This is a genomic window from Neotamlana sedimentorum (genome assembly GCF_000943565.1).
In the GTDB taxonomy this organism is placed as follows: domain Bacteria; phylum Bacteroidota; class Bacteroidia; order Flavobacteriales; family Flavobacteriaceae; genus Neotamlana; species Neotamlana sedimentorum.
Genome location: NZ_JTDW01000016.1, coordinates 1 through 57,671, shown reverse-complemented (window position 1 = coordinate 57,671; position 57,671 = coordinate 1). Strand labels below are relative to the sequence as shown.

57 protein-coding genes (1 of these 57 running past the window's edge) are annotated in these 57,671 nt (G+C 31.7%); 34 read left to right on the top strand and 23 right to left on the bottom strand.

Annotated elements, in window-relative coordinates:
- From PW52_RS15115 to PW52_RS15095, 5 genes are all read left to right on the top strand, one after another.
- Window positions 1-166: the 3' portion of a LytR/AlgR family response regulator transcription factor gene (locus tag PW52_RS15115; RefSeq protein WP_044633815.1), read on the top strand. It extends 533 nt beyond the left edge of the window; only the last 166 of its 699 coding nucleotides appear in the window; its start codon lies beyond the left edge, outside the window; the stop codon is at window positions 164-166.
- Window positions 167-232: 66 nt separating this feature from the next.
- Entirely contained in the window at window positions 233-724 is a 492-nt protein-coding gene (locus tag PW52_RS15110) for an RNA polymerase sigma factor (RefSeq protein ID WP_044633814.1), read from the top strand.
- On the top strand, window positions 708-1,364 hold the full coding sequence (locus PW52_RS15105; RefSeq protein WP_044633813.1) for a hypothetical protein: 657 nt from the start codon (window positions 708-710) through the stop codon (window positions 1,362-1,364). Before PW52_RS15110 ends, PW52_RS15105 begins: the two co-directional genes overlap by 17 nt.
- A 102-nt stretch (window positions 1,365-1,466) precedes the next feature.
- The gene (locus PW52_RS15100) at window positions 1,467-1,919 is read left to right on the top strand and encodes a hypothetical protein (protein WP_044633812.1); all 453 of its coding nucleotides are present in this window, start codon (window positions 1,467-1,469) and stop codon (window positions 1,917-1,919) included.
- Window positions 1,920-2,040: 121 nt separating this feature from the next.
- Complete coding sequence (locus tag PW52_RS15095; protein ID WP_044633811.1) at window positions 2,041-3,438, top strand: alpha/beta hydrolase family protein; 1,398 nt, start codon at window positions 2,041-2,043, stop codon at window positions 3,436-3,438.
- Window positions 3,439-3,552: 114 nt separating this feature from the next.
- Here the strand turns inward: PW52_RS15095 and PW52_RS15090 are convergent, their stop codons facing one another.
- On the bottom strand, window positions 3,553-4,254 hold the full coding sequence (locus PW52_RS15090) for a LytR/AlgR family response regulator transcription factor (RefSeq protein ID WP_044633810.1): 702 nt from the start codon (window positions 4,252-4,254) through the stop codon (window positions 3,553-3,555).
- A complete protein-coding gene (locus tag PW52_RS15085) occupies window positions 4,251-5,045 on the bottom strand; it encodes a sensor histidine kinase (RefSeq protein WP_044633809.1) in 795 nt (264 codons plus the stop codon). Before PW52_RS15085 ends, PW52_RS15090 begins: the two co-directional genes overlap by 4 nt.
- Window positions 5,046-5,253: 208 nt before the next feature.
- Here PW52_RS15085 and PW52_RS15080 point away from each other — a divergent pair, with 208 nt between their 5' ends.
- The 5 genes from PW52_RS15080 to PW52_RS15060 all read left to right on the top strand — a co-directional run bounded on the left by PW52_RS15080 (window position 5,254) and on the right by PW52_RS15060 (window position 14,158).
- On the top strand, window positions 5,254-6,141 hold the full coding sequence (locus PW52_RS15080; RefSeq protein WP_044633823.1) for an ABC transporter ATP-binding protein: 888 nt from the start codon (window positions 5,254-5,256) through the stop codon (window positions 6,139-6,141).
- A gap of 137 nt (window positions 6,142-6,278) precedes the next feature.
- Complete coding sequence (locus tag PW52_RS15075; RefSeq protein WP_240475195.1) at window positions 6,279-9,437, top strand: ABC transporter permease/M1 family aminopeptidase; 3,159 nt, start codon at window positions 6,279-6,281, stop codon at window positions 9,435-9,437.
- 318 nt (window positions 9,438-9,755) lie between these two features.
- Window positions 9,756-10,988 (top strand): adenylate/guanylate cyclase domain-containing protein, encoded by a 1,233-nt coding sequence (locus PW52_RS15070; RefSeq protein ID WP_044633807.1) that lies wholly within the window; start codon window positions 9,756-9,758, stop codon window positions 10,986-10,988.
- A 155-nt stretch (window positions 10,989-11,143) separates the two neighbouring features.
- A complete protein-coding gene (locus tag PW52_RS15065) occupies window positions 11,144-12,190 on the top strand; it encodes a serine hydrolase domain-containing protein (RefSeq protein WP_044633806.1) in 1,047 nt (348 codons plus the stop codon).
- A gap of 528 nt (window positions 12,191-12,718) precedes the next feature.
- Window positions 12,719-14,158 (top strand): sialate O-acetylesterase, encoded by a 1,440-nt coding sequence (locus PW52_RS15060; RefSeq protein ID WP_044633805.1) that lies wholly within the window; start codon window positions 12,719-12,721, stop codon window positions 14,156-14,158.
- Window positions 14,159-14,194: 36 nt separating this feature from the next.
- Here the strand turns inward: PW52_RS15060 and PW52_RS15055 are convergent, their stop codons facing one another.
- The 3 genes from PW52_RS15055 to PW52_RS15045 are packed head-to-tail and all read right to left on the bottom strand — an operon-like array spanning window position 14,195 to window position 15,076.
- Window positions 14,195-14,398 (bottom strand): hypothetical protein, encoded by a 204-nt coding sequence (locus PW52_RS15055; RefSeq protein ID WP_044633804.1) that lies wholly within the window; start codon window positions 14,396-14,398, stop codon window positions 14,195-14,197.
- Between the two features lie 2 nt (window positions 14,399-14,400).
- A complete protein-coding gene (locus tag PW52_RS15050) occupies window positions 14,401-14,748 on the bottom strand; it encodes a hypothetical protein (RefSeq protein ID WP_044633803.1) in 348 nt (115 codons plus the stop codon).
- A gap of 1 nt (window position 14,749) precedes the next feature.
- Window positions 14,750-15,076 carry a YtxH domain-containing protein gene (locus tag PW52_RS15045; protein ID WP_044633802.1) on the bottom strand — a complete coding sequence of 109 codons (327 nt, stop codon included), beginning with the start codon at window positions 15,074-15,076 and terminating at the stop codon, window positions 14,750-14,752.
- Window positions 15,077-15,251: 175 nt separating this feature from the next.
- Here PW52_RS15045 and PW52_RS15040 point away from each other — a divergent pair, with 175 nt between their 5' ends.
- The 3 genes from PW52_RS15040 to PW52_RS15030 all read left to right on the top strand — a co-directional run bounded on the left by PW52_RS15040 (window position 15,252) and on the right by PW52_RS15030 (window position 17,983).
- Entirely contained in the window at window positions 15,252-16,616 is a 1,365-nt protein-coding gene (locus PW52_RS15040) for an NAD-dependent succinate-semialdehyde dehydrogenase (RefSeq protein ID WP_044633822.1), read from the top strand.
- Between the two features lie 37 nt (window positions 16,617-16,653).
- Window positions 16,654-17,490: a zinc-dependent peptidase gene (locus tag PW52_RS15035; RefSeq protein WP_052823524.1), complete on the top strand. Its 837-nt coding sequence runs from the start codon at window positions 16,654-16,656 to the stop codon at window positions 17,488-17,490.
- A gap of 76 nt (window positions 17,491-17,566) precedes the next feature.
- The gene (locus tag PW52_RS15030) at window positions 17,567-17,983 is read left to right on the top strand and encodes a CBS domain-containing protein (RefSeq protein ID WP_044633801.1); all 417 of its coding nucleotides are present in this window, start codon (window positions 17,567-17,569) and stop codon (window positions 17,981-17,983) included.
- Here PW52_RS15030 and rpe read toward each other — a convergent pair.
- The 5 genes from rpe to PW52_RS15005 all read right to left on the bottom strand — a co-directional run bounded on the left by rpe (window position 17,980) and on the right by PW52_RS15005 (window position 21,818).
- Window positions 17,980-18,642, bottom strand: a complete 663-nt coding sequence (gene rpe, locus PW52_RS15025; RefSeq protein WP_044633800.1) for a ribulose-phosphate 3-epimerase — start codon at window positions 18,640-18,642, stop codon at window positions 17,980-17,982. The genes PW52_RS15030 and rpe overlap by 4 nt on opposite strands.
- A 41-nt stretch (window positions 18,643-18,683) precedes the next feature.
- Window positions 18,684-19,091 (bottom strand): BLUF domain-containing protein, encoded by a 408-nt coding sequence (locus PW52_RS15020; RefSeq protein WP_044633799.1) that lies wholly within the window; start codon window positions 19,089-19,091, stop codon window positions 18,684-18,686.
- 156 nt (window positions 19,092-19,247) lie between these two features.
- Window positions 19,248-20,111, bottom strand: a complete 864-nt coding sequence (locus tag PW52_RS15015; protein ID WP_019387909.1) for a sigma-70 family RNA polymerase sigma factor — start codon at window positions 20,109-20,111, stop codon at window positions 19,248-19,250.
- A gap of 252 nt (window positions 20,112-20,363) precedes the next feature.
- Window positions 20,364-20,738, bottom strand: coding sequence for a hypothetical protein (locus tag PW52_RS15010; RefSeq protein WP_044633798.1), 375 nt, complete (start codon window positions 20,736-20,738; stop codon window positions 20,364-20,366).
- An 81-nt stretch (window positions 20,739-20,819) separates the two neighbouring features.
- Window positions 20,820-21,818, bottom strand: coding sequence for a hypothetical protein (locus tag PW52_RS15005; RefSeq protein ID WP_044633797.1), 999 nt, complete (start codon window positions 21,816-21,818; stop codon window positions 20,820-20,822).
- A gap of 314 nt (window positions 21,819-22,132) precedes the next feature.
- Between PW52_RS15005 and PW52_RS15000 the strand changes: the two genes are divergently transcribed.
- From PW52_RS15000 to proB, 10 genes are all read left to right on the top strand, one after another.
- Window positions 22,133-23,269 (top strand): helix-turn-helix domain-containing protein, encoded by a 1,137-nt coding sequence (locus PW52_RS15000; protein ID WP_044633796.1) that lies wholly within the window; start codon window positions 22,133-22,135, stop codon window positions 23,267-23,269.
- A 44-nt stretch (window positions 23,270-23,313) separates the two neighbouring features.
- Window positions 23,314-24,438, top strand: a complete 1,125-nt coding sequence (locus PW52_RS17240) for a helix-turn-helix transcriptional regulator (protein ID WP_052823523.1) — start codon at window positions 23,314-23,316, stop codon at window positions 24,436-24,438.
- Window positions 24,439-24,561: 123 nt separating this feature from the next.
- Complete coding sequence (locus PW52_RS14990) at window positions 24,562-25,251, top strand: DUF6134 family protein (protein WP_131454012.1); 690 nt, start codon at window positions 24,562-24,564, stop codon at window positions 25,249-25,251.
- Window positions 25,248-25,910, top strand: a complete 663-nt coding sequence (locus PW52_RS14985; RefSeq protein WP_082050929.1) for a CPBP family intramembrane glutamic endopeptidase — start codon at window positions 25,248-25,250, stop codon at window positions 25,908-25,910. Before PW52_RS14990 ends, PW52_RS14985 begins: the two co-directional genes overlap by 4 nt.
- Entirely contained in the window at window positions 25,907-26,893 is a 987-nt protein-coding gene (locus PW52_RS14980; protein ID WP_044633793.1) for an NAD-dependent epimerase/dehydratase family protein, read from the top strand. The genes PW52_RS14985 and PW52_RS14980 overlap by 4 nt, the downstream gene beginning before the upstream one ends.
- Complete coding sequence (locus tag PW52_RS14975; protein WP_044633792.1) at window positions 26,890-27,660, top strand: SDR family NAD(P)-dependent oxidoreductase; 771 nt, start codon at window positions 26,890-26,892, stop codon at window positions 27,658-27,660. The genes PW52_RS14980 and PW52_RS14975 overlap by 4 nt, the downstream gene beginning before the upstream one ends.
- A gap of 556 nt (window positions 27,661-28,216) precedes the next feature.
- On the top strand, window positions 28,217-28,654 hold the full coding sequence (locus PW52_RS14970) for a GNAT family N-acetyltransferase (RefSeq protein WP_044633791.1): 438 nt from the start codon (window positions 28,217-28,219) through the stop codon (window positions 28,652-28,654).
- Between the two features lie 30 nt (window positions 28,655-28,684).
- The gene (locus PW52_RS14965; protein WP_044633790.1) at window positions 28,685-28,876 is read left to right on the top strand and encodes a hypothetical protein; all 192 of its coding nucleotides are present in this window, start codon (window positions 28,685-28,687) and stop codon (window positions 28,874-28,876) included.
- A 24-nt stretch (window positions 28,877-28,900) separates the two neighbouring features.
- On the top strand, window positions 28,901-29,707 hold the full coding sequence (gene proC / locus PW52_RS14960; protein WP_044633789.1) for a pyrroline-5-carboxylate reductase: 807 nt from the start codon (window positions 28,901-28,903) through the stop codon (window positions 29,705-29,707).
- A gap of 1 nt (window position 29,708) precedes the next feature.
- Window positions 29,709-30,479: a glutamate 5-kinase gene (gene proB, locus PW52_RS14955; protein WP_044633819.1), complete on the top strand. Its 771-nt coding sequence runs from the start codon at window positions 29,709-29,711 to the stop codon at window positions 30,477-30,479.
- A 5-nt stretch (window positions 30,480-30,484) separates the two neighbouring features.
- Here the strand turns inward: proB and PW52_RS14950 are convergent, their stop codons facing one another.
- Window positions 30,485-31,084 (bottom strand): YdeI/OmpD-associated family protein, encoded by a 600-nt coding sequence (locus PW52_RS14950; RefSeq protein WP_044633788.1) that lies wholly within the window; start codon window positions 31,082-31,084, stop codon window positions 30,485-30,487.
- An 8-nt stretch (window positions 31,085-31,092) separates the two neighbouring features.
- On the bottom strand, window positions 31,093-32,331 hold the full coding sequence (pepT, locus tag PW52_RS14945; RefSeq protein WP_044633787.1) for a peptidase T: 1,239 nt from the start codon (window positions 32,329-32,331) through the stop codon (window positions 31,093-31,095).
- Between the two features lie 131 nt (window positions 32,332-32,462).
- On the opposite strand from pepT, the gene PW52_RS14940 reads away from it, so the two are divergent.
- A complete protein-coding gene (locus PW52_RS14940; RefSeq protein WP_044633786.1) occupies window positions 32,463-33,497 on the top strand; it encodes a quinone-dependent dihydroorotate dehydrogenase in 1,035 nt (344 codons plus the stop codon).
- Here PW52_RS14940 and PW52_RS14935 read toward each other — a convergent pair.
- Window positions 33,490-34,647 (bottom strand): zinc-dependent metalloprotease, encoded by a 1,158-nt coding sequence (locus tag PW52_RS14935; protein WP_082050928.1) that lies wholly within the window; start codon window positions 34,645-34,647, stop codon window positions 33,490-33,492. The genes PW52_RS14940 and PW52_RS14935 overlap by 8 nt on opposite strands.
- A gap of 262 nt (window positions 34,648-34,909) precedes the next feature.
- Here PW52_RS14935 and PW52_RS14930 point away from each other — a divergent pair, with 262 nt between their 5' ends.
- From PW52_RS14930 to guaB, 7 genes are all read left to right on the top strand, one after another.
- Window positions 34,910-35,773 (top strand): hydroxymethylglutaryl-CoA lyase, encoded by an 864-nt coding sequence (locus tag PW52_RS14930; RefSeq protein ID WP_044633818.1) that lies wholly within the window; start codon window positions 34,910-34,912, stop codon window positions 35,771-35,773.
- Window positions 35,774-35,875: 102 nt separating this feature from the next.
- On the top strand, window positions 35,876-37,075 hold the full coding sequence (locus tag PW52_RS14925; RefSeq protein ID WP_044633784.1) for a DUF4856 domain-containing protein: 1,200 nt from the start codon (window positions 35,876-35,878) through the stop codon (window positions 37,073-37,075).
- Window positions 37,076-37,163: 88 nt separating this feature from the next.
- Window positions 37,164-38,255 carry an imelysin family protein gene (locus PW52_RS14920; RefSeq protein WP_044633783.1) on the top strand — a complete coding sequence of 364 codons (1,092 nt, stop codon included), beginning with the start codon at window positions 37,164-37,166 and terminating at the stop codon, window positions 38,253-38,255.
- A 59-nt stretch (window positions 38,256-38,314) separates the two neighbouring features.
- The gene (locus PW52_RS14915) at window positions 38,315-39,685 is read left to right on the top strand and encodes an HTTM domain-containing protein (RefSeq protein ID WP_044633782.1); all 1,371 of its coding nucleotides are present in this window, start codon (window positions 38,315-38,317) and stop codon (window positions 39,683-39,685) included.
- Window positions 39,666-42,083 (top strand): TonB-dependent receptor domain-containing protein, encoded by a 2,418-nt coding sequence (locus tag PW52_RS14910; protein WP_044633781.1) that lies wholly within the window; start codon window positions 39,666-39,668, stop codon window positions 42,081-42,083. The genes PW52_RS14915 and PW52_RS14910 overlap by 20 nt, the downstream gene beginning before the upstream one ends.
- A gap of 146 nt (window positions 42,084-42,229) precedes the next feature.
- Window positions 42,230-44,968: an outer membrane beta-barrel protein gene (locus tag PW52_RS14905; RefSeq protein ID WP_131454011.1), complete on the top strand. Its 2,739-nt coding sequence runs from the start codon at window positions 42,230-42,232 to the stop codon at window positions 44,966-44,968.
- Window positions 44,969-45,138: 170 nt separating this feature from the next.
- Complete coding sequence (gene guaB / locus PW52_RS14900; protein ID WP_044633779.1) at window positions 45,139-46,611, top strand: IMP dehydrogenase; 1,473 nt, start codon at window positions 45,139-45,141, stop codon at window positions 46,609-46,611.
- Between the two features lie 53 nt (window positions 46,612-46,664).
- On the opposite strand, the gene PW52_RS14895 is transcribed toward guaB, so the two are convergent.
- The 10 genes from PW52_RS14895 to PW52_RS14850 all read right to left on the bottom strand — a co-directional run bounded on the left by PW52_RS14895 (window position 46,665) and on the right by PW52_RS14850 (window position 56,125).
- A complete protein-coding gene (locus tag PW52_RS14895) occupies window positions 46,665-47,642 on the bottom strand; it encodes an MBL fold metallo-hydrolase (RefSeq protein WP_044633778.1) in 978 nt (325 codons plus the stop codon).
- A 121-nt stretch (window positions 47,643-47,763) separates the two neighbouring features.
- Entirely contained in the window at window positions 47,764-48,321 is a 558-nt protein-coding gene (locus tag PW52_RS14890; RefSeq protein WP_044633777.1) for a hypothetical protein, read from the bottom strand.
- Window positions 48,322-48,331: 10 nt separating this feature from the next.
- On the bottom strand, window positions 48,332-50,728 hold the full coding sequence (locus PW52_RS14885) for a TonB-dependent receptor (RefSeq protein ID WP_044633776.1): 2,397 nt from the start codon (window positions 50,726-50,728) through the stop codon (window positions 48,332-48,334).
- Between the two features lie 51 nt (window positions 50,729-50,779).
- Window positions 50,780-51,118, bottom strand: a complete 339-nt coding sequence (locus PW52_RS14880; RefSeq protein ID WP_044633775.1) for a hypothetical protein — start codon at window positions 51,116-51,118, stop codon at window positions 50,780-50,782.
- Entirely contained in the window at window positions 51,118-51,420 is a 303-nt protein-coding gene (locus tag PW52_RS14875) for a DUF6787 family protein (protein ID WP_044633774.1), read from the bottom strand. The genes PW52_RS14880 and PW52_RS14875 overlap by 1 nt, the downstream gene beginning before the upstream one ends.
- Window positions 51,421-51,454: 34 nt before the next feature.
- Window positions 51,455-51,895 (bottom strand): DUF6146 family protein, encoded by a 441-nt coding sequence (locus PW52_RS14870; protein WP_044633773.1) that lies wholly within the window; start codon window positions 51,893-51,895, stop codon window positions 51,455-51,457.
- Between the two features lie 123 nt (window positions 51,896-52,018).
- Window positions 52,019-52,654, bottom strand: coding sequence for a DUF937 domain-containing protein (locus PW52_RS14865; protein WP_044633772.1), 636 nt, complete (start codon window positions 52,652-52,654; stop codon window positions 52,019-52,021).
- Between the two features lie 112 nt (window positions 52,655-52,766).
- Entirely contained in the window at window positions 52,767-53,717 is a 951-nt protein-coding gene (locus PW52_RS14860; protein ID WP_044633771.1) for a D-2-hydroxyacid dehydrogenase, read from the bottom strand.
- Window positions 53,718-53,817: 100 nt separating this feature from the next.
- On the bottom strand, window positions 53,818-54,882 hold the full coding sequence (gene serC, locus PW52_RS14855; RefSeq protein ID WP_044633817.1) for a 3-phosphoserine/phosphohydroxythreonine transaminase: 1,065 nt from the start codon (window positions 54,880-54,882) through the stop codon (window positions 53,818-53,820).
- Window positions 54,883-55,063: 181 nt separating this feature from the next.
- Window positions 55,064-56,125 carry an acyl-CoA reductase gene (locus PW52_RS14850; protein ID WP_044633770.1) on the bottom strand — a complete coding sequence of 354 codons (1,062 nt, stop codon included), beginning with the start codon at window positions 56,123-56,125 and terminating at the stop codon, window positions 55,064-55,066.
- A gap of 95 nt (window positions 56,126-56,220) precedes the next feature.
- Here PW52_RS14850 and PW52_RS14845 point away from each other — a divergent pair, with 95 nt between their 5' ends.
- The 3 genes from PW52_RS14845 to PW52_RS14835 form a co-directional block, all read left to right on the top strand.
- A complete protein-coding gene (locus PW52_RS14845) occupies window positions 56,221-56,574 on the top strand; it encodes a 4Fe-4S dicluster domain-containing protein (protein WP_044633769.1) in 354 nt (117 codons plus the stop codon).
- A gap of 97 nt (window positions 56,575-56,671) precedes the next feature.
- Entirely contained in the window at window positions 56,672-57,274 is a 603-nt protein-coding gene (locus PW52_RS14840) for a thiamine diphosphokinase (protein ID WP_240475194.1), read from the top strand.
- A gap of 44 nt (window positions 57,275-57,318) precedes the next feature.
- The coding region (locus PW52_RS14835) for an ACT domain-containing protein (protein WP_240475193.1) at window positions 57,319-57,671 on the top strand (353 nt) is incomplete at its 3' end.

The window sequence follows — 57,671 nt, the reverse complement described above, 5'->3', positions numbered from 1 at the left end:
CTTTACACATAATTTACCAGAGACACAATTTATAAGGATTCACAAATCTTTTATTATCTCAATAGATAAAATAGAATTAATTGAAGGTAATAGAATACATCTAAGGAATCACAAAATTCCAATAGGGAAAATGTATAAGCTTAATGTAAATCGATTAATAAAATAAAATCAATTTTGACATTAACCTGTAATAATTCTTAATTTAAGACACTAAACAATAAAAACAACACTATTGAGTAGCGATTTTTATAAATCATCCATTTTACCATTTGCAGGAATAATTATCAAATTATGTCGAGCGTATACTAACTCGCAAGAAGATTTTGAAGATTATTACCAAGAAGTGTGTTTACAAATTTGGAGAAGTAAAGACAATTTCCGTGAAGAATCGCAATGGAGTACTTGGGTATATCGTATTTCATTAAACGTCTGTTTAACCTTACTTAAGAAAAAGAAAAACAATGTTCAGCATTTTGTGTCTGATTCTATAACTGCTGAAGAAACCGAAAACAACTACGCGTTTTCAGACGAATCTCTAAATTTATTATATGATGCCATAAGAAAACTATCGGAAATAGATAGAGCCGTTATCATGCTTTATTTGGAAGAAAAATCGCAAAAGGAAATTGCTGAAATTATAGGAACGAACCCAAATAATATTGGTGTACGTGTTAAAAGAATTAAAACTAGATTAAAAAAATTATTAGATGGAAAAATCAATTGAAAACATTTGGAAAGAAGGTTTTCTCAAGAGCGACGCACTAGTAGTCCCAAAAATAAACAATCTTTACAACCAAAAATCAATTCATATTATTGATAAATTTAAAAGAATGTTTAAAATAAATTTGATTGCAATTATAGCATTCTCATTTATCTTTTTAATTGTCTCATTTTTTGTTGGCATACCAATAACAGGTGTTATATTTTTTATTACTCTTTCAGTTCTTGTGTTTATTAATAAGATGTTATTAAATGGATTAGAAAAAATTGACAAAGGTGCAAGTAGTTATCAATATTTAAAGTCATTTAATGAGTGGATACAAAAGCAGGTCGCAATCAATAAAAAAATGTCAAGATTTTTGTACCCAATTATATTTATGTCATTGGTTTTAGGCTTTTGGTTTAAAGATGCCGAAGGCATGCCTTTGGGTGAACGGCTTGTAGATGAAATACTTGTTGGTTTTCCAGATACCTATTTAATATTTGGAATCCCACTCATCGGAATTGTTATCGTGGCAGTCATCTTGGTTTTGCTATTCCTTGTTGGAGGTCGAATTTATAAATGGGATTTAAACATCGTTTATGGAAGAATATTCAAAAAACTAGAAGAATTGATGACAGATATAGAAAGCTTAAGAAGTTAAGCGTTTGATAATAAGGTGTTTTGTTGTGGTTTTTTAAAATAAATAAATTTTAGGTGTAATATTTTTTGATTTGGGCCACTAACCAAGAAAACAGTAAAAATTATGACACTATTAAATGCAATTAACTTTTTTGAAAGTTTAAAAACTGAATCCTCTAATAAATCTGAAATCAAGGTTTATACGCAATTTATTGAGATTCTTAAAAAATTAGAAAATAGAGCATTCACCACTGATGACATTCAATCCATAGAAACAGAACTAGATAGCTTAAAACTAAACTCAAATCCAGACAATAGAAAAAAATTCTTTAAAAACGCACTGAGTAAATTTGAGACCTATTTAAAGGACACCTTTTCTTTGACTTCTCAAGGATACTATACAAACCTGAGTGTAACTTTAGGAATGTTATTCGGAGTTATAGCTGGAATTCTAATAGGTGAGCGTTTTGAAAGGTCTTTAGGGATTTCCGTTGGCATTTGTATGGGACTATTTATTGGCGCATTAATAGGTCGCCGTAAGGATGCTCAAGCTAAAGAAGCTGGAAACGTGCTCTAATGTAAATCTAACTAAATCTCTCTTCAAATAGCTTCGATTACTAAATTAGTAATACTATTTTTTAATACCACAAGGCTAACGAAAATTTGGCCTAGACATCACCAATCAAAATTTAACGAACATGAAAACATTAACAATTATCATACTTTTAAATTTACTCGCCATTACTAGTGCACGTTCTCAAGATATTTCAGGACATTGGAACGGAACAACCAAAAGAGGCGATAAAGAAATCACTTTTGTTTTTAATATAAAACAAGAAAACGCTACGTATTCAACTACTATGGATGTTCCAACGTTTAGAATTGCTGGCATCAAACCATCAGCTACAACTTTTACAAATGGAAAGCTAATTATTGATGGCTCTAATGTTGGAATGAACTATACAGGAGTTTTTAATACTGAAGCACAACAATTTGAAGGTATTTACAAGGAAGGTGGCATAGAAATGGTCCTAAACTTAAAAAAAGGAACTATAAAAATAGAAGATTCGAAACGGCCGCAGGAACCTGTAAAACCCTACCCTTATTATGAAGAAGAAGTCATTTTTAAAAATAATGAAGCCAACATAACATTAGCAGGTACTTTAACCTTACCCAATAAAAACGGAAAATTTCCAGTAGTAATTTTAATTAGCGGAAGTGGTCCACAAGACAGAGATGAAAGTTTTATGGGACACAAACCTTTTTTAGTATTATCAGATTATTTAACAAGACAAGGCATTGGCGTATTGCGTTTTGATGATCGTGGAGTTGGAGAATCTACAGGAAATTTTGGTAAAGCAACCACAGAAGATTTTTCCAAAGACGTTTTGAGTGCCATCGCATACTTAAAAACTAGAAACGATGTAGATATTAAAAATATAGGTTTGATTGGTCATAGTGAAGGTGGTATTATCGCACCTCTAGCGGCTAACAACTCTAAAGATGTCGCTTTTATGGTGTTATTAGCTTCTACCGGAATTTCGGGAACAGAACTATCTGTAATGCAATCTAAAACATTGAGAGAATTTCCTGTTAAAGATGAGGTGGCTTATGAAAAAAACACCAGAAAAGCGATTGCAATTGTAATCTCTAATAAGAGTAAAACAGAAATTAAAATCGAATTGACAACTCATTATAATGAGTTTTTAAGACCCATTTTAACATCATTAAACGTACCAGAAAAGAATATCAATGCATTTATAGAAAACCAACTTAAAACAAGTTTACAACCTTGGTCACGCTATTTTTTACAATACAATCCTGCTGATGAAATTGAAAAATTACAAATTCCAGTGTTGTCATTAAATGGCAGTAAAGACACGCAAGTAAATGCAAAAATTAATCAAGAAGCTATAAGACAAGCACTAATCAAAGGCCAGAATAAAAATTATAAAATAGTGGAATTAGAAAACTTAAACCACTTCTTTCAAGAGTGTGAAACTGGAAAGATGGATGAATATAGAAAAATAGAACAAACATTTTCCCCAATAGCATTGAACGAAATAAAAAATTGGGTAATAGAACATCTGAAATAAGATATAAAATACTTGTAGTAACCTCTTGAATAATTCTTTACTAGTACTCACCTACTCATGAAAATCCTCACTCTATTTTCAGTCTAGATTATATATTGACATGGCAATAGCAAATTACTTCAATAATTGATTAACATTTGCTTTATAGAGCTTACCAATAGGTACCATATAATCGCCAATAAAAATCCGATTTCCTTCTATACTAACGATGTGCTTTTTTGCAACAGCAAATGACTTATGAACTTGAAGAAAATCATTCTCAGAAAGCAATTGGATGGTATCCGATATTTTTTCTCGAATGCTTATGGTTTCATTGCTTGTAACAACTTTGGTATAATTACCAGAAGCTTCAATAAATAGAATATCATCTACATCTACCTGAATATGACTATTATTTTGCTTTAAAAAAATATGTTGTCCTTCAGGTTTTATAGTCTCTTTATTGTCTTTTCTTATTGTACTGGTGTTAAGAGAGGTCACTTTATTCACAGCACTCAAAAAGCGTTCAAAACTAAACGGTTTTAACAAGTAATCAACAACGTTTAATTCGTAGCCTTCAATCGCAAATTCACTATACGCAGTGGTTACAATAACTTTTGGTGGAGATGATAAGGTTTTTAAAAATTGAAATCCTTTTAATTTAGGCATATTCAAATCTAAAAAAATGAGATCTATATCATGTTTGCTTAAGTAGTCAATAGCTTCTATAGCATCATAACAATCTGCTTTGAATTCTAAATTTGGTAGCATATCACAATAGCCTTTTATAATATCGTGTGCAATATGTTCGTCGTCTATAATGATATATGTAATCATAAGCCCTTAATATTCAATGTAGCGTTATAGATGGTATCTGTTTTGGAAATTGTTAAGGTATGCTTTTTTGGATATACCAATTCTAATCGTCGTTTTAGGTTTTTTAATCCAATTCCTGTTTCAGGGTTATCTTGTGTTTCATCAAAATTGTTTTCTATTTCAAAGGTCAATTCACTATTATGCGCTGTTAATGTGATATGAACATAAGCATTTTCTCTTAAATTTTCCACACCATGCTTAAAGGCATTTTCTAAAAGAATAATGAAAAGAAGTGGCATAATCTCATAATTAGTGTCGTTTGTTTCAATATTGAATTGTATATCAATCGCTTTATGATAACGCATTTTATGAAGTTCAATATAATTCTCGAGATAAGCTATTTCTTCAGACAGTAAAACCCTGTCTTTTTCGCCATCATAAATACTATAGCGCATCATATCAGAAAGTTTTAGAATGAGCTCTTGAGCTTTCTTAGAATCCTTATCCACTAATCCATAAAGGTTATTAAGCATATTAAAAAAGAAATGTGGATTCACTTGACTCTTTAAATGCATTAATTCTGTTTTTGCTTTTTCATTCTTCAATCTTATTAGTGATTTGATTTGTTTAAATAGCCAATGTGCAATGGTAATAAACACAAGGATAAAGTACAATGCAATAAATTCTACAAACCCTTCTAGTTTTCCAAAAGTGTCATTAAAAATGACGATGACTAAGCCTATAATAACCAGCGCTATTTTATATAACCGCTTGATAGTTTTCCTTTTTCTTTCTGGTATTTTAAAATTCATAATTCAATATTAATTAAATAAAACACCTCAGACAAATAAGTTGACAAACAGTATCTCATCAGTGACAAACAATCCTAAATGTGTTTTGAGGTGTCTTTATACCTTAAAAAAATGTGTTTGTCACTAATGCATGTGTTTGTGTCACTAACACTTTTTAAAGGCTAAAAACGCTTATATGTTTGTCTCAATCAATCAAAAAATGAACAGTATGGAACTCAGAATTGACAATCTATCAAAAACATATTCAAACGGGATTAAAGCTTTACAAAACATTTCACTTGATATACCAAAAGGGATGTTTGGTCTATTAGGCCCAAATGGTGCAGGCAAGTCTACGTTAATGCGAACTATTGCAACACTGCAAGAAGCCGATTCTGGTTCCATTGTTCTTGGAGACATCGATGTCTTACAACAAAAAAATGAATTGCGACAGGTATTAGGGTATTTGCCGCAACAATTTGGCTTGTATCCAAAAATATCGGCAGAAGTATTACTCAATCATTTCGCAGTGCTTAAAGGCATCACCAATAAAAACGAACGTAAAGAATTAGTGAAAGCACTTTTGTATAAAACCAATTTATATGACGTGCGACAACAAAATCTGAAAGGGTTTTCTGGTGGGATGAAGCAACGATTTGGCATTGCACAAGCCTTACTTAACAATCCGAAGTTACTTATTGTAGATGAACCAACAGCAGGATTGGATCCTGTAGAACGCAATCGCTTTTACAATGTTTTAAGCGAGCTCGGAGAACATACTGTGGTTATTTTATCTACGCATATTGTTGACGATGTCAAAGAACTCTGCACAAATATGGCCATTATTAATCAAGGTCAAGTATGCTTAAAAGGGCAGCCGTTGCAGATACTAGAAGGCCTAAAAGATAAAGTCTATAAAAAAACAATCGAGAAATCAGAATTGAACCTATATAAAGAAAATTATCAGGTCATCAGTGAACGATTATTTCTTGGTAAACCAACTATTCATATAATAAGTGAGACTAATCCTGGAGATGGATTTACAGCTATTAATGCGGAACTAGAAGATGTGTATTTCTCAGAAATTTTCAATGGAACTAAAACTAAATCTATTTAATTATGTGGTATGAAATTTTTAAGTTCGAAATCCAATATCGAATTAAACGACCAGACACCTATGTGTTCTTCTTATTTATATTTCTGTTTTCAATTGTTGGTGTAGATTTTATTTTTCAAGGTTCAGAAATGGGGCTAATGAAAAGAAATTCACCCATAGTAATAGCGAAAACTATGGGAGCTATAACTGGTTTCTTTATGATTTTAGCCTCAATGATTATGGGAGTTTCTGTACTTAGAGATTTTGAGTACGAGATAGAGTCATTACTATTTTCTACACCTATCAAAAAAAGAGATTATTTAATGGGTCGGTTTTTAGGCGCATTTACTGTTCTGCTGTTTGTATTTACAGGAATTATATTGGGTATGATGTTGGGTGAATTTATGCCCTGGAATAGTCCAGATGAGCTATTAGCTTTTAATGCATTTATTTATATAAAGACCTTTGTAATGGTAACGTTACCAACGTTATTTTTTGGAGCAGCGTTGTTTTTTGTAACTGGTGCCTTAACTAGAAATTTAGTAGTTGTATATACACAAGGCGTGATCTTGTTTGTCGTATTTTTATTAACAAAAGCAATTACCAATGCGTTCTGGCAAGCTATTTTTGATCCATTTTCATTAACAACAGTAACCTATATTACAAAATCCTGGACGGTCTTAGAAAAGAGCACTCAAGAGCTTCCATTTATTAGTGCTTTGTTATATAACAAATTATTTTGGTTTTTTTTAGGAGTAATCGCATTAATGTATGGTTATAAAAAATTCAACTTTAATCTGGTTAAAGAAAAGAAATCAAAGAGAAAGCATGTTCAAAAATTAGTAGCTAAAAGTGCCAATAAAAATACTGATATAGAAATCCCTAAAGCTAAAAAACACTATGGTTTATCATCTAAATGGACACAATTAAAAGAGTTTTCGTGGTTTTATTTTATAAGTATTTTTAAACAACCATCATTTTGGGGAATTGTTATTTGCGGAATGATTATCATCTTAATCAATTCTGTAAATCTTGGAACTGTATATGGCGTTGATAGTTATCCTGCAACCTATTTTATAGTTGAGGAACTTCAGGAAACATCTTATTTTTTCTTTATCATCATCCTTGTTTTTTATTCAGGAGAATTGGTGTGGAAAGAAAGAGGTGCGAAGTTGAATTTAATTTATGATGCTACACCCATGTCAAGTTTTGTAAGGTTAGCTGGAAAGTTTATTGGATTAAACTTAATTTATGTCGTATTAATACTTGCTTTAATTAGTTCAGGGATAGTATTCCAAACGCTAAGTGGCTATTATAACTATGAATTGCAAGTGTATTTTAATGGATTCTTTTTAGAAATTCTACCCCTATTATCCATTTTTACCTGCTTAGCATTTTTCATACAATCTTTAGTGAATAATAAGTTTGTAGGTATCATTTTGGTGATTGTATTTAGTATTGTTAATGTAGCCATTGCTGTATTGGGATTTGATCATGATTTACACTTTTTTGGAGGAAGTTCCTTAGGTGCTTATTCAGATATGAATGGTTATGGGCATTTTTTACAACCCTATTTACTCATTAAATTGTATTGGTTTCTTTTCGGAATACTTTTATTAATCATAGGATCTTTAGTCGCTGTTAGAGGAAATGAAACAAATTTAATAAAACGAATAAGAGTTGCTAAATATAAGTTCAGCAAACCACTCATAAAATTTACTGACATCATTCTTTTTGCTTTTATCATTATTGGAGGGTTTATATTTTACAATACGAATATTTTAAATGAATATTGGAGCAATTCTGAAGCTACTGAATTCAGAGTAGCGTATGAAAAAGAATTGAAACAATTTGAATATATACCACAGCCCAAAATAATAGACGTTAACTTACAATTAGAGCTGTATCCTTCTAAACGAGATTACACAGTAGAAGGGTATTATATGTTAAAAAACACATCAATTGAAAACATAAAAGCCATCCATATTCAAAAACTTTTGGAAGAAAATGTTACTATAGACAGTATCTCTTTTGAAGGTGGTTTTACAACTAATAATCAATACAAAAAATTTGATTATTCAATTTTTAACTTAGAGAAAGCTTTACAACCTGGTGATTCTGTAAAAATGTATTTTAAGCAACGTTTTACAACCAAAGGCTTTGAGCAAGGTCGTTCTAATACCAATATTGTTTACAATGGTACATTTTTCAATAACGAACAGTTTCCAACATTGGGTTACAATAAAAAATATGAACTTCAAGATGAAGATAAACGAAGAGATCATAACTTATCAAAAAGATCTAAAAAAGTTAACATAGATGACCCTAAAGAATTAGTTAATGCGAGATCTGGTGGTGATTCTGATGGTATTAATTTTGAAATGATTATTGGTACATCCAAAGATCAAACAGCTTTGGTTCCTGGAGATTTATTGAGAAAATGGACAGATAATAATCGTAATTATTTTCACTATAAAACAAATACACCTATTATTAATTTTTATGCCATAGTTTCTGCTGACTATGAAATTAAAAAAGACAAATGGATGACAAGTAATGAGGCGATCACTGAGCCTGTTGACCTTGAAATTTATTATCAAAAAGGACATGAGTATAACATCGATAGAATGATGAAGTCTATGAAAGCATCCTTAGCCTATTATAGTAACAACTTCAGTCCTTATCAATACCAGCAACTGCGTATTATGGAGTTTCCACGTTATGCGCAATTTGCGCAATCTTTTCCTGGAACTATTCCATTCTCAGAATCTATTGGATTTGTGTTAGATATAGATGACGAAAAAGATGTAGATATGGCTTTTTATGTGACTGCACATGAAGTAGCTCACCAATGGTTTGGAATGCAAGTGGAAGCTGCGAATGTGCAAGGTCAATTGATGGTTTTAGAAACCTTATCTCAATATGCAGCAATAATGGTTTTAAAAGAGCAGTATTCCGAAGAAAAAGTGCAACAGTTTTTAGCACTTCAATTGGATAAATATAAAGAAGGAAAACAACAAGAAAGTAAGGAAGAACCATCTCTTGCTCTTGTAGAAAATCAAGATTATGTCTATTATGCTAAAGGAGCGATCAATATGTATGAACTTCAAAAAGCAATAGGAGAAAAGAATGTGAATTTAGCATTAAAATATTTTCTTGAAGATTGGAATACAAAAAACGGCAAACTAAAAATGCAGACTGATAGATATGCGACAACTCAAGACTTACTAGAGTATTTCAGAGCAGTTACACCAAGCAATCTCCAGCATATCATCGAGGAGCTTTTTGAATCTGTGGGTGTATTAAAAAATCACTAAGGTTAAATAAATCAACTTCTCATAAAAGCATAAAACCTGTGCTTATTGTGGCAAACCATTAAAAATCTTACGTTAGCTAAGAAGATGATCAAACAAGCGGAACACATTTATAATAAAGAAAGAACATATCTAAGCTTAAAATAAAACGAACCACCATATGTTTAGATCAATAAGGAGAGGTATGCTACCATTTTCACAAAAGAATAAAGAAAATCTGCAATTTTTGACCTTCTAAAAATCCAGAAATTAACGCTAAAAAGGTTAACTTACTTGCGTATAATAAAGACATTAACAATTCATAAAACTTGAAAAGCATTTATGTCAATTTATGATAAAAACAAGTCTAGATTCTTTCAAAGAATAGTCGATATTGGCGCTGAGTACAATTTTTCTATAACTGAACTCAGATATTTACGTGTTACGAATATTGCATCTCTTTTAGGTGTAGTTTATAATGTAACTTGGATGCTAATTGCATTATTCTTGACAGACGCATTAATAATTTACGGAAGTAATACTTTTTTGGGATTAATGTTTCTAATGGCGTTAATTTTCAATTGGAAAGGGTTACGAGTCCTGGCTTCCGTTTGGCTTATTCTAGCATCTTATATGTCTGTTCTCTTATTTCTTTACTTGCTAGGGTTTTCCTCAGGAGTTGCAGTTGTTTGTTTCCTAATTATTATTCTGCCATATATGACTTTTCCTCGTAAGGCTAGGAATATAGCCCATGTCTTTAGTATTCTAGCTTGCCTAACGTTGATTGCTACAGTAATATTTCAATCAAATATAAAATCCCATTTTGGAGGATTAGATCCCTATATATCACAAATAGTTAATATCAGTATTACTGCATTGATTTGCTTCATACTAATAGCAAGTATGTCTATTTTAATAGATCAATCTGAGGAATCTTTAATGGTTGAACAGAAAAAATCAGATGATCTTCTGCACAATATATTACCCGCAAACATAATAAGAGACTTAAAAGAAAGCGGTAAAACAATTCCAAAAAGACACAAAAATATCACTGTCCTGTTTACTGATTTTGAAGGATTTACAAATCTTGTGGCGTCCATGTCAGCAATCACTTTAGTCAATGAACTCAATGATATTTTTGGTCGATTCGATGAAATTATGGAAGAAACGAAAGTAGAAAAAATTGAAACGATTGGTGATGCGTATATGGCAGCGTGTGGCCTTGAAAAAGAAACGATAAATCATGCTACTAACTGCATCAAAGCCGCACAAAAGATGCTATCCTATCTTGAGGAGAGAAATCAAAGCCATGTCATAAAATGGAGAATGAGGGTTGGTATACATTCTGGATCTGTAGTAGCAGGGGTTGTGGGCAAGAAGAAGTTCGCATACGACCTTTTTGGAGACACGATAAATACCGCCAGCAGGATGGAATCTGCAGGTGAAGTAGGTAAAATCAATATATCTTCATCCACCTATGAACTGATTAAAAATGAATTTTCGTGTATTTCTCGTGGAAAGATCCATGCAAAGGGAAAAGGGAAATTGGACATGTACTTTCTGAATCAAACTTAAAACGCATAAAATTAATCAAGAAAACAAATAGTATTTTTATGTTGTATATAATAGGATCATATTTCCAAACATAAACTTTGAAACCCTGAACTTTTCTGAACTGTGTTACGAATAATACTTCCTAAAAATGAGCAATAATTATAACTTTACTATCTATGCTTAATTCTAAAAAACGAAATAAAAAAATTATAATCAGGATAGCCTTGTTCACAGGTACTGCAATTTCCTTGTGGTTTGTGCCTTGGATTTTAGTGAAAGCTTGGATATTACCATTGCCAGATACTGTTCAAGAACAAGTTGACCAAGCAATAAGTCACGGTTTGGATGGTATGATTGTTTATGTAGATGAGGCAGGGAAACAACCAGAATTTTATACAGGTGGTTGGCACAATCGAGAACATAAAATACCTGCTAAACCCAATGCACTATTTAAAATAGCTAGTATTAGCAAGTTATATGTAGCGGTTTCCATTTCTAAGTTGGTTAATGATAACAGATTGTCACTAGATAAAACCCTTGCTGATTATTTCCCTGAATTGCTAGGTAGGATTGAAAATGCAGATAGAATAACTCTAAAAATGATGGTACAACATCGAAGCGGGATTCCAAATTTTACAGACAGTGGAGGTTACTGGGAAAACCCACCTGATAGTGCTGAGGAATCGTTAGCATTAGTATTGGATACACCCGCGCTGTTTGAACCAGGAGAAGACTATAGCTATTCAAATACAAATTATTTACTCCTTGGTTTACTTATTGACAATACGGTGGGGTATAATCATCATCAATATATCAAAGAGCAAATTTTAGTACCACTCGAACTGAATAATACATTCTTCTCGTTAAGCGAGGTAGATATAGAGGGTGTGATGAGTGGTTACTACGTTGGCTATGAACCTGATTTAAAAGAGAAAGAATTCGGTATGCTGGCTACTGCGGAAGATGTTGGTATATTTTTGAGAGCATTAAACGATGGTTCTATATTCAAAGAACGAGAACGGAAAATCTATTCTGAAATTTATGAATATGAACATTCTGGATGGGTTCCAGGATATCAGAGCTTTACAGAATATCATAACAATATAGACACTGTAGTAATTCTTTTTAATAATACAACTGATGAGGATTTATTACTGTGGAATTTGTCAGAAATAATGATAAATAGAGTGGTTAGAATTGTTGAGGAAAATAGAGCAAAATAATACAGGCTTTAACGAATATCAATTTATAACGAGAACCACTTTATCCCTTGAGCATTATCAATTTCAACAACCATATATTTGATTTTTTTAGAAATTACTGTACGACAATGTGATTACAAAAATAAAATCAAAATTAACAATTCTAATAAACTCTTGGGTTCGAAGTAATAAGGGTGAGTTTTGATTTATATTGATTTTGAGATAATTAAGTCAATATCTTCCTTCAAAAAGTTTGAACTCTGTCCCTTCGAGGTCACGAATAATCAAAAATTCTCATATCATAATCATTTAATCTAGAATATGATATGAGAATTTTTTGTTTTCAAAGCGGACCTTTAATAGGCGGTTAATCCCTGAAAAAAATAGAGAACTAGTTGCTACTTATTTCTGCGTAGTGGCTTTTTATTTTCAAACATTGTTTCAATAATAATTAGTTGAACGAGGTGTAGCTTCAGGTGTTCATCTAAATTATTTTTCTTCTATAGTTTTTTTAATAATTTTAGAACTTATTAAAAGATATTTTAAAAAATGAAAATAGTTAAATCACACCTCATTATTTTAATAGTTAATTTATTAATTTCTCAATTAACTAATGCAGAGATTAGGCTTCCAGAAATTGTAGCATCTAATATGGTACTGCAACGCAATATAACCGTAAACGTTTGGGGTTGGGCAGGCGCAAACGAAAAAATAAGTTTAAAGTTATCATGGCAAGAGGAACCAATAAATGTAAGGGCTGATAAATATGGTAATTGGAAAACTGAGATTTTAACCACAAAAAGTAAAGATCCTCAAACCATTACATTAACAAGTGAAACCTCAAATATATTATTGGAAAATATATTATTTGGTGAAGTTTGGCTTTGCTCTGGGCAATCAAATATGTATCAACCATTAAAAGGATATGTTGGGCAGCCTACTTACGGATCTTTGCAGGCAATTATAAACTCTAAAAACTCAAATTTACGATTGTTTTCAGTATCTAAGGCAGGAGCATCAACACCTCAAAAATCTTTAAAAGAGAGCTCAGGATGGTTAATGGCATCTCCAGAAAATGTGAGCAATTTTAGTGCTGTAGCTTATTTTTATGGGAAACAACTTCAGCAAATATTAGATGTGCCAGTGGGTTTAATTCATTCTTCATTTGGAGGTAGTTCTGTAAAAGCATGGTTAAGTAAACAGGGAATTAGTCCTTACGAAAAGGTAAATATTGAAAATAAGAATATTTCAAGTAAAGCGAGGTATACACCAACCGCATTATTTAATGCCATGATTAATCCGTTAATTCCATATACTTTAAAAGGAGTTTTATGGTATCAAGGAGAATCTAATCGTACTGCACCAGAAGCATACAAAAAACTTTTTCCAGCTATGGTTAAAGATTGGAGAGCTATATGGGGTCAGGACGATTTCCCTTTTTATTACGTGCAAATAGCCCCTCATAGCTATGCAAAGGATAAAAAAATGGTGAATACGGCCTATTTAAGAGAAGCCCAGTTAAAGAGTTTGGATTTAATTAATAATTCGGGAATGGTTATAACGATGGATTTAGGAGATAAAGATAGTGTGCATCCTCCAAAGAAAAAAGAGGTTGCCGATAGGTTATTGTATTTGGCCCTGAATAAAACCTATAAAATTAACGGAATTAACCCTGTTTCCCCACAATACGACTCAATGACTCTTAAAGATAATAGGGTTATTTTAAAATTTAAAAATGCTAAACAAGGTCTTTACACTTATAATGGTTTGGATAATTTTATAATATGTGGAGAAAATCGAGTGTTTTATCCTGCCGAAGCAAAAATTTTAAATAAAAATGAAGTGGAAGTATATAATGAAAATGTAAAAAAACCAGTAGCCGTGAGATATGCCTGGAATAGTTGGTCAGAGGCTTCTCTTTTTGGTGCAAATGAGTTGCCTGTTTCATCATTTAGAACCGATAGTTGGAATGATTTTAAGAAAGAATAAATGAAAAAGCTCGAATTTTTAATTCGAGCTTTTATTTTACTTAATTATTTTTTTTACTAGCATCATAATGCTATATTTTTTTAAAATGCTAAACCCTGTTTGCATCCAGAGGTAAGGTTGTAAAGTTTCTTTAAAATCGTTTTTACAGCTTTTTAATTCCTCCCATGCAATTTGTTTTTCAAGATCTAATTGTTTTAGGTGTCGTTTTATATCTGCTTCATTTTTGTATTGCTTTACCATAATTATTCAAAAAAAGTTTTAGATAGTGAGCGTATCACTATATTGTTTATAAAACCTCTAGCGAAATAAAATATAATAGATAATAATAAAAATACACCACCAACAATTAAGTAGCCTAAAGGCACGCTATTTAAAGCGTTACCAATAGCTACCGCTGCCGATATAGCTAAGAATAAAAATGCTACAAGAATTAAGGCTCCCATGCAAATAGTTTTAAATAGGAGGCTCATAGATGAGGTTAGTTGTTGAAATACTTTTAACCTGTAAAATTCGTGCGATTTTTTTAAATATTCTTCGCCTTTATCTATAGCTTTATTTGAGGTTTCGTTAATATGTTCAAAAACCGACATATTACTTCTGTAGTTTTTTGTTCTTATCTTTTAAATCTTTAAGCTTTTTCTCTAACGTAGTAATCACGTCTTCAGCTTTATAACTAGCATCAGAAACAACATGCTCTAATTGGGCATCTAAAGTTGCTTTTTTGGTAGTTAATGTACTTGCTACTTGATTTTTTAAATCCTCGGCTGTAGAAGCTATGTTATCTTTAGCAGCTTCAGCTTCTTCTCTTAATTTTCTTCTAGTGTTAGTTCCTTTATCTGGAGCAAAAAGAATTCCTAATGTGGCACCTATAGCTCCACCTAATAAAAGTCCTAATGCAGAATTTGTGTTATTACTCATAATCTTGTTTTTTTTAATGATTAAACTTTATTTTTTCAACTATTTTAAGTTACCATTATTTACGTAAAAACACTCTTAAAGAAGTTACAATGTTTTAATAAACTTATGTTAAACAGTCTTTTAGAATATGGACTTTAAAGCATTATGTGTAATTTCAAATAAAAACAGTATTACTATGAAAAATAAAATTCAAACTATAAATCCGTATAACCAAGAACCTTTACAAACATATAAATATCATACTAAAAAAGAGATTGATGGTATTTTAAAACAAGCAGATTCAATTTTTGAAGGTTGGCGTAAAATAGAGATTAAAGAACGGGTAAAGCTATTAGAAAATTTAGCTAACTTAATGGAAGATAACAAAGAAAAGTATGCTAAATTAATGACTACAGAAATGGGAAAACCCATTAGCCAAAGTATTGCAGAAATTGAAAAATGTGTTTGGCTTTGTGATTTTTATATGACTAATGCCGAAGAGTTTTTAGCAGATAGTATAATTGAAACCGATGCGCACGAAAGTTTTATAAGCTACGATCCCATTGGCGCTGTACTGGCAGTTATGCCATGGAATTATCCGTTTTGGCAAGTCATGCGTTTTGCTATTCCGTCACTTACGGCAGGAAATGTTGGGCTATTAAAACATGCTTCTAACGTGTCGGGAACTGCTATAGCTATTCAAGATTTATTTGAGGAGGCAGGTTATCCAAAAGGGTGTTTTCAAACCTTATTAATTGGTCATGAGTTAATTGAAGATATTATAGCCAGCGACACTGTAAAAGCGGTTACACTTACAGGGAGCGAAGTAGCAGGAAGAAGTGTAGCAGCCATTGCTGGTAAAAATTTAAAGAAAACGGTTTTAGAGTTAGGCGGAAATAATGCTTGTGTAGTTTTTGATGACGCTAATTTAGATGCACACCTAGAAACTATGGTAAAGGCCAGAATGCAAAATACAGGGCAAAGTTGCATTGCAGCCAAGCGTTTTATAGTATCCGAAGGTATTTACGATGAATTTTTAGAGCGTTTTACTAGTAGTGTTTTAGAACTTAAGTCTGGTAACCCTGAAGATAACGACGTTTTTATGGGAGTTATGGCTAGAGAAGATTTGGCAGAAGAATTAGAAGAGCAAGTTAATCAATCTGTAAAAATGGGAGCCAAAATTGTAACCGGAAACAAACGTCATAAAACTTATTTTGAGCCTACAATTGTTACAGAAATAACTCCAGATATGCCTGTTTTTAAGGAAGAAACCTTTGGTCCGGTAGCAGCTATAATAAAAGCAAAAAATAATGAAGAAGCCATTGCATTGGCTGCAAATTCAAGGTTTGGCTTAGGTACCATGATTTTTACAGAAAATATAGATAGTGTTTATAAAGAAATAGAGAATATACCCGACGGCGCCTTGTTTGTTAACGATATGGTTAAATCTGACCCAAGATTACCCTTTGGAGGAACAAAAGCTTCAGGTTATGGTAGAGAATTATCAAAAGAAGGAATTTTAGAATTTGTAAACATAAAAACAGTTTATATAAAAAAGTAATGTAATTTTACACAAACAAACTTTAACCTACACACTTTTGTTTAATACTTTAAATACGTCTTCTCAAGTAATTATTATTGGTTTTATAATCGTTTTGCTTGGGCTTGTTTTTAACTATAGTTTTAAGTTAATAGAAACTGCCTATGTGGTAAAATATAGAAAGCCGTTTTTTAATCATTTTTACATCATTTTAAAGCAGTTAAATGCAAACGACCGTAATTTTTTAAAAAATAGTTTTAAGTTTTATTCACGATTATCTTTTAAGGAGCAAAAATATTTTGAACATAGGTTAATTAGATTTAAAAATGATAAGGACTTTTTAGGAAGAGAAGGCGTGGAGGTTACCGAAGAGATGAAAATATTAATATCGGCCACAGCTGTAATGCTTACTTTTGGTTTTCGTGAATATTTAATTCCTTCCATTGAAAGAATTGTTGTGTATCCCGACGTGTTTTTTTCAACTACAAATCAAACCTATAATAAAGGAGAATTCAACCCAAGTTTAAAGTCGCTAGTTTTATCCTGGAAAGATTTTAAAAAAGGCTATGCCATTCAAGATGATAATATAAATTTAGGAATACACGAATTTACTCATGCTATTCAAATAAACAGTATACAATCTCGCGATGTTAGTTCTATAATATTTAGTGATACATTTGCCGAATTGTCAAAATTACTACATAGCGAAGAATATTTGAAAAGCAGTTTAGTGAAATCTAAATATTTTAGAGATTACGCTTATACAAATCAATTTGAGTTTTTAGCCGTAGCATTAGAAACTTTTATAGAAACACCATCGGAGTTTAAAAGCCAGTTTCCGGAGATTTATTATAAAATTAAGCAAATGCTTAATTTTGAAGTGGCAGGGTATTAAGTTTTATTCATGACAATTATCATGAATTTTAGTGTATACATTTTATAATTTTAATCAAATAAAAATATAAAATGTCATGATACGAAAGGTTCCAGTTTCAATGTTAATGACCACACCCGTTATAACATTACACAAAGAAGATAGTTTAGAAAAGGCCGATATGTTGTTTAAAAAACACCATATACGCCATATTCCTATAGTTGAAGGTAATAGGGTTATAGGTATGTTAAGTTACACAGATTTACAGCGTTTAAGTTTCTGCGATTATAATTTAGCAGGAAATAACGAGATTGATGCTATGGTTTATAACATGTCGATTAACCAAGTCATGAAAGAAAATATAGTAACTATATCAGCAGCAAGTAGCGTAAAAGAGGCTGCCGAAATATTTTCACGAGAAGAGTTTCATGCTCTTCCTGTTATAAAATACAATAAGTTAATAGGAATTATAACTACAACAGATTTAATAAAGCTGTTATTAAATCAATTTTAATTATTTACGCTTTGTTTTAAATTGGTAATGGTTTGTGTTTGATTTTTGCTTTTAAAAATAAAGCTTCCAGCAACTAATACATCTGCGCCCGTGTCTGTAAGTTTTTTACTGTTTTTATCGCTAACACCACCATCAATCTCAATTAAGGTGTTAGCACCTTTTTCTGTTATAAGACTTTTAAGCTGAGCCACTTTATTGTAAGTGTTCTCAATAAAACTTTGTCCGCCAAAACCTGGATTAACACTCATAATGCAAACTAAATCGATGTCTTGTATTACATCTGCTAAAAGGTTTACATTGGTGTGCGGGTTTAAAGCAACTCCGGTTTTCATTCCTTCTGCTTTTATAGCTTGTAAAGTGCGGTGTAAATGCGTGCAAGCTTCAAAATGTACGGTTAAATAATTAGCTCCTAGTTCTGCAAAGGTTTTTATGTATCTATCTGGGTCAACTATCATTAAATGAACATCAATAGTTTTTTTAGCATATTTGGTTATGGCTTGTAAAACAGGCATACCAAATGATATGTTCGGTACAAATACACCATCCATAATGTCTATGTGAAACCAATCGGCATCACTATTATTAATCATTTCTATATCGCGTTGTAAGTTTGCGAAATCTGCAGCTAGAACAGAGGGTGCTATTAGTTTATTAGACATTTTAGTTTATATATATATATTAAAACAAAACTAATATTTTTTTATTGGTCTTCATCTAAAAATGATTCTATATTTTGAAGAAAAAGAGAAATGTTTGCATTGGAAGATTCTATTTTCACTAGGTAATTTTGTAAGTCGAAAAGCGAACTTGTTTCTTGAATAATGCTGTAGCCAAATTCAAAATTTGAAAAACTTAAAGCAGTAATAGAAGTGTTTAGTAATTCTTCTATATTTGAATGTCTGCGATCTTTAATAATTTTTAGATACAATTGATTCAAATGGTCTTCAGGTCCTTCCAATATTTGAAAAAACACATCACCGCGCTTTATTAATACACCCGAAATATTATGTTTGTCGTTATTTTTTTTAGTTTCTAAAAAAAGTTGTTCGGTGTCTAGAATACTTAAAGTATCGCGCACTATACTTTTGTAACAAATAGTTTTTAACATTTACTAAATATAGTCATTTTTGAAAAAAAAATGATGATGAACTAAAAAAATAAACCCGCGGTAATCAGCCGCGGGTTCTTTCATCAATCAAAAAACGAACAGTTATGTTTAAACTGTTGTTACCTTAATTTAGACGTAAATTTTATAAAAAACTTACTATCCTAAATATGTTTTTAATATTTTACTTCTAGACGTATGTTTTAATCTACGAATAGCTTTTTCTTTAATTTGGCGTACACGCTCACGAGTTAAATCGAAAGTTTCACCAATTTCTTCAAGTGTCATTGGGTGTTGGTTTCCTAAGCCAAAGTATAAACGAATAACATCGGCTTCACGAGGTGTTAAAGTTTCAAGAGCACGTTCAATTTCTGTGCGTAAAGATTCGTGTAATAATTCTTTATCTGGGTTTGGTGATTCACCAGAATTTAAAACATCGTAAAGGTTAGAATCTTCACCTTCAACTAAAGGCGCATCCATACTTACGTGACGACCAGAATTTTTCATCGATTCTTTTACGTCGTTAATTGTCATATCTAACTCCTTAGCAATTTCTTCAGCAGAAGGTGGGCGTTCGTGACTTTGCTCTAAAAACGCAAATGTTTTATTAATTTTATTAATAGAACCAATTTTGTTTAAAGGTAAACGCACAATACGCGATTGTTCTGCTAATGCTTGAAGAATAGATTGACGAATCCACCAAACGGCATAAGATATAAATTTAAAACCACGAGTTTCATCAAAACGTTGTGCCGCTTTAATTAACCCTAAGTTTCCTTCGTTAATTAAATCGGGCAGGGTTAATCCTTGGTTTTGATATTGCTTAGCTACCGATACCACAAAACGTAAGTTAGCTTTCGTTAACTTTTCTAAAGCAATTTGGTCTCCAGCTTTAATACGTTGTGCTAATTCAACTTCTTCGTCGGCAGTAATTAAGTCTACTTTACCAATTTCCTGTAGATATTTATCTAACGATGCGGTTTCTCTATTGGTTACCTGCTTCGTAATTTTAAGTTGTCTCATCTAAAAATCTCCTGTAATTTAATTTGTGAATATTAGGGCATTCATTGGTTATACGGACAAACCTTAAAAAATGTTACATAAAAGTGAAAATAATTTTTAATGCTTCCTTGTTTTTTTTGTTTATGGCTTTAAATAAGTAAGTTTACCAGTTCTTTTTTTATTTGTTATGTTCATTTTGTAGAAATTAAACATACAGATTCACAAAAATAAAGATGCTACTTTTACTGTAGAGTTTGAAGGCGTTAACACAAACTAAAGTTTTATTAAATGCTTATGGTTAAGATTTACAGCATCTAGCATATCTTCGGTAAACTTATAATGTCCTCGAGCGGTAATTAATCTAAAACGAAAAGACTTTAAGTTACTAAGTGTATTTAAAAATAACCATTTGGATTTTAAAAGTTTTGGTTTTTCCGATTTTAAACCAATATCAAAATAATATGTTCTACCTTCTTTAGTTGCTGTTATATCTGGTGTTATGCTGATATCACTTCCAGATTTTACATATTGTTTTGGACGGTCATAACCCTTAATATCAGCTTTAATATTTTCAAAACCATGATTTTCTAAATAAGAAATAGAGTCTTTTAATATGTCTGAATATTTTTCTTTGTCTTTATAAATCATATCATAAAATATATAATTAAAGAGCACATTTACAAGTTTTTAACAGGTTTTAACGTAATTCTAGTACATTTATGTTTAAAGCTATAAAAAAGTCATGGCATCTTCTCTAATAATACGTTGCCTTGTAATTTCAATTTTTGAATGTATTTTGTTAAAAAATAAGGTTCTGTCTTTTTCGCCGGCTGTAACCAGTAGTTTTGAGTTAGACATTTGTTTTCTTAAAAAGTCATGCATTAATAAACAAGTTTCTTCATGTTCAACTTTAAAATATGTTAAAACGGTAAATGGAACATAAAATACTTTTTGTTTAGGTGTAACTATCATTAAACTATTTGTAAGAACATGTAAATCGCACTTATATAATTTGAAGGAGTTTTCCCTATCGGTTTCCAAGATGCTTTGATTTATAGTCATTTTTTCGGTATGCCCAATAACAAGATCAATATCATCACATATTTTAAGGGCAACCTCTTTAGATACAAGGCCAGCTTCAAAATAATATATAAGTTGGTGAAGTGTTCCTGTTACCGTATTATCACTCCATAATTCTGTTATGTTTATATTTTTATAGAGTTCTCCGAGCTCTATTGCACTATTAAGAAGCGAAACGGGAATTTGCTTCATCCAGTCGTCGAATGAAATTTTGGTTCTTGCCATTTCTTCATTTAGGTCCTTTAACCATACGTACATTTTGTAACGAGTTAAATAGCTATCTGTCAATAAATGAAATAAAGGGATATCTTTTCCAGAATAAATAAACTCTGCTTCCTTTTCTTTTGTTAGGTGCAGAACATTTTGAAGTGATGCCTTGAACCACATTTCTAATCCTTTTTCATTTTTTGGTAATGGTGGTAGCTCTACCACGATGTGATCTGGACTATCAATTTCAAAAAGTTTGTTTAACGAAATTTTGAAATGTTTGGCTAGTTTAACACTTTCTTCAAGTGATAAATTAGTTTTTAAATTGATACGTCTGTATGCCGCATCGTAGCCAATGTCTAATACACCAGCCATTTCGTCAACAAATGATGTGTTGTTTTTAGACTTATTTTTTAAGTATTTTATAAACTGTTCTTGCATTTTTTGAAAAATTACAAGTTCTAAGGAAGATGTTTTGTGAAAATTAAGATTTTATTTTTAAAATTTTGGACAATTTTAAAGAATGATTGTTAAAAATAGTAAATACCTTTGGGTAAAGAAGAACTATTTGCTATTAACAAGTTAAAAATCCCCATGAAAACACAAGAATCAAAGAAATTAAATAAATTACTTATACTACTCAATAAGTTATTAGATCATTACATTTATATTGTGCTAATAAATAAAAAAAACAAGTCTAAGGTTAATTTAAATAGCTGAATTTCTTATATTTAGTTTAAATTTAATGATGGTATTTGGGTTCTGTAATTAATTTTTTTCTAATAGCTGGTGTTGTTCAAGGTTTAGCCTTTAACCTTGTAACTATGTTTGTGAAGAAAAAATGTGATAAGGTTATTGTTTTCCTTAATTTAACAGTTTTATTTATTTCTCTAAACAATCTTCAAAGGTGGCTTATTGATAATGATTTTATTTCAGATTTATTTTTAATACAACAACTTCTTGTCCCTTGGTATTTTTTAATACTACCTATGTTTTATGCCTTTACCACTCATTTTTTAAGAGTTCAGGAGAAAGTAAACGACTTTTTAAGAATTTCGATTGCAATTTTCTTTTTTGAAATAGTAATTCGACTGTGTGTAATTTCCTATGTATATTATGAGGTTCCGGAGAGAGACACTTCGCTGATACAAAACTATACTACTTTCGAAGATATTTTTAATTTAATTTATGCCATATTTTTATTTGTAAATTCATGTTTGTTAATTTTTAAACGGAACCAGTTAATTTCTTTTATTTTATCTTATGATGATTTAAATTGGATCAAATGGTTTATACGTTTTGGTACTGTGGTTATTGTTTTTTGGGCAGGGGCTTTGGCTATAAAAACCTTAACAGGTAATGAAGATGCTTATGTGTTCTTAAGAGTAGGATCATCAATTCTTTTGTATTGGATAGGGTATCAAGGATTTTACAAGTATAATGTTCTAAGAGATCGTATTGTGTTAAGAAGTTCGATTGATACTCACTTTTTAAAATTGACAACTCCTAATACTCACATTTCTAATCAAGAAGAAGACGGTTTTTATAACGAAAAACACAAACAGGATTTTGAGTTGGTTAGAAACTATATTATTGAAAATAAACTTTACTTAGACCCTTTATTAAACATGGAAATTTTGGCTATTAATGTTGGTATGAGTAAAAGTTACTTGTCTAAACTTATAAATTCATATAGTGACTATAATTTTTCTGATTTTATAAATTCTTTAAGGGTAGAACAGGCTAAACAATTTTTGTCTAATAATGAGTTTAGCGAGTATACTATAGTTGCTATTGGATTAGAATGTGGTTTTAACTCTAAATCAACTTTTTATACTGCCTTTAAAAAGTTTACCTCTATTACACCTTCCGAATTCCGAAGAGAAAATTAATACCTTAAAAACTAACGTTATGATACTTCAACTAAAAGTGTAGCATGGATTATCAAATAATTTTAAGATATATTATTTTAATTGGCATAATACAAGGGCTATTATTTAATTTAATCGTCTTTATTAAAAGACGCAAGTTTACTCCATCCGTTAAATATTTAAACATAGTTGTACTTTGTTTGTCGCTTAACAATCTTAGAGAGTTTATTTTTGATGGAGATTTCTTTTCCAAATCATTTATATATGTTTATTTAACTATACCATGGCATTTTTTTATTGTACCAATGTTTTATGCTTTTCTAGTATTTTACTTAAGGCTAAACGGAAAAAGGTCTAATTATTTATGCTTTACTTACGTTATTTTCTTTATTGAAATAGTTACCCGTTTAGTGTTAATAGTATTTATTGAAAATTTTGAAAAAGTATTTGCTGATTACATGGTGTTTGAAGAAATGGTAAATGCAATGTATTCTATATTTATATTTTATAATATTATAAAATTAGTTTTCTTTAATAAAAAATCAACCTTTGAAATAGATTTGTATTATAATCTACACTGGGTTAAAAACATTTTAAAATTTGGAAGTATTTTAATGATTTTATGGGTAGTTGCTTTAATTTATTATTTTTTTACAAGAAGTGCTTGGGTTTACGATCCTCTAAAGCTTTTTTATTCTGTTTTAATTTATTGGTTAGGGTATGAAGGCTTAGTTCATACGAAAATTTTGAATGACAGAATTTCTATAAGAAATGATATAGCATATCAAAATTTTAATTTGAAACCAGTTACTAAAAATTACCAAAGCACGAAACATAATCTGTTTAACAAAAAACAGATAAAGGAACTGGTGGTAATTCAAAATTACATCATAGTTCAAAAAAAATTTCTTGATCCATTTTTAAGTTTAAGCAAGTTAGCGGAAGAACTTGATATGAGCGTTAGCCATCTTTCGCAATTAATTAATACCTACGGCCATAAAAGTTTTACCGATTTAATAAATTTCTATCGCATTGAGCATGCTAAAAAACTACTTTCTGATAAGGAATTTAAACATTATAAAATTGTTGCAATAGGTATGGAAAGTGGTTTTAATTCCAAATCTACATTTTATTCTGCATTTAAAAAATATACTTCAGTAACGCCTTCAGTTTTTAGGAGTAAGTTTTAGTCTTTTTTTGTCCGAAATAATCGTTGGACGTCCGGATTATTGCATCTTAGACCATATTGGATATTGGTTGTTAATTGTGTTAATAATTTAGCAATTAACAAATAATTCTAAAAAATATGAGGCATGATACCGATGTTAATTTTATATATTTTAAGGAAAATAAACAAAAAGTCTAACTATTCTAAAAAGTTAGTTTTGGTAATGCGTCGAGCTTTAAAATCGGTGATGCTAATAACTTTGTTTATAGTGGCGACCTCTTTTACTAAGGAGGCTAAACCATTGAAAAATATTACTTACAATATTGTTCGAAATCAAACTGTTATTGGAACAATAAGTATTAGTTCTATTATAAAAAATGATTCAGAAATTTATTCTTTAGAAAGTCATATTAATATTAAATATATATTAAAGTTTTGTATTAAGGGAGAAGAAACGTCCATTTATAAAAACGGTATTTTGGTGTATTCATCGGTATTTAGAAAGGTAAATAATAAAATCAAAGCAGATCATGATGTTGTTTACAGAAATAAAAATTACCATGAAATAAATTCGGGACATTCTAAGAAGCTTAGCCTTAAAATTATTCAGGACAACCTTGTTATGCTTTATTTAAAAGAACCTAAATATATAAATACTGTTTACTGTGATTATATAAAACAAATGGTAAAAGTAGAAGCCCTTGGTATGGGAAAGTATAAGGTTGATTTTTTAGATGGAAAATATAACATTTTTCATTACAAAAAAGGAAAATGTGTAAAGGTAGAAGCAAATAGTAGTTTATTTAACGTAACATTAATACCGGTCAAATCATGATGAATTCTAGTAATTTATGGGTACTTATTAGCATGATTTTCCTTACTTACTTTTTGGTAAGTTGGGTTTACAAAAGATTAGAGGTGGTTAACCTGGAAAGGGCATTAATTGTTACAAATGGTATTAGACTTTTAAATTTAAAACACAGTCTTGGAATTGTTCTTTTTGGAGTGCTTTTTTATTTATTGGTGCCAAAATTTCATTATCTAATCAATGTAATTAAAATTCCTCGATTACAAATTTTAATTCCTTTTATAGCTCTTTTGGTATTGTGCGCATGGATATCGAGGTTTTCTGCCAATCGTACGAATAGTTTTAGCGAAAGTTATCGCAATTTCTCTGAAGCATGGAGTTATTTTTTTATACGATTTGCGTTTTTACTATGTTACGAATTTTTCTTTAGAGGGGTTTTATTCTTTGCTTTATTGGAACAATTTGACCTAGTTTTGGCAATTATCTACTGCACGATTGCTTATGTTTTTATTCATCTATTCGATTCAAAAAAAGAAATTTTAGGAGCCATTCCATTTGGTGTTGTTTTATGTCTAATTACTTATGAAACAAGGAGTGTGTGGTATGCATTTGTACTACATTTAACGCTTTCAGCGGTTTATGAAATATCCATTTTTTATTATCAAACTTTAAATAAACAATTATGAAAGTATTAATTACTGGTGGAACAGGGTATATTGGTCGTCAATTGGCTTTGGCCTTAGCGGAAAGAAATATAAAGGTTAATGCCTTAGTTAGAGATTTGTCTTCTTCAAAAATACCCAAACATGAAAATATTTATCTCTACAAGGGAGATATATGTGATTACGAATCCATAGTCAAGGCTATTAAAAATTGCTCTTATGTTATGCATACTGCGGCTTATACAAACTTAAAAAGTCGAAGTATTGATAATTTTTATAACACTAATGTTTTAGGCACTGAAAATTTACTAAAAGCAGCCTTGGCAAATCATGTAGAAAAGGTAGTTTATACAAGTACTTTGTCTGTATTTGGTCCTTCTTATAACGGCGTACCAATTGTTGAAACTCAACCCAGAATGGCCTCATATGCCAATGATTATGAGCTTACCAAAAGTATGTCTGAAGAGGTTGTAAGACGGTATGTAAAAAAAGGGCTACCATGTCTTATTTTAAATGTTTCGAAAGTTTACGGACCGGGCTTGGGAACATATTCAAATGGTGTAAATAGGCTTATTACTATGTTCGCTAAAAAAGACTTTTTAATAGTACCAAATAGATTGGCAAGCACGTCGAATTATGTATATATTAACGATGTTGTAAATGCTCATTTGTTAGCCATGAAAACTAATATAACCAATGGTAACTATATTATTGGAGGAGATAATATTAGTTATAAAAAATTGTTTTCAGAAATTAAAACGTTAACACGAAGTAATATTAAAATTTTGAAAGTGAATTATAGGATTGTTAAAGTGTTTTTTATATTCGCTTCGATGTTTCAAGACTTAATAAAGGTAGCCCCATCGGTAACACCAAAAGTATTGGATTCTCTATTTGTTAACCGTATTTCTTCATCTGGGAAAGCTATAAAGGATTTGAATTATCGAATTACACCATTGCATTTAGGACTTAAGGAAACCGTAAAGTATTTAAGCTTAGACTTATGAAGACTTTTACTTTAATAACAGGCGCAAGCACAGGTTTTGGTAAATCGCTTGCCATTGAATGTGCAAATAGAGGAATGAATCTTGTTATGGTTGCATTACCAAGTTCTGGATTGCATGAGTTAGGTTGTTTTTTAAAAATGAACTTTAATATAGAGGCTATTACATTTGAAATTAATTTAAGTACAAAACAGAGTTGTCATAGCCTGTATAAAAAAGTTAAGGCAGCAGGAGTGTCAATTAAATATTTAATCAATAATGCTGGCGTTTTGAGCAGGGGGGTCTTTGAAGATTTAGATGAAGACTATTTTTTAACCCAAATCAGTGTAAATATTGCAGCGCCAACGCTTCTTACAAAATTGTTTTTTGAGGATCTTAAAACTAATGCTCCATCGGGAATTTTAAATGTAAGTAGTATGGCCAGTTTTTTTCATTTACCAAAAAAACAGGTTTATGGAGGCACAAAAGCATATTTACTATCTTTTTCAAAAAGCTTAAGAAAAGAAATAGGTAAGTACGGTATTTGGGTTTCAATAGTATGTCCTGGCGGTATGAATACAACAACTAGTTTATGTATACAAAATCGAAAGCTTGGTAAGCTGTCTAGAACCTCGATACTAAATCCTGAGATTGCAGCCAAAGAGACACTTCAAAAATTTCTTGCCAAGAAAGAAGTCGTCATTCCTGGAACTATGAACAAGCTATTTATGTTTTTAGATAATATAATTCCAACAACAATTAAAAACAAACTCACTTCCAATGCAATATGAGGTTATAAGTACTGATTGATTAATTATAAGATTTCTATTCAAGCCTAAATATTCTCTTTAATTTTATATCCATGAGAATCAAATACAACCGAAAAATGTAGGCATGGTTAAAATGTTAACTGGGCTAGAGATTAAAAATAACAACGGATGTGCAAGTACAAAACATAAAAATTAAAAAAGGATAGCTAATAAATTGATTTTTGTTAGGCCTTAGTTAACATAGCTTTTAACGTTTATAAATAACTTGTAATTAAATTGGGTTTATCTTAACATCACTAATTTGAAATTGACCAACATGTTTAGTAAATTTGCACTATGGGAATAAAATTGCATGAAAAGCAAAACAAAAGAATCTTTAATTTTAACTTTTTAGTGTTTAGAACACAGTCTGACAAATTCATTCCTCCTACCTTATAATTACCTTTTTTTTCTAACTGCTATTTACTGTGTTTACTACCAATGCAATTAGCTGTTGGTGGTATTCTTTTTTATTCAATTTTTTTTAAATAAATCGACAAAATCTTTTATTGGGTTACTTGTTGGTTATTAGTTTAATATGACTATTAAAACCTTCGATGCTTTTTCGAAGCTATCGTTTAATAATATTAATCGTTTAACAAATTTCCTGTATGTTCATTCTGGAGAATTTCGAGATACAAAACGAGCCATAAAAAAGTCGATTTTGTATGCAACCAAAGAAATTTCTGGTTTAGGCGGATATGTTTTTGTATTGGAAAAAGCAAATGAAATAATAGCAGCGATTGTAATTAATAAAACCGGAATGAATGAGTATATACCTGAAAATATTTTGGTTTATATAGCAGTAAAAGAAGAAGAACGAGATAAAGGAATTGGTGCGCATTTATTAAATCATGCCAAATGTTATTGTAAAGGCGATATAGCCATTCATATAAATGCTAAAAATCCGGCCATTAAACTTTTTGAAAAACACGGATTTGAAAAACGAAATATCGAAATGCGATTAATCCGTTAATCCATTTTAAACGAATTTAAAATATAAAATATGAAAATTATTAGTGTAAAACGAAACACAACTTATCAAAAAATACATACTATCCAAATGGGTGAATTAACCACAAAAGTTACCAGTATTAAAAGGTATCTATTTGGTTGGCCTATTAAAACCTTACATAAATATCGCGAAACGTATTACGGCGAGGTAAAGGACACTAAGGGTTGTATGTTGTTTATATAAACAAATAAAAAGAAAATTTATTACATGAAAGTATTAGTAATTGGAGCAGGAAACATGGGGCTTACGTATGCCGAAGGCATGTCTAAATCAAAACTTCTTAAGCGCAAGAATATTATGGTTTTAGATAAATCTGAAGAAAAATTAGAAGCGCTAAATCAAATGGAGCATTTTGATGCTTTTAGCGATTTAAAAGATTGCGTACCCGAAGCAGACATTATTTTTTTAGCGGTAAAACCGTATCATGCCGAAGCTTTATTTAAAACAATAAAGCCTATGGTAAATAGCCAACAAATAGTAATATCCATAATGGCAGGTGTAACTATAGCTTCAATAAAAGAACATACCGGTTTACAAAAAATAGTAAGAGCAATGCCTAATTTACCGGCAAAAATAGGTAGAGGGTTAACCTCATATGTTGTGTCTCCAGAAGTTTCACGAATAGAAATGTTAACTGTAGAAAGCTTATTAGATACCACAGGAAAGTCGTTGCAAGTTAGTAACGAAGAACGTATTGATGCTTCCACAGGAATTAGTGGTAGTGGGCCAGCATACGTGTTTTACTTTATGCAAAGTATGATGGAAGCCGCTATGCAAATGGGCTTTTCTAAAAACGAATCTACTATTTTGGTGAGTCAGACCTTTTCTGGTGCCGTCGAGCTTTTTAAGCAATCGAACTTATCGCCAAATTCTTGGATGGAACGTGTGGCCTCAAAAGGAGGAACAACGCGAGCAGCCTTAGATTCTATGGAAGATAATAATATAAATGAATTAATAAAAGAAGCTGCTTTTGCTGCATTTCATAGGGCGGTAGAACTTGGTAAAGCACATTAAAATGTACAAAGAAAGAATAGTAATAAAAGTTGGTACTAATGTAATGACCAATAAAGATAACCGAATTATAAAACCTGTTTTGGTAGGCTTGGTTAAGCAAATTGCAGAACTTTACGAGCGCGATATTATTTGTATTTTAGTATCATCGGGTTCTGTAATTGCCGGAAAAGAAGTGTTAGGGAAATCTAATATTGAAGATAGAACACAACGCAGACAAGTTTATTCTGCAATTGGGCAACCAAGAATGATGCGACTTTACTATGGCATTTTTCACGATTACGGTATGAAGTGTGCCCAAGTTTTACCAACAAAAAACGATTTTAAAGCAGGGGTGCATCGCGAAAATATGAGAAGTTGTTACGAAGGTTTACTCTCGGAAGGAGTAATTCCTGTAGCTAATGAAGATGATGCGGTTTCTGTGTCATCATCAATGTTTTCCGATAACGATGAGCTAGCTAGTTTAATTGCAGAATTAATTAATGCTGATAAATTAATTATTTTAACTGATATTGATGGGCTTTACGATGGACACCCAGAAGAAGCTGATAGCGATGTAATTAGAACGGTTAATCCAAGCGAAAATCTTGCTAAATACATTAAGGACGGTGGTAAAACCGAAGGTGAAGGTCGCGGTGGTATGGGATCAAAATTAGGTTTTGCACAAAAAACTGCAGCTAAAAATATTCCAACATTTATAGCAAATGGTAAAAACCCTAATACGATTATTGATATTATCGAAGGAAAATCTATTGGTACAAAAGTAGCTTTATAGCTGCTTTAGCAATTTTTGTATTTATCATGTAAACCTATGTTATTTAATATCATAGGTTTTATTTTTTCTAACCGTGTTTGTTTGGTAGCTTCACGTTTAGCACTTTTTATATATTCGCAGTATTCTCGCTGTTTACCAGGAGTTAAGTTTTTAAATGCAGCGTTTAGCTTGTCGTTATTGGTTAATTCGGTTTTTAATTCATTAGGAATAGTTACGGTTTTACCTTTGCGCTCGGGTTTAATTTCTTTACCTAATTTTTGGTTTTCAATAGCTTCTTTAACATAAGCCAGAACAATGTTTTTGTTAATGTCTTCAAAGGTTTCAAAACGCATTTGTCGTAATGCTTTTGTTTTGTTTTCTTGCGCATTAACCAAAATTTTAGATTCGTCTTTTAAAAACACACCATTAAAAAACCAAATACCAAAATGGTTTTTAAAGGCGCCTAAGCCAATAACATTCTTACCATTTACAGTATAAACAGGAGCATTCCATTTAATGGTTTCTTCAATTTCTGTAGATAAAATAAGGTTTCTTAAAAACGTTAATGCTTCAGAGAAGTTAGGATGACTTTCTATGTATTCCTCTATAGATGTTGGCTTTTTCATATTGAATATTATGCTTTAACTGCAGTCAACTCTGCAATTTTACAAATAACTTCGGCGGCTTTAATCATACTCTCTACCGGAACATATTCGTAACGTCCATGAAAATTATGTCCGCCAGCAAAAATATTAGGGCATGGTAAACCCATATAACTTAGTTGAGAACCATCGGTACCGCCACGAATAGGTTTTATTATAGGTTCTATATCTATTTGCTTCATGGCTTCTTCGGCAATATCAACAATATGCATAACAGGCTCAATTTTTTCCTTCATATTAAAATATTGATCTGTAATAACGGTTTCAATAACTTCTTTACCGTATTGCAAGTTTAGTTCGTTGGTAAGTTTTACCATAACTTCTTTTCTAGCCTCGAAATGCATTTTATCGTGGTCGCGAATTATATAATGCAATGTAGTTTCTTCAACATTACCGTTAATATTATGTAAGTGGAAAAAACCTTGATAATCTTCGGTATGTTCTGGAGTTTCAATGCGAGGTAAAGAATTAATAAATTCTTGGGCAATGTACATGGAGTTTACTAATTTATCTTTGGCATAACCTGGATGAACAATTTTTCCTTTTACAGTTACCACAGCGCCAGCAGCGTTAAAGTTTTCGTATTCTAATTCGCCAATTTGGCTGCCATCCATAGTGTATGCCCAATCGGCTCCAAATTTTTTAACATCAAATTTATGAGCACCACGACCAATTTCTTCATCTGGTGTAAAGCCAACTCTAATTTTTCCGTGTTTTATTTCAGGGTGATTAATTAAGTATTCCATAGCCGAAATTATTTCACAAATTCCAGCTTTATCATCGGCACCTAAAAGGGTAGTGCCGTCGGTTGTAATTATAGTTTGACCTTTGTATTGTAATAAATCTTCAAAATAATCTGGCGATAAAATAATGTTTTCAGTTTCATTTAAAACAATGTCTTTGCCATCGTATTTTTCAATAATTTGAGGATTTACGTTGGCTCCGGTAAAATCTGGAGACGTATCAAAATGAGAAATAAAACCAATGGTTGGTACCTCGTGTTCCACGTTACTTGGTAAGGTTGCCATGATGTAGGCGTTCTCATCAATCTCGACATCTTGCATGCCAATAGTTTTAAGTTCTTCAACAAGTTTATTTGCTAAATCCCATTGTTTTTCGGTGCTTGGTGTTGTGTTCGATGTTGGGTCAGATTCGGTATCAACAGTAACGTAACTTATAAAACGTTTTATAATATGGTCTTTTGAAATCATGCTGTTTTTAGATTGGGTTCTGAGTAGAAATTATCAGTTATTTTCGAGCTACTAAAATACAATTATTAATTTTTTGTGTTTAGTAATTGGTTGATTTTTTATTTACACTTACTTTTGCACAAACCATACAGATGTACAAACAATTACTTCGTCCGTTATTTTTTCAATTCGATCCAGAAAAAATTCATCATTTTACCTTTTCGTTAATAAAATCGACCTCTAAAATACCGGGTATTCCTTCACTTTTTAAAAGTTTATATGTTATAGAAGATGAGCGATTAGAACGCGAATTGTTTGGATTGAAATTTAAAAATCCTGTTGGGTTGGCAGCGGGTTTCGATAAAAACGCAGTGTTGTATAATGAATTAGCGAATTTTGGTTTTGGTTTTATTGAAATTGGTACGGTAACCCCAAAAGGACAAGCTGGAAATCCTAAAAAGCGATTATTTAGGCTAAAGGATGATAAAGGTGTTATTAACCGAATGGGTTTTAATAACGAAGGATTAGAAGCCGCTATTTCTCAACTAAAAAAGAATAAGGGTAAATTAATTATTGGGGGAAATATTGGTAAAAATACCCAAACAAAACCCGAGGATTATACCAAAGATTATTTGGAGTGTTTTAATGCATTGCATCCTTACGTTGATTATTTTGTACTTAATGTTAGCTGCCCAAATGTTGGTAGTCATGCTAAATTAAACGATAAAGATTATTTAGAAGAATTAATTGCAGCTGTACAAAAAGCTAACAATACGTTTAATGTGCAAAAACCTATTTTGCTAAAAATTGCACCCGATTTAAACAATAATCAATTAGATGAAATTGTTGATTTGGTTAAAGAAACTAATCTTGATGGTGTTATTGCTAGTAATACATCTACAGATAGAAGTCATTTAAAAGCTTCAAAGGAGCGATTAGAAGAAATTGGTAATGGCGGTTTAAGCGGACAACCTATTAAAGATAAAAGTACGAGCGTAATTAAATACCTTTCAGAAAAGAGCAATAAGTCTTTTCCAATAATTGGAGTTGGCGGTATTCATTCTGCTAACGACGCTCTAGAAAAAATTGAAGCTGGTGCCGATTTAGTTCAAATTTATACCGGCTTTATTTACGAAGGTCCTAGTTTAATTAAGCAAATAAATAAGGCTATTTTAAAATCTATTTAATGAATTTTTTAACCACGCTATTGTAAGCATCGTTTAAAGAAATTAAATAACTTCCTGCAGGTAATTGGTTTACGTCTATTTCAGGTGAAGATAATTCACCTCTTAACACTATTTGACCTTGTAAATTAGATATTCTATAATTTACGGCACTTTCAAATGATGTTAAATTAAATTTTAGATAACCACCAGAAACAGGATTAGGATAAACTCGAATTTCAGAAAGTACATTAGTTCCAGATAAGTCCATATCATCTGAAGCAAAATCTTCTTTAACCAATTTGTAGTAAGCATACATTCTTGCAAATTGTGCGTTCGAGAATTGTGATCTACAAGATTTACTTGCATAAGACATGATGTTTGCTGTATCTGGCGCATACGTATCTCCATTTGCATCGGTTAAACCGCCAATATAATTACAATTAGTATCGACATTCTGGTTTGTTAAACCAGGATCTGCAGGTGTGTCGCAAATACCATCGCCATCTGTGTCACAGTTACTGCCATCTACTAGTTCAGTTGTAGTACCATTATCACTCCAGCCATGGGTATGAACTAATGAAAATATATGTCCAATTTCATGAGCTAAAGATGTTGTATTGGTAGCACAACTCGTTTTCATAGCGATAACGTTAAAACGTTCTTCGGTAAAACCACAAATGCTTTCTCCAGAAGTGTTTTCTAAAAAATCAATAAAATAAATATTTATAGCTTCAGAACTATAGTTGCTTGTTAAGAGTGTTTTTTCGTTGCCTTTTTTAAAATGATATAAAGCATCATTATTAATATAGTTGATTCCTTCATAAAGGTAAAAACTCATTTTCGCACTCTCGTAAATTTCGTTTAAGTTTTCAATAGCGGCATTCAAATCATTAGCATGAAAATCAGAATTTCCTTCTGAAGTTCTTATGATATGCGCTTTAATTGGAATATAATTTAACTCAGCTTTGGTGGATGATTTTTTTGCAGTTTTTATGTTAAACTCAGTTTCAAACTTTTTGAGTTCAGATTTTAGGCTTTTATAATAATCGGCACGTTCGTTGGATATTGTAGTACCACAATAATTTTGCGCATACATAAAAGTTGTACCTAAAAAAAGTAGGATACAGTAAGACAACAGGGCTAATATATTTATTGCTTTGGGACTTTGCATATAACAAAATTAGGAGGAAGGAGTTGTTTTGTAAAAAAAAGACGATAAAACTATATAATACTCGTTTAAAGTATTAAATGTTAACTTTTTAAGATGAAATACAATGAGGTTATGATGGTTATTTGTGATCTAAAATGAGAAAAATTAATTTATTCTATAAATAATTCGTGAATTTGATAATTGGTTGGGTATTTGAAAATTTATACTATTGTATTTTATTAATTTAATAGTTTATATTTATCCTTTAATATTAAACGAATTAATGCCAGAAAAAATCAAAATAATCGAATGCCCTCGCGATGCTATGCAAGGTATAAAAGCATTTATTCCTACCGAAAAGAAAGTGCAATACATACAGTCGTTGTTACGTGTAGGTTTCGATACTATAGATTTTGGAAGTTTTGTGTCTCCGCGAGCCATTCCACAAATGGTTGATACCGCCGATGTTTTAGCGCAATTAGATTTAAGTAAAACAACTAGTAAACTGCTAGCCATAGTTGCTAATGTAAGAGGAGCACAAGATGCATCGCAACACCAAGCGATAAGTTATTTGGGTTTTCCATTTTCAATATCAGAAAACTTCCAAATGCGTAATACGCATAAAACAATTGCACAATCGGTCGATACACTAAAGGAAATTTTAAATATTGCAGTAAAAACCAAGAAAGAAGTGGTGGTTTATATATCAATGGGTTTTGGTAATCCTTACGGCGATCCATGGAATGTTGATATTGTTGGCGAATGGACCGAAAAACTAGCTAAAATGGGAGTTAACATATTATCGCTAAGCGATACCATTGGCAGTTCTACTCCAGAAACTATTAGTTATTTGTTTTCAAACTTAATTCCAAAATATAAGAATATTGAGTTTGGGGCACACTTGCATACCTCGCCGAATTCATGGCACGAAAAAGTAGATGCGGCTTATAGCGCCGGCTGTTTGCGATTCGATGGCGCTATTAAGGGCTACGGTGGCTGCCCAATGGCAAAAGATGAACTTACAGGAAATATGCCTACCGAAAAACTATTATCTTACTTCACAGCAATGCATGTTAATAATTTAGATGCCATGAGTTTTGAAAGCGCTTACAACGAGGCGCTAAAAATTTTCAATAATTTTCAGTAATTTTAACGTTTATTTAGATTAATTAAAAATTTTCTTTTTTAATCGAAAGGTGCATATTATATTTGCGCGCAACTATTTTAAATTAATCTAAATAAACTAAAAATGAAAAAGATTGTTTTAAGTGCTCTTGTTATGGGGAGTTTTTTTGTATCCTGTTCTAGCGACGATAATGGTGGAGATTCTGGAGTAGTAGCTCCTGCATCTTATTCTTTTACTAGAGATGGCGAATCTACAGTAGATTTTAATGGACAAACCACTAGAATTTTAATGGGAGAAGAGTTTTTATCGGCACTAACAGAAACTAGTAATTCCGAAGCGGTTTTAGACGCTATGTTTGCACATGCCGAAGGAGAAAGCGATTTTAGCGATGCTGATTTAAATGCATCAGATAAAAATATTAGAAGTAAAACAGCTGCATCAACCGATTATTTTTCTGCAAATACAACAGATGCAAGTGCTATTAAAGCTGATTTTGATTCTTGGATTGCTGCACAAGTTGATGAAGTTTTCCCTAATTGGGATACCGATGCTGTTTCAGGAACTGCGGGTAAAATTCAAGAAGCTGGTGGTGGTTCTACAAGATATGTAAACGCAAAAGGTTTAGAGTATAACCAGGCAATTAATAAAAGTTTAATTGGTGGTTTAATGGTAGACCAAGCTTTAAATAATTATTTAAGTCCTACGGTTTTAGATGCAGGAACTAATTTAGCAGATAATGATGCCGATATTGTTGCCGATGGAAAATCTTATACAAACATGGAGCATAAATGGGACGAAGCTTACGGTTATGTTTATGGATTAAATGCCGATGCTACAAATCCAAATGCAGATTTAGGAGCAGACAGTTTTTTAAACAAATATATTGGTAGAGTAGAAGATGATGCCGATTTTGCTGGTATTGCAGACGATATTTACCAAGCTTTTAAATTAGGAAGAGCAGCAATTGTAGCTAAAAATTACGATGTGAGAGATGCTCAAGCCGAAATTATTAAAGAAAAAATATCTGAAGTAATTGGTGTAAGAGCTGTTTATTACTTATTACAAGGAAAATTAAATTTAGGTGTAGATTATGCTTCTGCATTTCACGATTTATCTGAAGGTTTTGGTTTTGTTTATAGCTTACAGTTTACAAGACAACCAAATTCAGACGAGCCATATTTTACTAAAGCAGAAGTAGATGCTTTTATTGCAACCTTAACAGATGGTAATGGTTTCTGGGACATTTCTACCGACGATTTAGATGCTATGGCAACAGAAATAGCCTCTCGTTTTAACTTCACAACAGAGCAAGCTGGAAGTTAATTCACATACATAATTAATATACTTCTTTAAGTTGCTGTTGTATTAATTTACAATAGCAACTTTTAGTATTTTTGTAAAAAAAATAAAAATGAAAAAAATTATTCTAGGAACTATAATTATTGGCTTCATTATAGCTTGTAGTTCTTCTTCATCTGGTGGCAGTGGTGGAACTACCGATAATTACGACAGAAGCGCACTTCTTGTAAATTTAGCCGATAATATCATTATTCCGGCTTTTCAAGATTTAGAAACCGAGCTTTCGGCACTAACAGAAGCTAAAAACAATTTTGTAGCTACACCAAATCAAGCCAATTTAGAGGCTTTAAGAGCATCTTGGTTAACTGCTTACACAGCATGGCAGTATGTTGAAATGTTTAATATTGGTGAAGCAGAAACGGTACTTTATGGTTTCCAAATGAATATTTACCCAACAAATATTGACGATATATCAGCAAATATAAATTCTGGTTCTTACGATTTAACACATCCAAATAACAACGATGCTGTTGGTTTTCCTGCTGTAGATTATATGATATACGGTTTAGCCGATAACGATACCGATATATTAACGTTTTACCAAAGTGAAAACTATACAAGTTATCTTTCAGATTTAATAGATCAAATGAAAAGCTTAACATCAAGTGTTTTAACAAACTGGAATAGTTCTTACCGAAATACTTTTGTAAGCCAAACAGGTAATACAGCAACAAGCTCTTTAAATAAATTTACAAACGATTTTATTTATTATTTTGAAAAAGGATTAAGAGCGAATAAATTTGGAATTCCAGCAGGCGTTTTTTCTACAGATCCTTTACCAGAAACAGTTGAAGCATTATATGCCAAAGCATTTTCAAAAGATTTAGCTTTAGAAGCTTTAAGTGCCGTTGAAGCTGTTTTTTATGGCGATGCCTTTTCAGGAAGTGGTTCTGGTGAAAGTTTTGAAAGCTATTTAATTAGTTTAGATAGAGCCGATTTAGTAACCGAAATTACAACTAAGTTTGAAGATGCCAGAGAAAAAATTGAAGCTTTAGATGATAGTTTTTACGATCAAATAAATACTGATAATACAAAAATGACTGAAGCTTATGATGCGTTACAGTTATTGGTAGTATCTTTTAAAGTTGATATGTTACAAGCCTTCGATATTAGCGTTGATTATCTTGATGCCGATGGCGATTAATTTTTAAAATATTTTAATTAAAGGTTGCTTTAAAGCAACCTTTTTTTGTTAAAACGAACATGAGTTTAAGCTCGTATTTAAATAAAAAAACAAATGCAGCACCATTAGCAGTTTTTAGAATTGCTTTTGGCATCATGATGTGTTTAAGTATTGTTCGTTTTTCGTGTCATGGTTGGATAGAAACCCTTTATTTACAGCCTAAATTTCATTTCTCTTATTATGGTTTTTCTTGGGTTAAACCACTTGGTAATTATACTTATTTACTTTTTATAGTTTGTGGTTTAGCTGCGTTATGCGTTGCTTTTGGGTTAAAATACAGGTTGGCTATTATTACCTTTTTCTTAAGTTTTACTTATATCGAGTTAATGGATAAAACAAGCTACTTAAACCATTATTACTTTATAAGTTTATTAAGTTTTTTAATGATTTTTTTACCGGCGAGTGCATACTTTTCGGTTGATAATTTAATTCGAAAAAAGACTTTTAAAAACGTTCCTAAATGGAGCATAGATAGCATAAAATTACTACTTGGAATCGTCTATTTTTATGCTGGTTTGGCAAAATTAAATTCCGATTGGTTATTAAGAGCTCAACCTCTAAAAATATGGTTGCCTTCAAAATACGATTTACCCATTATAGGCGATACTTTAATGCACCAAACTTGGTTTCATTATACTATGAGTTGGTCGGGTATGTTGTACGATTTATGTATTCCTTTTTTATTGCTTTATCGTAAAACCAGAATATACGCCTTCGTTTTAGTGGTGTTTTTTCATGTGTTTACACGAGTTTTATTTCCAATTGGTATGTTTCCGTTTATCATGATTGTAAGTTCATTAATATTTTTTGAGGCGGACTTTCATCAGAAAATAATAAGTTTTTTAAAACTGATTTTAAATAAGCTCTCATTTAGTTCTAAACGAGTACCTCATTTAAAAATCTACGATTATTACACTATAAACTTTAAAAAAGCAACGCTAACTATTGTTGGGCTGTTTTTTATTCTGCAATTAACAATACCATTTCGTTATTTGCTTTATCCCGGAGAATTATTCTGGACAGAAGAAGGTTACCGTTTTTCGTGGCGCGTTATGCTTATGGAAAAAATGGGAATTGCTACTTTTAAAATAGTTAATGCAGAAACAGGAGCCTTTTTTTATGTTGATAATAGCGATTTTTTAACACCATTCCAAGAAAAGCAAATGAGCTTTCAACCCGATTTTATTTTAGAGTACGCACACTATTTAGGCGATCATTTTACATCTCAAGGGCATAAAAATGTACAAGTGTTTGTAGATAGTTATGTGGCACTTAATGGACGTTTAAGTGCGCCGTTTATTGATAAAACCGTAGATTTGTATGCCCAAAAAGAATCGTTTAAATCAAAATTTTGGATATTACCTTTTAAAGATGACATTAAAGGACTTTAAATTTATAATAGCACTAATTTTTAGTGTGTCTGCTTTCTCTCAACAAGACGTTACCGGTGTGGTAACATTTCAAGAAAAACCTGTAAATGCCGTTAATGTTTACGACAAAGATTCAGGTTTATTAGCCATTACAGATGCTACTGGAACCTTTAAATTTTCAACAGAAAAAATAAATTTAACTTTAGTGTTTTATGCATCAGAATACGAAATAAAAGAAGTTATAATCAACTCCAAACAATCCAATAATTTAAAAATCGAACTATATAGTTTAGCCACCGAACTGTCTGAAGTGGTTGTAAATGCGAATAAACGTAAAGCGTTCGAATTAAAACGTTTAAACGATGTTGAAGAAACTGCTATTTACGCTGGTAAGAAAACCGAAGTGGTTTTAATAGATCAATCTATGGCGAATTTGGCAAGTAATAATGCGCGCCAAATTTATAGTCAAGTAGCGGGCTTAAATATTTACCAAAACGACGATGCTGGTTTGCAATTAAATATTGGTGGTCGTGGCTTAGATCCAAACCGAACGGCTAATTTTAATACCAGACAAAACGGTTACGATATTAGTGCCGATGTTTTAGGTTACCCAGAAAGTTATTACTCGCCACCTGCAGAGGCTTTAAGCGAAATTCAAATTGTTCGTGGTGCGGCTTCGTTGCAATACGGAACACAATTTGGTGGTTTGGTTAATTTTAAGTTTAAAGAACCGAACCCTTCAAAACCATTAGAGTTTATTACAAGAAATACTTTAGGAAGTTTTGGCTTGTTTACAAATTTTACAAGTGTTAGCGGAACACAGAATAAATTCAGTTATTATACTTATGTAAATTATAAAAAAGGTGATGGGTTTAGGCCAAATTCTGAGTTTGAATCTATAAACACTTTTGCTCATTTAGGCTATCAATTTTCCGAAAAAACTAAAATTGAGGGCGAGCTTACTTATTTAAATTATTTAGCAAAACAAGCGGGCGGTTTAACCGATGATATGTTTTACAACGATCCTTATCAAAGTAATCGCGCTAGAAATTGGTTTAAAGTAGATTGGTTACTCTATAATTTAAAATTAGCCCACGAGTTTAATGCCAATACCAATTTTACTTTTAATTTTTTTGGATTGAATGCATCGCGAAAAGCTTTGGGTTTTAGAACAAACCGTGTAAGTCAAGTAGATTCTGGTGAAGAGCGCGATTTAATTGTAGGCGATTTTAATAATTTTGGTTTCGAGTCTAGATTACTAAGTAAGTACACAATTTTAAATAAAAATGCCACCTTTTTAATAGGAACTAAATTTTATAAAGCCAATAATTATCAAAGACAAGGCCCTGGGAGCGATGGTGCTGATGCTGATTTTAATTTTTATAATGATACTTTTCCTAATTACTCAGATCAATCGGAATTTGATTTGCCAAACTTTAATGTTTCTGTATTTGGAGAAAATATTTTTTACGTCACCGATAAGTTTTCGGTAACACCAGGATTTAGATTTGAATATATTAAAACCGAAAGTGAAGGTTTTTACAAACAAATAAATACAGATGCTGCTGGAAATGTAATTTTTGAAGAAGATGTTGCTGATAATAGAAATTTTGAACGCTCGTTTGTTTTATTGGGCATTGGGTTAAGTTACAAACCTAATAGTAGTTTAGAGTTTTACGGAAACGTTTCGCAAAACTACCGTTCGGTTACATTTTCCGATATAAATATTGCTAATCCTGCTTTTTCCATAGATCCAGATATTACAGATGAAGAAGGTTTTACTGCCGATTTAGGTATGCGAGGAAATTACAAAGGTTACGTGTCGTACGATGCAGATTTGTTTAGTTTGTTTTACAACGAAAGAATTGGTTTTGTACAAAAAGAATCTACCGATGGAAGTCTTACAAGCCAACGTGGTAATGTTGGAGATGCTGTTATGTATGGTGTAGAGTCTTTATTCGATTTTAATTTGAAAAAGATTTTTGGTTTGAATAATAATATTCAGCTTAATTATTTTATAAACACTTCAATAATTAATTCGGAGTATACAAGTTCGGAAGAACCGGGAGTAGAAGGTAATAAAGTAGAATTTGTTCCCGATTTAAATTTAAAAACAGGTTTAAATGGTGGTTACAAAAATGTACTGGCGAGTATTCAATATACCTATTTGGGGCAACAGTTTACAGATGCTACAAATGCAACGGCAGGAAGTATTAGTGGTGTTATTGGAGAAATTCCAGCTTACGATATTTTAGACCTGTCGTTGTCGTACAAATACAAAAAATTAAAGCTTGAAACAGGCGTAAATAATGTTTTAGATAATGCCTACTTTACAAGACGTGCAACCGGTTATCCGGGGCCGGGAATTATTCCTTCGGCGCCCAGAAATTGGTATGTTACTTTGCAAATTAAGCTTTAATACATGATATTTTAAGTGAATAAAATGAGTGATCTACTGTGCGATATAAAAATTGCGAGTTAAATTTCTTTAAGAATTTTTTAACATATTGAAATTAAACTTTGTAAGAGAAACGCAGTCTTAAAATAAACCAACCAATCACTAAATTGAAAAAAACACTTATTTTGCTTGCGTTAAGCTTTTCTGTATCGTTGTTTGCGCAAAAGTTTACGCTAGAAGGCTTTGTTAAAGATAAAGATTCACTTATTCTAGAAGCCGCTACGGTCTATTTGCAAAGCATATCCGATAGTATTCCTATTGCTTACGGTATTACCAATAGAGCGGGAAAATTTTCATTACAAGTAAATACGTATGATGAGGCTAAAGCGATTTTTAATATTGCTTACATGGGTTACAAGCCCTATAGTAAAGTTATAAATGCACCAAAAGGAGATGCCTTAAACTTGGGGACACTTGTTTTAGAGGATCAAGCCGAAGCCTTAACAGCAATATCTATAATTGCAAAAGCGCCTCCTGTGGTTATAAAAAAAGATACGATTGAGTATAATGCCGATAGTTTTAAAAGTTTACCCAACGATAAGGCCGAAGATTTGCTAAAAAAACTTCCTGGTGTAGAAATTGATGCTGATGGTTTGATTACTGTAAATGGTGTTGAGGTTGAAGCTATAAACGTTGATGGTATGCCGTTTTTTGGCGAGAAAAATGGAGAAATAGCTTTAAAAAATTTACCCAGTGGCGTTATTAGTAAAGTACAGGTTACCGATTTTAAAACGAATTTGCAAAAGTTTACTGGTGAAGAATCGGATTCTGGTACAAAAGAAATCAATTTTAAAATTAAAAAAGGGAAAAACCGAGCCATGTTTGGCGATGTTAAATTGGGCGCCGGAACAGACGATAAATATCAAGGGAATGCCAATGTTTTTCAAGTACTAGATGGTAAGCAACTTGGGGTTATTGCTGGTACTAATAATATTAATATGTCGCGTGGTTTTAATGCCTTGCCTAACACCGACACAAGTACCGGGTATTTAGAATCGGATTTTGTTGGAGCCAATTTTAGCAAAGGGAAATGGAACGAAACCCGAATAAATTCTAATTATAACTACAGCGCACAAGATCGTGAAACGGAGCAAATGAGTTATAGGGAGAATTTTTTACCAGATTTAAATTATATTACAGAGTCTGAAAACAGAGGTTATAACGAATCGGATAGCCATAAAGCCAGAGCTGATTTGCAGTATATTGTAGATCCTAAAAATAAATGGTCTAAAAACCGAGTTAAAATTTCCAACGAAACTAATTTTAATACATCAAATACAATATCTGGCTCCGAAAACGCAAGCACGTCGTCGTATAGTGATGGAGCGTTGGTTAGCGATTACATATCTCGAAATAGTACAGAAGCTTCAAGTTATAATATTCAGAATAATTTCGATGTTACACCATCTCAAGGTGGCGGTAATTACTTTAATATAGGCGTAAATACTAATTTTAGTAAATCGAATAGCGATGTAAATAGTTATTCTGAAAATGTTTTATACAACAGAAACGACACCATAATTCAGAATCAAGAAAAATACAACGAAAGTAAATCGAGTAACATTAACTTAAATACAATTTTAGTTAAAGAAGTGTTCGATGATTTTAGGGTAATGCCACGTTATTCGGCAACAGTAAATACGAGCTCTACCGAAAATTTCATTTATGATTTTAATGAAGATTCTGAAAGCTATAACGATTTTAATGAAACTTTAAGTACCGATAGTAGGTATGTTACAACAACGCTTCGTCCGTCATTAAAATTAAGATACGATTTAAACGATATTAGATTCGAGATTGAAGGTGCTCATACAACAACTTTTAGAGATTTTAAAGATGAGCTTATTGAAGCGCGAAATTTTAAGCGAAATTTTAAATATGTAACATTTGGCGGGCGTATTCGCTACCGCGATGAAAAAGGTTATAAACGCATTTCTTTAGATTATAATCAGGATGTAAATTTACCATCGGTTAGCCAGTTGCAACCCGTAGAAGATGTTAGTAATATAACCCACATTCGTGTTGGAAATCCCGATTTAGCACCGCAAGTAGATCATAATTTAAGGTTTCGTTATCAAAACAATATCGCCTTTCATAACATAAATGTTTCAGGCGATGCACGAGCCGAATTTACTAAAGACAAAATTATAAATTCAACCATAACCAATTCCGATTTAAATAAGTATACTACCTATACCAATTTAAATGGCGACTATAATTTACGTGGTAATGCTTCGGTTTCAAAATCATATTTCAATAAAAAAATTAATTTTAATTTAAACGGAAGTGTCATGGCAAGTTTCGATAATAGCTTGTCTTTACAAAACGGACTTAAATTTACGGCTCAAACTACAACCATCCGTCCAAGGATTTCGATAAACTGTTTGTATAACGAAATTATAGATCTTAGTACAAGCTACAGTTATTCAACTGTAAAAAGTGTTTACGATACCGATAGTTTTAACGATAACAGCTACTTTATTCAGAATTTACAATTTAACTCCTCAATCTTTTTTATAAAAGACGTTTTGTTTATTACCAATAAAGTGTCATATCGCTACAATAGTCGTGTAGGCGACGAGTACGATGCCGATGCTGTTTTTTGGAATGCTGGTTTAGGGGCAGAACTATGGAAAAATAAAGCCACTGTAACACTTGTAGGTTACGATGTTTTAGGAAAAAATAATGGCTATCGACGCACGGTAACCGATACCTATATACAAGATGTTGAAAACCGAATTTTAGAGCAGTATTTCATGCTTAATTTCACCTATAAATTTGGAAGTTTTGCTGGCCAACGTATGAATTTTGATTCAAATAGTCGCCGTAGAGGACGTCGCGGATAGGTGTATATTTTAAAGTTTTTTGTTTTAATTGATGAGTTTAAGCGATACATTTTAGTGTTGAACTTATAAAAGAGATATTTGTAATTAACTTAACATTAAATTTAGAATCAAATTAAAAAATGATGCTAGAAATTATGTATATTTGCACGCAATTATAACGTAATTGCAACATGAACGCACATCTTAACAAAATAGTAGGAGAAGGACTAACCTACGACGACGTTTTATTAGTTCCAGCTTTCTCCGAAGTTTTACCTCGCGAAGTTAACATACAAACAAAATTTACACGAAACATTACCATTAATGTACCTATTATTTCGGCGGCTATGGATACCGTAACCGAAAGTAAAATGGCTATTGCTATGGCTCAAGAAGGTGGTATTGGTGTGCTTCATAAAAACATGACTATAGAGCAACAAGCGCTAAAAGTACGTCGTGTTAAACGTGCAGAAAGCGGTATGATTTTAGATCCTGTTACTCTACCGTTAACAGCTAAAGTTAGAGATGCTAAGCAAAATATGGCAGAGCATGGTATTGGCGGTATTCCTATTACAGACGATAATGGTATTTTAAAAGGGATTGTTACAAACCGTGATTTACGTTTTGAGCATGATGATGAAAGATTGATTACCGATGTTATGACCAGTGAAAACTTAGTAACTGCAGGTGTTGGTACATCGTTGGTTGATGCTGAAGCAATTCTTCAAAAACATAAAATTGAAAAATTACTTATTGTAGACGATACTTATAAACTTACAGGGTTAATTACTTTTAGAGATATTACTAAATTAACGCTTAAACCTATTGCTAATAAAGATGAATTTGGCCGTTTACGTGTAGCCGCTGCCATTGGTGTAACTGGCGATGCTGTAGAGCGTGCTGAAGCTTTAGTAAATGCAGGTGTTGATGCTGTAGTTATCGATACGGCTCATGGACATACAAAAGGTGTTGTAGGTGTTTTAAAAGCTATAAAAGAAAAATTCCCAACCCTTGAAGTTATTGTAGGGAACATTGCAACGGGTGCTGCTGCTAAATATTTAGTTGAAGCTGGTGCCGATGCTGTAAAAGTAGGTATTGGTCCAGGGTCTATTTGTACAACACGTGTGGTTGCTGGTGTTGGTTTTCCTCAGTTTTCTGCAGTGTTAGAAGTGGCTGCTGCTATAAAAGGTAGCGGTGTTCCAGTAATTGCCGATGGAGGAATTCGTTATACAGGCGATATACCTAAAGCTATTGCAGCTGGAGCCGATTGTGTGATGTTAGGTTCGCTTTTAGCAGGTACTAAAGAATCTCCAGGAGAAACTATTATTTACGAGGGACGTAAGTTTAAGTCTTACCGTGGCATGGGATCGGTTGAAGCAATGAAAGAAGGTAGTAAAGACCGTTATTTCCAAGATGTTGAAGACGATATTAAAAAGTTAGTTCCAGAAGGTATTGTAGGTCGTGTACCGTATAAAGGTGAATTGTTTGAAAGTATTCACCAATTTATTGGAGGGTTACGTGCAGGAATGGGATATTGCGGATCAAAAGATATTGAAACCTTAAAAGAAACAGGACAGTTTGTAAAAATTACAGCTAGTGGTATTAACGAAAGTCATCCGCATGATGTAACCATTACTAAAGAATCTCCTAATTATTCTAGATAAAACTAGGTAATATGTTTATATAAAAAAAGGCTTGAGTTTTTCTCAAGCTTTTTTTATAATTTATAAATATCATGAATTTGAGCAATATTAAAGCCTGCTTTTATAACAGTTTGTGCTTCTTTACTGTTTAAATTAATTACAGGATTGGTATGATTAAAATGAATAAATACAATTTTGTTTTTTTCAGAAAGGGGTAAGTTTTTAAATAAATCTAAGCTTTCTAGAATAAAGGGATGGGGAATTTGAGACATATCGCGGTTATTTAATTCTTTACCACTAAAAAATGTGGCATCAACAAAGGCGTAGTCAACAGTTTTAATTTCTTCAATTATGCTTTTTTCCCATTTACTCCATTTATCAATGTCTGGGATAAATAAAGCGGATTTGTTTTTACCTTTTATTTTGTAGCCAACCGTTTCGGAATACTCGTCTCTGTGTGGTACTAAAAAAGGCGTGACGTTTAGGTTGTTGGTTAAAGTTATTGTTTGCCCATCTTGAATATCTTTTAAAATAATATTTTCAGTTTTAACTAACTGGCTCCAAGGTCCGTTGCTTTCTAAAAATGTTTTCATTTTAGGCATGGCGTAAACAGGAACTTTACTGGCATTCATAGCTTCTTTACCCAAATACATTAAGCCCGTATAATGCCCAATGTGTGCATGTGTTAAAAATATACCATCGGGAATTTCGTTGGTGTTTTTTATCTTTGGATTAACAAGCGCCTTAGTTTGTGTTACAAAATCGGGTGAAGCTTCAAACATATATTTCTTTTCAAATTCATTATCAATTAAACCTAAAGAAACTACCTGTCTGTTTTTATCTGGATTATTAAAAAGTGTTTTGCAGCAATCTTTTTGGCAACCAATTTGTGGAGAACCAGCATCTTGAATGGTTCCAAGAATTATGATAGCTGTTTCGTTTGGGTTTATTTGGATTGTAGAGGTTTTTGTGTTGGATTTCGCGATGTTTTTTTCTTTACATGAAAAAGACATTAGTATTACTAAAAGGAGTGCTATTTGAGTTCGGTTCATTTTATAAACGTTTTATGATTTGCCAAGTTATTAAAATTGAAAACAAGTATGCAATGGGTGTAAATAAAAAAAGCAACTAAATTAATAGTTGCTTTTTTTAACTGTATTACAAAAAGATTTTTTAAGTGAAAACTACTTCAATAGCGAAAGTTACTTCTAAGTCTGTGCTACCACCTGCATTATCAGAAGATCCGTCGTTTGGTTTTGTAGGTTCGTGCTTTAAAACTATAGTTAATGACCCAGTACCAGCATCGCCTGTTGTTAAAGATGTTTCAATTCCAATTGGGTTACCGTCGTCATCTACATCGTCTTTTGTGATTACGATATCTGAAATGGTAGAAGTATAGAAAAATTCGTGCTCGTCACCTTCTTCTTCAACTTCTTCAGTAATGTCTTCAGCAGGATCTTCTGTTTCGTTTAATAATTGAATAGTACCAGTATAGGTTGTGTTTGCTATAAAAGATCCAGAAACAGTAGAGCCACCTCCTAAATCGTCATAAGTAAGGGTTACTGTATTTCCGTTGTCGTCTTCTAAAGTGTAAATAATTGTTGTTATTACTTCTTCTTCGTGCTCATGATCGTCGTGATCGTCGTCGTTAGAACAGCTTACTAAAGCTAAGCTCGAAATAAAAAATAATGCAAGTAATTTTACTGTTTTTAATGAATTTAAGTTTTTCATGATTATTGTGTTAATAATTTAATTTGATTTTAAGGTTAAAATTTCGACCTAATTCATCTGCGAAATATCGAAGCCTATTAAGGTATTCTCTGTACGAGGTATTAAAAAAATTTTCAATATTAAATTCGATTTTTAAATTCCCAGTTTTAAATGCTTTAAAGCTAGCAGAACTATTAAAACCAAATAATGAATAGGTTGAAGGCGGTGTACTAATATCGACATACACGTAGTCGTCAATAGTAGCATTATAGGTGTAAAAATTGTAATCCGGGTAGTTTTCTTTGTGTAATACAGTTTTTTGATTTAAACTAATTGTTAATTGGTTTAAATCTTTATTATAATAGGTAATTTTATTTATAAAATTGCTAGAGGGCATGTGAATAAGCGCTACATCATCGGTTAAATTATCACCTTGTAGTAAGCTAATACTACCATTATAGCTGAATTTTGAACTTATTTTTTTGTCAATATCTACATCTACACCATAAATTCTAGCATCATCTTGTTGGTATTCCCAAACAGGAAAAGTACCTCGAATTGTTGTTTCAATATCGACAGGAACAAGTTGAAGGTAATTTTTAATATAATTAAAATAAGGACTAATACTAAAACCAAAATTTTGATGTTTGCGTTGTAGCGAACCAATAAATTTATGTGCTGTTTCTTTTGTAAAGGTTAGTTTACCAATTTCAATTCTAGCTGTACTATGATGAAGTCCATCGCTAAACAATTCTGATGGGTTTGGCATTCTAGAGGCTAAACCATAATTGAAAAACAGTTCAAAATCGTTTTGATAATGTTTGGTATAACCTAAATTGGCAGAATACGTTTGAAATGTAAATTCTGGGAAGGTTAAAATATCACTATTTTCAGTTGTTCCCGACTCAAATTCTGGGAATAACTGGTCGTAGTTGTTATTTTCCCAATCTTCGATTTCGTACCACTTCGAAGCTTCAATTTTAGAAAAATCGTATCTAAATCCAGCACTTATTTCAGAAAATAAATTTAATTGATGTTCTGCTGTGGCGTAAAATCCTGCATCATATTTGTCGTAATCTGGAATTATTGGGTTTGAGCCAGTTCCAAATACGGCATTATTTTCTTGAAAACGGAGTAAAAAACCAGTGTTAATCTTCCAATTATTAACAGCATCAATTAATAGATTAGGCTGAAACGAGGTTGTAAATAATCGTAAGTCTATTACAGGAATACTAGATCTGTCGCCTCGTCTTGTATCGAACTCTTTTCTTCTATTTATTTGAAAATCGTATTGGGCCGTTAGTTTACCAAGTCCTTTAAAACGTTTATAGGCTTCAACTTTTGCTAAATGATGTAAAACTGTTTGTCTTGGAGTTTCTATTGCATAAGAAAAATCTTCTGTTATGCGTGGTTCTGGACTGTTTATTGCTGAAACCAAATCATTTACATTTCCAATATGTGATGAAGCTAAAATTCCTAATTCTTTATTAACGAAACTGTAGTAGGCATCAAACCCTTGTTCAAAACTATTATAACCAAATGCAAATGAAGCATTTAAGTTTTTTGTTCCAGTATTCGTTAAATAATAATCGGGCGCTTTAAAATCGCCAAATTGCTTATAGTTTGCTTGAATTTTACCATAAAAACCCGATTTGTAAGTTTTAATAAGTTCGCTGTTTACAATGCCACCTAACCCATTAGAGTTAAAAGACAAAGTACTGCTACCAAATAAACTATCTGTGGTCGCATATTTTTTAGGTTTAATTAATATTAAACCACCAATCGCATCGCTTCCATATCTTAAAGATGTGGCGCCTTTTACAACTTCAATGCTATTGGATGCATTTATGTCGATGTTTGGTGCATGCTCGTCTCCCCATTCTTGATCGAATAAACGTACACTGTTATTAATAATTAAAAGACGACTACTGTGTAAGCCATGAATCATGGGTTTTACAATAGTGCTTCCGGAGTTCAATGATGATATCCCGCTTATGGTGTTTAAGGCATCTCCCAACGATTTGTCTGTGAAATCATCTATAGTTTTTTGTTTAAGCGATTGCGATATACTTGTATTCTCTGCTCGAATAGTGGTATTAACAACCACTTCATTAAGCTCATCTAAATGGTGCTCTAACAAAATGGTTTCAAAAGCATTTTCTTTTAATTCAATAGAAATAGTTTGCGTTTCACAGCCTATGTGCGACACTTCTATAGTTATATTTTTATTACAAAGATTTTTTAAAGTAAATTTTCCATTAATGTCACTAACGGCATAATTATTTGTGTTAAGTACTTTAATTGCTGCATTTTCTATTGGGGTGGTGTTATGAAAATCTATAACTTCACCTTTAAGAGTATATTCGCAATTCTGACTTATAACAACCGCATTAATTAGAAAACATATTGCTACAAATATATTTTTCATTTAATAAAATAAACGATTACTAAAATGGTTTAAAGTGTAATTTATTTAATATTAAATGTAAGCCGGTGGCGCTCTTAAAGAAAACGATAGGTGTTGCTGTTTTACTACGAAGTTGTAAGTTTTAAGGGCTATTTTGTTTGAAGCTAAAACTTTTAAAGTAGCAAATGTTTGTGTTGTAAGTGTAAAAAAATGATTTAATTGAAATTTTTGAAATTCACAATTATGATCTATGTTATGAACGTGAGCAGAGGCATCTGATGTACAGCATGAATACTCGTGCTCATGATGCTCGAATATATGATTAACTTTAATTAAAGTAGGCAAAAATAAAGTCGCCGTAATAGTTAAAGTTAAAATTTTAAAAACGATATGTTTTGTTATTGTATTCACTATTCTTTTAAAAACTTGAATCCAAGTCTTCTAAGCATCTTTTTTTCAAAATTCCAGAAAAATTTGTGTTGCCCAAAAATCCAGCCAAAAAATACAAGCAGGAATTGATAAACAACGAAAAGCAAAAGTATACGAATTACCCAATAAAAAAAAGGATTTAACGTTTCTGTTGTAATATTTAAGAAACTTAAAATGGGTTTACCAATGTAGGACGCAGTAGAACCTGTAATGGCAAATACAATAAAAATAACAGCAATTTGCCAATTACTTGTAATGCCCCAGCGTTCTTTTAACTTTTTCAATTTTCTAATTTTCAACAAAAATAAGTAAAAGCTTTTAAATTCTAGGTGTGAAGCTTCCTAACCTTTGGTTGTATTTTAACTGAAAATAAATAAAATAATTATAAAGCTTATAATTTACTTCGTAACCATAATCTATATTAGGTTGGTAATCAATTTGTAATTCGTATAAGTTTGGACTAAACCTGCTTGGTTGTAATACGCGGCTATTCCATTCGATAACATATTGATAATTGCGCGATTCCATAAATTGTTGTGAATAATAGCCTTCTGGTCTAGCGGTGCTAGCTAACCAATAGTTGTAACCAGGTTCGATAATTATTATTTCGTATTCTACTTTATCACTCGAAATCTTAACAGTATCGTTATCTTTTATGTTTTGTAAGCGTTTGCTTTTAGAAGAAATAGGTCTTTTTTGGGTGTTGCAGTTAAAAATAAATGCGCTACATAGAATAATTAATAAAACTAAATTTCTCATGATAAATTTTAATCTAAAAGGATAAGAGTTATAGCTTAAATTAATTGTTTTATTGTTATTTACCAAAAAAGCGTTAAGGAAAATGCTTAACGCTTTTTTAATTCATTTTATTTCCGTTATAAATTATTTGCCAAAAAGACCGCCTAATAAACCTCCAAGTCCACCTTTTTTATTACTTCCGCCAAGTACCATACCAGCAACATCATCAACAACACTACCATCTCCATCGGCATCCAGAATAGATTCCAAAAAGCTTTGTTCTTGTCCTGCAGAATTTCCACCAATTAAGCCACCTAATAAATCGGTAATACCACCAGCATTACTAACGTTATTTTGTTGCGTTTGTTTACCTAAAACTCCCATTAAAATTGGAGCGGCAACTTTTAATATTTGCGCTACAGAACCAGCATCCATTCCAGATTTTGCTCCCAAAGTGTTAGTTACGGCTTGTTGTTTTCCTCCTAAAACGTGTCCTAAAATTTTACTTCCATCGTTTAAAACGTTATCGTCAACACCACTATTAAATAAACCACCAAGATTATCTAAAATACTACCATCGTGTTTACTACTTAAAGCATTCATTAATCCTGCAGCACCTTCTGGTGTAGAAGCGTTACGTTTCATAGCTTGCATTAAAACAGGTAGAGCCATAGTTAATACACTTTGTGTTTTTTCTTGCGGTTGATTAGTTTGTCCAGCAACACCACTAATCAAGGTTTTTCCTAAGTCGCTGTTTAATAAATCTAAAATTCCAGACATGTTAATTTATTTTAATTGTTTTAATAAAATTGGATATTCAATGTACAAAAAAAGTCCTAACCTTTTATAGTTAGGACTCAAATTATATGTTTAGGTCACATTTTATAGTTTCTTATCCAAGAATACTTATAATTTGAGATGCTAATTCTGTACCAATTCTATCTTGCGCTTCGTTTGTCGCTGCACCTGTATGAGGTGTTAATGACAACGCAGGATTCATTAATAATTGCATTTCTGGTTTAGGTTCTTTTTCAAAAACATCTAAAGCTGCTCTGGCAACTTTACCATTTTCAATAGCTTTTACTAAAGCCACTTCGTTTAAAACACCACCACGAGCTGCATTGGCTATTATAACACCATCTTTCATCATATTGAATTCAGCTTCATCAATTACATAATCTTTTTGAGCTGGCACGTGTAAGGTTAAAAAGTCGGCTTGTTTTAATACATCTTCTTTAGAAATAGTTTTAATTTCGAAGTTTACTTTTTGACCGTCGAAAAATTCTAATTCTAAATTAGCTTCTTCCATAAATGGATCAAAAGCTACTACTTTCATTCCAGCACCTAGGGCTACTTTTGCCGTAGCTTGACCAATACGACCAAATCCTAGAACACCTAATGTTTTTCCTTTTAACTCGGTACCTTTAGCATAAGCTTTTTTTAATCCTTTAAAGTTACTGTCGCCTTCTAAAGGCATTTCGCGGTTAGCGTTATGTAAAAAACGTGCTAAACCATAAAGGTGACCAAAAACTAATTCGGCAACCGAGTGCGATGAAGCGGCAGGTGTATTAATTACGCTTAAGCCTTTTTCACGAGCGTATTCTACATCAATATTATCCATACCAACACCACCACGACCAATAATTTTTAGGTTTGGGCAGGCATCAATTAAATCTTTTCTTACTGTAGTTGCACTTCTTACTAATAACACAGAAATGTCATTTTCGTTTATGTAATTAATTAATTGTTCTTGAGCTACAGTTGTGGTAGATACTTCGTATCCGGCTTTTTCTAAGGCGTCAATTCCGCTTTGTGAAACACCGTCGTTTGCTAATACTTTCATTTTTTTGTTTTATTTTTTCATTTCCGTGAAAACGGAAATCTTATATAATTATTTAGTTTGGTTAGATTTCCAATTTCTTGGAAATTTAAACGTTATAAAATTATGCTTTACGTTCTAATTCGCTCATAACTTCAACTACAACTTTTACGCTATCTAAAGGTAATGCGTTATACATTGAAGCTCTATAACCACCTACACTTCTGTGTCCGTTAAGTCCATTAATACCAGCTTCTTTTAACATGGTTTCAAAGGTTTCTTTAAGGTTTTCGTTTTCAAGTGTAAAGGTAGCATTCATGTTCGAGCGATCTGCTTTAGATGCAAATCCTTTAAATAAAGGGTTTAAATCAATTTCAGAATACATTAAACGTGCTTTCTTTTCATTTTCTTTTTCTATAGCAGCTATGCCTCCTAAACCTTTTAACCATTCTAAGGTTAGCATTGAAGTGTAAACAGCAAAAACAGGAGGAGTATTAAACATACTGCCTTTATCTATATGGGTTTTATAATCCATCATAGAAGGGATTTTTCGAGATACTTTACCTAAAACATCTTCTTTAACTACAACAAGCGTTGTGCCTGCTGGTCCCATGTTTTTTTGCGCTCCTGCGTAAATAATATCGAATTTCGAAAAATTTAAAGAACGAGAAAAAATATCACTACTCATATCGCACACCATTGGTATTGGCGAGTTTGGGAATTCTTTCATTTGAGTACCAAAAATAGTATTGTTAGAGGTACAGTGAAAATAATCGTAATCTTCAGGAATTTCGTAGCCTTTTGGAATGTAATTATAATTAGCATCTTTTGACGATGCTACCTCATAAATATCGTCATAAATTTGAGCTTCCTTAATAGCTTTTGCTGCCCAAGTACCAGAATTTAAATATCCAGCTCTTTTTTCTAATAAGTTTAAAGCTACCATTAAAAATTGTGTGCTTGCACCACCTTGTAAAAATAAAGCCTTGTAACCTTTGCCTTCTAGTCCTAAAAGTTCTAAGGCTAGTGCTCTAGCGTTTTCCATAATGTCTACAAACGCTTTGCTTCTATGTGAAATTTCAATTAAAGATAATCCGCTATTATCTAAGTCTAATACAGCTTGCGATGCTTTTTGTAAAACTTCTTGAGGTAAAATACATGGTCCTGCGCTAAAATTGTGTTTTTTCATCTGTTTGGTTTTTGTCTTATTTCTTATTTCAGATGCCATCTTAAATAAAGAAATTACTGCTTTAAAACTTAATTTAAAGTAAGTAATTTTAGCTATAATAAGATTTCATTTTTGTGAAAAAAATTAAGGTGTAAAGTTGGTGATAAATTGAGTATTTTATGTTAAAAATTCAATAATTTTTTTACGGAATTGCTAATAAAAATTCAACAGAATCGATACTATCCGCATAATCGTTTAGATTAGGCATTTGAGTATGCCCGAAGGCAATTTCATCATTACTAAAATTGCGCGCAACAATGCACTGAATTTGCTCTTTTTCAGAATTTAGCTTTTCTTTTAAAACTCCAACGTTTTCGTAATATTCATAAAACAACGTAGCAATTGGTGATGCATAACTTTCATCTTCTTTTATCATAAAAAATCCGTTTTCCAGCATGTCAAATTCGCTCATTAAATACACTGCTTTATTATAGTCGTAATTATTCGCATATTTAGCATGTTCAATAATGTTGTGCCAATGGTAAATACCCTCAAAAAAGACGTTAAAATTATAGCCTTTGGGCACATACATTTTCGATACATTACGACACCCTAGGCCATAATATCTAAAAATATCTTCAGCTAAATTTTTTAAATCGTCAATAGTTTCGTTACCAGTTAAAACAGCAACCGAGTTCCTGTTTTTTCTAATTATAGATGGTTTATTTTTAAAATAATATTCAAAGTAACGAGCCGTATTATTGCTTCCTGTAGCAATTACAGCATCAAAATTTTCTAATTTTTCTTCTGTAAATTGTATTTTGCCCTTAAAACTAGGTTCGGCATATTCTAAATATTTAGCTAAATAGGGTAGTAGTTGTTTATCGTTACTCGATTGTTTTACTAAAACATTATGTCCAGTAATTAAAACACTTAAAAAGTCGTGAAACCCAACTAAAGGAATATTTCCTGCCATAATTATAGCAACAGTTTTTGGTGGAATGTTGCCTAATTTATACGGTTTTAACCATGTTTTTAAGTTTGTTGTAGTAAGTGCATTTGCCCAATTATTTATAGAAAAAATTAAGTTTTCTGTTGTAAACCAACCATTATGTTCTTGGGCAAGTTTTAATTGGTGTTTAAAGCCATCGAAAAATAAATCGTTATTTTTAATATTATTTTCCTTTTTTATTGTTTCGTTTGAAAATTGTTTTAAAAACAACCCTAAATTCACAAAAGCATTAATTCTCTGTTCTAATTGCATTCTAATTTGGTTATGAATGGTTTTGGCTTTATTTTTGCAACTGCAAATTTAAGGAAACTATAATGAGTTCTTGAATTTTAAAAACAAAAATTACTATGGCAATTATAATAACAGACGAATGTATAAATTGCGGTGCTTGCGAACCAGAGTGCCCAAATACAGCAATATATGAGGGTGCCGACGACTGGCGCTATAAAGATGGAACAAGTTTAGAAGGTTCTGTTGTTTTACCTAACGGAAAAGAGGTGGACGCAGATGAGCCGCAAGAACCTATAAGTGATGATTTATATTACATTGTTCCAGATAAATGTACAGAATGTAAAGGATTTCACGACGAGCCACAATGTGCTGCAGTTTGCCCTGTAGATTGTTGTGTGCCGAATGAAGACGTTGAAGAAACTGAGGAGGAATTATTAGCAAAACAACGCTTCATGCATCCAGAAGGATAATTTTTAAATATTATTATACAATTATAAAAAATCCTGAGTTTTTAACCTCACGATTTTTTTTGTTCTTAAATTGCTCCTTTAAATAATTAAAATACAAGTGAAAAAGGCCTTTTTATTAATTAATGGCGAACCGCCTAAAACCTTTCCAGATTTAAGTGAATATGATGTGGTTTGTGCCACCGATGGCGGTTATAAACATTTATTAGCGCATAAAATTACACCACATTTTATTAGTGGCGATTTCGATTCGTTAAATAATTTGCCTCAAGATATTGAAGTAATACATACTCCAGATCAAGATTTTACAGATTTTGATAAGGTTTTAAAAATTTTAAAAGAAAGAGGCTTTACTCATATTGATGTTTATGGCGCTAGCGGACAAGAACAAGATCATTTTCTTGGAAATTTAAGTACAGCTGTACAATGGAATAATGATTTTAATTTGATGTTTTTTGATAATTACGGTTACTATTTTTTAGCCGATAAGTATAAAAAAATTAACAACTGCAAAAATAAAATAGTGTCTTTAGTTCCTGTTTTTGAGGTTGATGGTGTTACCACAAAAGGCTTAATGTATCCTTTAAATAATGAGTCTTTAATTTTTGGAAAGCGCATAGGAACGCGCAATATAGCCATTGAAGATTCGGTTGAAATTATGCACGAAAGCGGACATTTGTTTGTTTTTATTAATGATAGATGATGAATATGAAAGGTGAAAAAAACTTAGAAGAACTTATAAAACATATGAAGCCTAGATTAAATAACGGCGAGTATGTTTTTGTAAGCTTACCTAATATTGATAATATTAAAAGGGAAGATACACTTTTTGAATTTAAAGAAACTGAAGGTATTACCATTGTGCTAGAAAAAAGTAAAGCAGATGCTTTAAAGTTGAAATACCATTTTGTAGCTTCTTGGATTACTTTGCAGGTTCATTCTGCGCTTGAAGCTGTTGGTTTAACTGCTAAATTTTCGGTAGAATTAGCACAACATAATATAAGCTGTAATGTGGTTGCTGGTTATTTTCATGACCATATTTTTGTAGATAAAACAGATGGTTTACGCGCAGTGAAAGTTTTAGAGCAATTGGCAGATAG

Excerpts from the sequence above, each read along its gene's own strand:
- PW52_RS15105 (WP_044633813.1), top strand. The coding sequence starts at position 708 with ATGGAAAAATCAATTGAAAACATTTGGAAAGAAGGTTTTCTCAAGAGC.
- PW52_RS15100 (WP_044633812.1), top strand. The coding sequence starts at position 1,467 with ATGACACTATTAAATGCAATTAACTTTTTTGAAAGTTTAAAAACTGAA.
- PW52_RS15095 (WP_044633811.1), top strand. The coding sequence starts at position 2,041 with ATGAAAACATTAACAATTATCATACTTTTAAATTTACTCGCCATTACT.
- PW52_RS15090 (WP_044633810.1), bottom strand. The coding sequence starts at position 4,254 with ATGATTACATATATCATTATAGACGACGAACATATTGCACACGATATT.
- PW52_RS15085 (WP_044633809.1), bottom strand. The coding sequence starts at position 5,045 with ATGAATTTTAAAATACCAGAAAGAAAAAGGAAAACTATCAAGCGGTTA.
- PW52_RS15080 (WP_044633823.1), top strand. The coding sequence starts at position 5,254 with ATGGAACTCAGAATTGACAATCTATCAAAAACATATTCAAACGGGATT.
- PW52_RS15075 (WP_240475195.1), top strand. The coding sequence starts at position 6,279 with ATGAAAAGAAATTCACCCATAGTAATAGCGAAAACTATGGGAGCTATA.
- PW52_RS15070 (WP_044633807.1), top strand. The coding sequence starts at position 9,756 with ATGTCAATTTATGATAAAAACAAGTCTAGATTCTTTCAAAGAATAGTC.
- PW52_RS15065 (WP_044633806.1), top strand. The coding sequence starts at position 11,144 with ATGCTTAATTCTAAAAAACGAAATAAAAAAATTATAATCAGGATAGCC.
- PW52_RS15060 (WP_044633805.1), top strand. The coding sequence starts at position 12,719 with ATGAAAATAGTTAAATCACACCTCATTATTTTAATAGTTAATTTATTA.
- PW52_RS15055 (WP_044633804.1), bottom strand. The coding sequence starts at position 14,398 with ATGGTAAAGCAATACAAAAATGAAGCAGATATAAAACGACACCTAAAA.
- PW52_RS15050 (WP_044633803.1), bottom strand. The coding sequence starts at position 14,748 with ATGTCGGTTTTTGAACATATTAACGAAACCTCAAATAAAGCTATAGAT.
- PW52_RS15045 (WP_044633802.1), bottom strand. The coding sequence starts at position 15,076 with ATGAGTAATAACACAAATTCTGCATTAGGACTTTTATTAGGTGGAGCT.
- PW52_RS15040 (WP_044633822.1), top strand. The coding sequence starts at position 15,252 with ATGAAAAATAAAATTCAAACTATAAATCCGTATAACCAAGAACCTTTA.
- PW52_RS15030 (WP_044633801.1), top strand. The coding sequence starts at position 17,567 with ATGATACGAAAGGTTCCAGTTTCAATGTTAATGACCACACCCGTTATA.
- rpe (WP_044633800.1), bottom strand. The coding sequence starts at position 18,642 with ATGTCTAATAAACTAATAGCACCCTCTGTTCTAGCTGCAGATTTCGCA.
- PW52_RS15020 (WP_044633799.1), bottom strand. The coding sequence starts at position 19,091 with ATGTTAAAAACTATTTGTTACAAAAGTATAGTGCGCGATACTTTAAGT.
- PW52_RS15015 (WP_019387909.1), bottom strand. The coding sequence starts at position 20,111 with ATGAGACAACTTAAAATTACGAAGCAGGTAACCAATAGAGAAACCGCA.
- PW52_RS15010 (WP_044633798.1), bottom strand. The coding sequence starts at position 20,738 with ATGATTTATAAAGACAAAGAAAAATATTCAGACATATTAAAAGACTCT.
- PW52_RS15005 (WP_044633797.1), bottom strand. The coding sequence starts at position 21,818 with ATGCAAGAACAGTTTATAAAATACTTAAAAAATAAGTCTAAAAACAAC.
- PW52_RS17240 (WP_052823523.1), top strand. The coding sequence starts at position 23,314 with ATGGATTATCAAATAATTTTAAGATATATTATTTTAATTGGCATAATA.
- PW52_RS14990 (WP_131454012.1), top strand. The coding sequence starts at position 24,562 with ATGATACCGATGTTAATTTTATATATTTTAAGGAAAATAAACAAAAAG.
- PW52_RS14985 (WP_082050929.1), top strand. The coding sequence starts at position 25,248 with ATGATGAATTCTAGTAATTTATGGGTACTTATTAGCATGATTTTCCTT.
- PW52_RS14980 (WP_044633793.1), top strand. The coding sequence starts at position 25,907 with ATGAAAGTATTAATTACTGGTGGAACAGGGTATATTGGTCGTCAATTG.
- PW52_RS14975 (WP_044633792.1), top strand. The coding sequence starts at position 26,890 with ATGAAGACTTTTACTTTAATAACAGGCGCAAGCACAGGTTTTGGTAAA.
- PW52_RS14970 (WP_044633791.1), top strand. The coding sequence starts at position 28,217 with ATGACTATTAAAACCTTCGATGCTTTTTCGAAGCTATCGTTTAATAAT.
- PW52_RS14965 (WP_044633790.1), top strand. The coding sequence starts at position 28,685 with ATGAAAATTATTAGTGTAAAACGAAACACAACTTATCAAAAAATACAT.
- proC (WP_044633789.1), top strand. The coding sequence starts at position 28,901 with ATGAAAGTATTAGTAATTGGAGCAGGAAACATGGGGCTTACGTATGCC.
- proB (WP_044633819.1), top strand. The coding sequence starts at position 29,709 with ATGTACAAAGAAAGAATAGTAATAAAAGTTGGTACTAATGTAATGACC.
- PW52_RS14950 (WP_044633788.1), bottom strand. The coding sequence starts at position 31,084 with ATGAAAAAGCCAACATCTATAGAGGAATACATAGAAAGTCATCCTAAC.
- pepT (WP_044633787.1), bottom strand. The coding sequence starts at position 32,331 with ATGATTTCAAAAGACCATATTATAAAACGTTTTATAAGTTACGTTACT.
- PW52_RS14940 (WP_044633786.1), top strand. The coding sequence starts at position 32,463 with ATGTACAAACAATTACTTCGTCCGTTATTTTTTCAATTCGATCCAGAA.
- PW52_RS14935 (WP_082050928.1), bottom strand. The coding sequence starts at position 34,647 with ATGCAAAGTCCCAAAGCAATAAATATATTAGCCCTGTTGTCTTACTGT.
- PW52_RS14930 (WP_044633818.1), top strand. The coding sequence starts at position 34,910 with ATGCCAGAAAAAATCAAAATAATCGAATGCCCTCGCGATGCTATGCAA.
- PW52_RS14925 (WP_044633784.1), top strand. The coding sequence starts at position 35,876 with ATGAAAAAGATTGTTTTAAGTGCTCTTGTTATGGGGAGTTTTTTTGTA.
- PW52_RS14920 (WP_044633783.1), top strand. The coding sequence starts at position 37,164 with ATGAAAAAAATTATTCTAGGAACTATAATTATTGGCTTCATTATAGCT.
- PW52_RS14915 (WP_044633782.1), top strand. The coding sequence starts at position 38,315 with ATGAGTTTAAGCTCGTATTTAAATAAAAAAACAAATGCAGCACCATTA.
- PW52_RS14910 (WP_044633781.1), top strand. The coding sequence starts at position 39,666 with ATGACATTAAAGGACTTTAAATTTATAATAGCACTAATTTTTAGTGTG.
- guaB (WP_044633779.1), top strand. The coding sequence starts at position 45,139 with ATGAACGCACATCTTAACAAAATAGTAGGAGAAGGACTAACCTACGAC.
- PW52_RS14895 (WP_044633778.1), bottom strand. The coding sequence starts at position 47,642 with ATGAACCGAACTCAAATAGCACTCCTTTTAGTAATACTAATGTCTTTT.
- PW52_RS14890 (WP_044633777.1), bottom strand. The coding sequence starts at position 48,321 with ATGAAAAACTTAAATTCATTAAAAACAGTAAAATTACTTGCATTATTT.
- PW52_RS14885 (WP_044633776.1), bottom strand. The coding sequence starts at position 50,728 with ATGAAAAATATATTTGTAGCAATATGTTTTCTAATTAATGCGGTTGTT.
- PW52_RS14870 (WP_044633773.1), bottom strand. The coding sequence starts at position 51,895 with ATGAGAAATTTAGTTTTATTAATTATTCTATGTAGCGCATTTATTTTT.
- PW52_RS14865 (WP_044633772.1), bottom strand. The coding sequence starts at position 52,654 with ATGTCTGGAATTTTAGATTTATTAAACAGCGACTTAGGAAAAACCTTG.
- PW52_RS14860 (WP_044633771.1), bottom strand. The coding sequence starts at position 53,717 with ATGAAAGTATTAGCAAACGACGGTGTTTCACAAAGCGGAATTGACGCC.
- serC (WP_044633817.1), bottom strand. The coding sequence starts at position 54,882 with ATGAAAAAACACAATTTTAGCGCAGGACCATGTATTTTACCTCAAGAA.
- PW52_RS14850 (WP_044633770.1), bottom strand. The coding sequence starts at position 56,125 with ATGCAATTAGAACAGAGAATTAATGCTTTTGTGAATTTAGGGTTGTTT.
- PW52_RS14845 (WP_044633769.1), top strand. The coding sequence starts at position 56,221 with ATGGCAATTATAATAACAGACGAATGTATAAATTGCGGTGCTTGCGAA.